The organism is Rubinisphaera margarita, from assembly GCF_022267515.1.
Taxonomy (GTDB): Bacteria; Planctomycetota; Planctomycetia; order Planctomycetales; family Planctomycetaceae; genus Rubinisphaera; species Rubinisphaera margarita.
On the sequence record NZ_JAKFGB010000005.1, the window covers coordinates 115,343 to 173,013 of the forward strand.

The 57,671-nt window shown below is 58.2% G+C and carries 45 protein-coding genes (2 of these 45 running past the window's edge); 24 read left to right on the forward strand and 21 right to left on the reverse strand.

Features of this window, described 5'->3' with window-relative positions; genetic code table 11:
- Both L1A08_RS01405 and L1A08_RS01410 read left to right on the forward strand, forming a co-directional pair.
- A protein-coding gene (locus tag L1A08_RS01405; protein ID WP_238753389.1) for a 3-hydroxyacyl-CoA dehydrogenase NAD-binding domain-containing protein crosses the window boundary here: on the forward strand, window positions 1-447 show its 3' portion. The gene continues 1,695 nt to the left of window position 1, outside the view; the window shows 447 of its 2,142 coding nt (coding positions 1,696-2,142); its start codon lies beyond the left edge, outside the window; the stop codon is at window positions 445-447.
- 16 nt (window positions 448-463) lie between these two features.
- Window positions 464-1,426 carry a hypothetical protein gene (locus L1A08_RS01410; protein WP_238753391.1) on the forward strand — a complete coding sequence of 321 codons (963 nt, stop codon included), beginning with the start codon at window positions 464-466 and terminating at the stop codon, window positions 1,424-1,426.
- A 4-nt stretch (window positions 1,427-1,430) separates the two neighbouring features.
- Here the strand turns inward: L1A08_RS01410 and L1A08_RS01415 are convergent, their stop codons facing one another.
- Both L1A08_RS01415 and L1A08_RS01420 read right to left on the reverse strand, forming a co-directional pair.
- Window positions 1,431-3,023 (reverse strand): sulfatase family protein, encoded by a 1,593-nt coding sequence (locus L1A08_RS01415; protein ID WP_238753393.1) that lies wholly within the window; start codon window positions 3,021-3,023, stop codon window positions 1,431-1,433.
- A 17-nt stretch (window positions 3,024-3,040) separates the two neighbouring features.
- Entirely contained in the window at window positions 3,041-3,970 is a 930-nt protein-coding gene (locus tag L1A08_RS01420; RefSeq protein WP_238753395.1) for a DUF1559 domain-containing protein, read from the reverse strand.
- A 1,240-nt stretch (window positions 3,971-5,210) separates the two neighbouring features.
- Between L1A08_RS01420 and L1A08_RS01425 the strand changes: the two genes are divergently transcribed.
- From L1A08_RS01425 to L1A08_RS01435, 3 genes are all read left to right on the forward strand, one after another.
- Entirely contained in the window at window positions 5,211-6,293 is a 1,083-nt protein-coding gene (locus L1A08_RS01425; protein ID WP_238753397.1) for a polysaccharide biosynthesis/export family protein, read from the forward strand.
- An 87-nt stretch (window positions 6,294-6,380) separates the two neighbouring features.
- A complete protein-coding gene (locus tag L1A08_RS01430; RefSeq protein ID WP_238753399.1) occupies window positions 6,381-8,699 on the forward strand; it encodes a polysaccharide biosynthesis tyrosine autokinase in 2,319 nt (772 codons plus the stop codon).
- Window positions 8,700-8,747: 48 nt separating this feature from the next.
- Window positions 8,748-11,450 (forward strand): O-antigen ligase family protein, encoded by a 2,703-nt coding sequence (locus L1A08_RS01435; RefSeq protein WP_238753401.1) that lies wholly within the window; start codon window positions 8,748-8,750, stop codon window positions 11,448-11,450.
- 28 nt (window positions 11,451-11,478) lie between these two features.
- On the opposite strand, the gene L1A08_RS01440 is transcribed toward L1A08_RS01435, so the two are convergent.
- Complete coding sequence (locus L1A08_RS01440; protein ID WP_238753403.1) at window positions 11,479-12,921, reverse strand: sedoheptulokinase; 1,443 nt, start codon at window positions 12,919-12,921, stop codon at window positions 11,479-11,481.
- A 161-nt stretch (window positions 12,922-13,082) separates the two neighbouring features.
- Between L1A08_RS01440 and L1A08_RS01445 the strand changes: the two genes are divergently transcribed.
- Window positions 13,083-14,081, forward strand: coding sequence for an ABC transporter permease (locus tag L1A08_RS01445; RefSeq protein WP_238753405.1), 999 nt, complete (start codon window positions 13,083-13,085; stop codon window positions 14,079-14,081).
- A gap of 18 nt (window positions 14,082-14,099) precedes the next feature.
- Window positions 14,100-15,071 (forward strand): alpha/beta hydrolase, encoded by a 972-nt coding sequence (locus tag L1A08_RS01450; RefSeq protein ID WP_238753407.1) that lies wholly within the window; start codon window positions 14,100-14,102, stop codon window positions 15,069-15,071.
- Here the strand turns inward: L1A08_RS01450 and L1A08_RS01455 are convergent.
- The 4 genes from L1A08_RS01455 to L1A08_RS01470 all read right to left on the reverse strand — a co-directional run bounded on the left by L1A08_RS01455 (window position 15,043) and on the right by L1A08_RS01470 (window position 18,488).
- A complete protein-coding gene (locus tag L1A08_RS01455; protein ID WP_238753409.1) occupies window positions 15,043-15,471 on the reverse strand; it encodes a hypothetical protein in 429 nt (142 codons plus the stop codon). The two genes, L1A08_RS01450 and L1A08_RS01455, sit on opposite strands and share 29 nt — an antisense overlap.
- A gap of 330 nt (window positions 15,472-15,801) precedes the next feature.
- On the reverse strand, window positions 15,802-16,002 hold the full coding sequence (locus L1A08_RS01460; RefSeq protein WP_238753411.1) for a cold-shock protein: 201 nt from the start codon (window positions 16,000-16,002) through the stop codon (window positions 15,802-15,804).
- Window positions 16,003-16,328: 326 nt separating this feature from the next.
- Complete coding sequence (locus tag L1A08_RS01465) at window positions 16,329-17,390, reverse strand: DUF3500 domain-containing protein (RefSeq protein WP_238753413.1); 1,062 nt, start codon at window positions 17,388-17,390, stop codon at window positions 16,329-16,331.
- Window positions 17,391-17,552: 162 nt separating this feature from the next.
- Entirely contained in the window at window positions 17,553-18,488 is a 936-nt protein-coding gene (locus L1A08_RS01470; protein ID WP_238753415.1) for a rhomboid family intramembrane serine protease, read from the reverse strand.
- A gap of 191 nt (window positions 18,489-18,679) precedes the next feature.
- Here L1A08_RS01470 and L1A08_RS01475 point away from each other — a divergent pair, with 191 nt between their 5' ends.
- A complete protein-coding gene (locus tag L1A08_RS01475; protein WP_238753416.1) occupies window positions 18,680-19,663 on the forward strand; it encodes a phosphoglycerate dehydrogenase in 984 nt (327 codons plus the stop codon).
- 177 nt (window positions 19,664-19,840) lie between these two features.
- A complete protein-coding gene (locus L1A08_RS01480; RefSeq protein ID WP_238753418.1) occupies window positions 19,841-20,812 on the forward strand; it encodes an ATP-binding response regulator in 972 nt (323 codons plus the stop codon).
- Between the two features lie 80 nt (window positions 20,813-20,892).
- On the opposite strand, the gene L1A08_RS01485 is transcribed toward L1A08_RS01480, so the two are convergent.
- Window positions 20,893-21,822, reverse strand: coding sequence for a sugar nucleotide-binding protein (locus L1A08_RS01485; RefSeq protein ID WP_238753420.1), 930 nt, complete (start codon window positions 21,820-21,822; stop codon window positions 20,893-20,895).
- Window positions 21,823-22,366: 544 nt separating this feature from the next.
- Between L1A08_RS01485 and L1A08_RS01490 the strand changes: the two genes are divergently transcribed.
- Window positions 22,367-23,644 (forward strand): alpha/beta hydrolase, encoded by a 1,278-nt coding sequence (locus L1A08_RS01490; RefSeq protein ID WP_238753422.1) that lies wholly within the window; start codon window positions 22,367-22,369, stop codon window positions 23,642-23,644.
- A 63-nt stretch (window positions 23,645-23,707) separates the two neighbouring features.
- Here the strand turns inward: L1A08_RS01490 and L1A08_RS01495 are convergent, their stop codons facing one another.
- Window positions 23,708-24,376, reverse strand: coding sequence for a hypothetical protein (locus L1A08_RS01495; protein ID WP_238753424.1), 669 nt, complete (start codon window positions 24,374-24,376; stop codon window positions 23,708-23,710).
- Between the two features lie 263 nt (window positions 24,377-24,639).
- Between L1A08_RS01495 and L1A08_RS01500 the strand changes: the two genes are divergently transcribed.
- The 8 genes from L1A08_RS01500 (at window position 24,640) to L1A08_RS01535 (ending at window position 33,520) form a co-directional block, all read left to right on the forward strand.
- Window positions 24,640-25,041, forward strand: coding sequence for an acyl-CoA thioesterase (locus tag L1A08_RS01500; protein WP_238753426.1), 402 nt, complete (start codon window positions 24,640-24,642; stop codon window positions 25,039-25,041).
- 124 nt (window positions 25,042-25,165) lie between these two features.
- Window positions 25,166-26,935, forward strand: a complete 1,770-nt coding sequence (locus L1A08_RS01505; protein WP_238753428.1) for a divalent metal cation transporter — start codon at window positions 25,166-25,168, stop codon at window positions 26,933-26,935.
- Window positions 26,936-26,955: 20 nt separating this feature from the next.
- Window positions 26,956-27,402 carry a DUF423 domain-containing protein gene (locus L1A08_RS01510; RefSeq protein ID WP_238753430.1) on the forward strand — a complete coding sequence of 149 codons (447 nt, stop codon included), beginning with the start codon at window positions 26,956-26,958 and terminating at the stop codon, window positions 27,400-27,402.
- A gap of 149 nt (window positions 27,403-27,551) precedes the next feature.
- Window positions 27,552-28,292: a hypothetical protein gene (locus tag L1A08_RS01515; protein ID WP_238753432.1), complete on the forward strand. Its 741-nt coding sequence runs from the start codon at window positions 27,552-27,554 to the stop codon at window positions 28,290-28,292.
- Between the two features lie 614 nt (window positions 28,293-28,906).
- Window positions 28,907-29,125, forward strand: a complete 219-nt coding sequence (locus tag L1A08_RS01520) for a hypothetical protein (protein WP_238753434.1) — start codon at window positions 28,907-28,909, stop codon at window positions 29,123-29,125.
- 1,155 nt (window positions 29,126-30,280) lie between these two features.
- Entirely contained in the window at window positions 30,281-31,651 is a 1,371-nt protein-coding gene (locus tag L1A08_RS01525) for an RHS repeat-associated core domain-containing protein (RefSeq protein ID WP_238753436.1), read from the forward strand.
- 343 nt (window positions 31,652-31,994) lie between these two features.
- Complete coding sequence (locus L1A08_RS01530) at window positions 31,995-32,933, forward strand: RHS repeat protein (protein ID WP_238753438.1); 939 nt, start codon at window positions 31,995-31,997, stop codon at window positions 32,931-32,933.
- A gap of 197 nt (window positions 32,934-33,130) precedes the next feature.
- The gene (locus tag L1A08_RS01535) at window positions 33,131-33,520 is read left to right on the forward strand and encodes a hypothetical protein (RefSeq protein WP_238753440.1); all 390 of its coding nucleotides are present in this window, start codon (window positions 33,131-33,133) and stop codon (window positions 33,518-33,520) included.
- Window positions 33,521-33,990: 470 nt separating this feature from the next.
- On the opposite strand, the gene smpB is transcribed toward L1A08_RS01535, so the two are convergent.
- Window positions 33,991-34,485 (reverse strand): SsrA-binding protein SmpB, encoded by a 495-nt coding sequence (gene smpB, locus L1A08_RS01540; RefSeq protein WP_238753442.1) that lies wholly within the window; start codon window positions 34,483-34,485, stop codon window positions 33,991-33,993.
- A gap of 59 nt (window positions 34,486-34,544) precedes the next feature.
- Window positions 34,545-35,675 carry a twin-arginine translocase subunit TatC gene (gene tatC, locus L1A08_RS01545; RefSeq protein ID WP_238753444.1) on the reverse strand — a complete coding sequence of 377 codons (1,131 nt, stop codon included), beginning with the start codon at window positions 35,673-35,675 and terminating at the stop codon, window positions 34,545-34,547.
- Window positions 35,676-36,115: 440 nt separating this feature from the next.
- Here tatC and L1A08_RS01550 point away from each other — a divergent pair, with 440 nt between their 5' ends.
- Both L1A08_RS01550 and L1A08_RS01555 read left to right on the forward strand, forming a co-directional pair.
- Complete coding sequence (locus L1A08_RS01550; RefSeq protein ID WP_238753446.1) at window positions 36,116-37,633, forward strand: PQQ-binding-like beta-propeller repeat protein; 1,518 nt, start codon at window positions 36,116-36,118, stop codon at window positions 37,631-37,633.
- 350 nt (window positions 37,634-37,983) lie between these two features.
- Window positions 37,984-40,221, forward strand: coding sequence for a glutamine synthetase III family protein (locus L1A08_RS01555; protein WP_261362690.1), 2,238 nt, complete (start codon window positions 37,984-37,986; stop codon window positions 40,219-40,221).
- A 417-nt stretch (window positions 40,222-40,638) separates the two neighbouring features.
- On the opposite strand, the gene L1A08_RS01560 is transcribed toward L1A08_RS01555, so the two are convergent.
- The gene (locus tag L1A08_RS01560) at window positions 40,639-41,655 is read right to left on the reverse strand and encodes an aldo/keto reductase (RefSeq protein WP_238753450.1); all 1,017 of its coding nucleotides are present in this window, start codon (window positions 41,653-41,655) and stop codon (window positions 40,639-40,641) included.
- A 101-nt stretch (window positions 41,656-41,756) separates the two neighbouring features.
- On the opposite strand from L1A08_RS01560, the gene L1A08_RS01565 reads away from it, so the two are divergent.
- Window positions 41,757-42,854, forward strand: coding sequence for a DUF2817 domain-containing protein (locus tag L1A08_RS01565; RefSeq protein WP_238753452.1), 1,098 nt, complete (start codon window positions 41,757-41,759; stop codon window positions 42,852-42,854).
- Window positions 42,855-42,987: 133 nt separating this feature from the next.
- Here L1A08_RS01565 and L1A08_RS01570 read toward each other — a convergent pair whose 3' ends face one another.
- From L1A08_RS01570 to L1A08_RS01600, 7 genes are all read right to left on the reverse strand, one after another.
- The gene (locus tag L1A08_RS01570) at window positions 42,988-44,445 is read right to left on the reverse strand and encodes a hypothetical protein (RefSeq protein WP_238753454.1); all 1,458 of its coding nucleotides are present in this window, start codon (window positions 44,443-44,445) and stop codon (window positions 42,988-42,990) included.
- A 29-nt stretch (window positions 44,446-44,474) separates the two neighbouring features.
- Complete coding sequence (locus L1A08_RS01575) at window positions 44,475-45,134, reverse strand: hypothetical protein (protein ID WP_238753456.1); 660 nt, start codon at window positions 45,132-45,134, stop codon at window positions 44,475-44,477.
- On the reverse strand, window positions 45,134-46,120 hold the full coding sequence (locus L1A08_RS01580; RefSeq protein WP_238753458.1) for an ABC transporter ATP-binding protein: 987 nt from the start codon (window positions 46,118-46,120) through the stop codon (window positions 45,134-45,136). Before L1A08_RS01580 ends, L1A08_RS01575 begins: the two co-directional genes overlap by 1 nt.
- A complete protein-coding gene (locus L1A08_RS01585; protein WP_238753460.1) occupies window positions 46,093-46,494 on the reverse strand; it encodes a GntR family transcriptional regulator in 402 nt (133 codons plus the stop codon). Before L1A08_RS01585 ends, L1A08_RS01580 begins: the two co-directional genes overlap by 28 nt.
- A gap of 533 nt (window positions 46,495-47,027) precedes the next feature.
- Window positions 47,028-47,924: an N-acetylglucosamine-6-phosphate deacetylase gene (locus L1A08_RS01590; protein WP_238753462.1), complete on the reverse strand. Its 897-nt coding sequence runs from the start codon at window positions 47,922-47,924 to the stop codon at window positions 47,028-47,030.
- Window positions 47,925-47,953: 29 nt separating this feature from the next.
- Complete coding sequence (locus L1A08_RS01595; RefSeq protein WP_238753464.1) at window positions 47,954-49,753, reverse strand: cytochrome c peroxidase; 1,800 nt, start codon at window positions 49,751-49,753, stop codon at window positions 47,954-47,956.
- 17 nt (window positions 49,754-49,770) lie between these two features.
- Window positions 49,771-52,185 carry a DUF4159 domain-containing protein gene (locus L1A08_RS01600; RefSeq protein ID WP_238753466.1) on the reverse strand — a complete coding sequence of 805 codons (2,415 nt, stop codon included), beginning with the start codon at window positions 52,183-52,185 and terminating at the stop codon, window positions 49,771-49,773.
- Window positions 52,186-52,738: 553 nt separating this feature from the next.
- On the opposite strand from L1A08_RS01600, the gene L1A08_RS01605 reads away from it, so the two are divergent.
- The 3 genes from L1A08_RS01605 to L1A08_RS01615 all read left to right on the forward strand — a co-directional run bounded on the left by L1A08_RS01605 (window position 52,739) and on the right by L1A08_RS01615 (window position 56,060).
- Window positions 52,739-53,860, forward strand: a complete 1,122-nt coding sequence (locus L1A08_RS01605; RefSeq protein WP_238753468.1) for a HEAT repeat domain-containing protein — start codon at window positions 52,739-52,741, stop codon at window positions 53,858-53,860.
- Window positions 53,861-54,014: 154 nt separating this feature from the next.
- Window positions 54,015-55,622 (forward strand): HEAT repeat domain-containing protein, encoded by a 1,608-nt coding sequence (locus L1A08_RS01610; protein ID WP_238753470.1) that lies wholly within the window; start codon window positions 54,015-54,017, stop codon window positions 55,620-55,622.
- A gap of 9 nt (window positions 55,623-55,631) precedes the next feature.
- A complete protein-coding gene (locus tag L1A08_RS01615; RefSeq protein WP_238753472.1) occupies window positions 55,632-56,060 on the forward strand; it encodes a hypothetical protein in 429 nt (142 codons plus the stop codon).
- A 106-nt stretch (window positions 56,061-56,166) separates the two neighbouring features.
- Here the strand turns inward: L1A08_RS01615 and L1A08_RS01620 are convergent, their stop codons facing one another.
- The gene (locus tag L1A08_RS01620) at window positions 56,167-57,492 is read right to left on the reverse strand and encodes an NAD(P)/FAD-dependent oxidoreductase (protein ID WP_238753474.1); all 1,326 of its coding nucleotides are present in this window, start codon (window positions 57,490-57,492) and stop codon (window positions 56,167-56,169) included.
- Between the two features lie 60 nt (window positions 57,493-57,552).
- A protein-coding gene (gene hslU, locus L1A08_RS01625; RefSeq protein WP_238753476.1) for an ATP-dependent protease ATPase subunit HslU crosses the window boundary here: on the reverse strand, window positions 57,553-57,671 show its 3' portion. Its footprint extends 1,264 nt past the window's final position; 119 of the gene's 1,383 nt are visible here — the last part of the coding sequence; the start codon falls outside the window, past its right edge; it ends in the stop codon at window positions 57,553-57,555.

Genomic DNA, 57,671 nt, shown 5'->3' on the forward strand with positions numbered 1-57,671 from the left:
GAGGACTCGATCACCGCACTGGTGCTGCAGCGAATGGTCGATGCGAAACGCCTCGGACGAAAAACTGAAGCCGGGTTTTACAACTACGTCCATGGGAAGCGAACCGAAGCTGTCGGACTACATCCGCTTGTCGAAGGGATTGAGATCGACATTTCCGTGGCTCCAGAGACGCCACTGGATGGGCAACTGACCCCGATCCAGCAGCGACTCGTCATGGCGATGGTTAACGAAGCCGGCCGCTGTCTGGATGAGAACGTTGTGGAGGAAGCCTGGATGATCGATCTGGCCATGGTGCTCGGCACCGGCTTTGCCCCGTTCCGGGGTGGTCCACTCCGGTATGCGGCTGAGTTTCCCCGCGAGGACCTGATCAAAACGCTGAAGGCGATGGCTCAGGTATACGGGCCGCGTTTCGAACCGTCTCCGTCGCTCCGATCTCTCGAGTCCTGAAGAGCGACGTGCACTGATGCCCCGAGTTTTTCACGGTAACTTTGAGTTCGAGCACGAGCTCGCCGAAGGAAGTCGCTTTCAACTCTCCCGAAAGCTGCAGCGGATCAACGCTCTCTGGGCGGGCCGACTGACGTCGCTGATGTCGTCCGGTGATGCTCTCTTCGTGCCGGGGTGGAATCTGCTCAATGAGATTGAGCAAACAACCCTTCTTGAGTGGTGCGGCGAGCTTCAGTTACTCTCTCAACCGCGAATGCTCGCCGACGAATTCGAAGACTTCATTCCGTGGGGATGGACGGAAGGAATGGTTTTACGGGCAGAATCACTGGGGCTGTCCTGCTCGCCGCCATCGCTCGATGCCGTTCGCTGGTTGAATGCCCGGGGAACTTCCTTCGAACTGGAGCAGACGTTCGAAGTTGCTCCGCCAGGCTGTCGGCGGATTGGTTCGATCGCGGAACTGGAGGAGCATCTCACATCGTTCGACGCCGAGGCTGCCTGGGTGATCAAAGCCGAATTCGGCATGTCAGGTCGCGAGCGGATTCTCGGACGGGGAACGAATCTGCAACTTATCGACCAGGGCTGGCTGCAGCGTCGGCTTACAGGATCCGGTCGTGTGTACTTCGAGCCGTGGTTCGATCGCCTCGAGGAAATGAGCTTCCACTACGAGATCGCCCCCGACGGCGTTGTACGCTTCCTGGGGGCAACCCGTCTGCAGTGCGACGACTGCGGTCGATATCAGAGCAATCAGCACGTCGACTTCGAAGGTTCGCCTGACTTGAAGTCGGAGTGGGCAGTCTCGCGAACGACGACCGAAGCCTGTGCGAAGCGTGCGGCTGAGCGGAGTTATTTCGGTCCGCTCAGCATTGATTCGATGCGCTATCGCACGAGTGACCGCACGATTCGCGAGCGACCCCTGCAGGATATCAACGGTCGCTGGACGATGGGACGCTGCGAGCTGGAACGTGCTCTGCGAGAGCGATAGCCGATCAGGGGACGATCAACTTTCCCTGCCCGGGCGGTCGGCCCGTTTGCTGCTCGATGGCCTCTCGGTATTTGGCAAGTCGCTGGAAGATCTCGGCATGCGCGTCGGCGACGTTGTTCTGCTCGGTCGGATCCTGCTTGAGATTGAACAGGCCCGGTCTCGCACCGTGATCTCCGGTGACAACGCCGGGATGGGCAGCAGGGCCGTATTGCTCATCAGGCGCGAGTAGGGTGACACCGTTCGGACGGCGGGGATCGATCCAGTCGTCTGGGAAATTCAGAGCAGGGGGCATCTGCTGATGATACTTCCAGTCGCCCTGACGCACCGACTTCACGTTCCCCTGAAACGAAAAGAGCAATCGCTCGGGAACGGCTGCCTCCCCCGTCATTGCCGGGAGGAGATCGAAGCCGTCGATGACCCGGTCATCGGGAGCCGGGATGTTCGCTGCGGCAAGAACCGTTGAGAAGACATCCATGATGATGGTCGGCTCGTCGATGATCTGACCAGCGGGAATCGTCCCTGGCCAGCGGATGATGGCCGGCACTCGCAAGCCGCCTTCCCAGGTTCTGCTCTTCATGCCGCGCAGTCCGGCGGTTGATCCCCCAAACCAGGGGCCATTGTCGCTGGTGAAGACAACCAGAGTCGACTCGTCAATTTTCAGTTGTTGCAGGCATTCGATCAGATGCCCCACGCTCCAGTCGAGCTCGGCAATCACATCGCGGTACAGATCGGGACTCGGGCCAGACGGCTGACGGGAATAGAAGTCTTCCGAGCAGGCGAGCGGCTTATGTGGCATCGCATGGGGAAGGTACAGAAAGAACGGTTGCTGTTTGTTCTTCTCGATGAAGGCGACAGCTGCCTCGGTGTATCGTTTCGTCAATGTCGCCTGCACAACGGGGTATTCGACGATGTCGTCGTTCTTCCACAGCTGCACCGGGTGCATGTCGTTGCTGTAGAGAATCCCCAGGTAATCATCGAAGCCATGCTTCGTCGGGTGAAACTGGGGCTGGTGGCCGAGATGCCATTTGCCGATGGCCATTGTGGCGTAGCCCTGCTGTTGAAACAGCTCGCCGAGCGTCAGTTCATCCTGGGGTAACCCGAGTTGATCCAGAGCAGGATTCGGCTTCCGAGCCTGTTGCAGTCCATAGTCGGCTGCGGGCACGGGATTGCCGAGCATCATGTTGTTCCGAAACGGATACCGCCCCGTCAGCAGCGACGCTCTCGATGGCGCACAATACGGGCAGCTCGAGGAGAAGTCGGTGAAGCGAACCCCTTCGCGGGCCATGCGGTCGATGTAGGGTGTCTGAAATCGTTCGTTTCCGTAACAGGCCAGATCGCCCAGGCCCAGGTCATCGGCGTAGATGATGATGACATTCGGCCGATCGGTTTTCTCAGCAGCCGGGAGAAGCGTGGATGGAATCAGAACCGTCAGCAGGCGAGCAGGACCGGTTTCAGCATGACAAACTCCTCGGAACGCACGGGGACAGATGGCTGATCGATACCGTAGCACGCCGGCAATGCGAGGAACAATCGAACCGGTTCGCGCAAAAAGAAATCCCTCTCCGGCAATCGCCAGGGAGAGGGATTCTGAACTCAAGTGGTGGTGGGGCGTTCTTAGAACTCGCCGATCACTTCGCCACCCTGAATCGTGCCGAGTGCCTGGTAAAGGCGGACATCGATGTTCTCGGAAATAAAGCGGACGTGTCCGTCACCCAACACGAACTGAGCTCCCCCCTGGTGCGGGCTGCTGAAGTCGTCGAAGTGAGCGGTCGGATCGTTCGGCACGTGGTCCATCGCACCCAGAACGCGCTGGAAGGCTTCTTCCCCTTCCGGCACCATACCGACCCAGGTCGAGTACCAGTCGAGAGCTTCGTTGGTGCGGCGTTCGCCGACGACCATCGTATTGCTCAGGCCATCGGTCAAATCCCGAAAACGAACCTTGCTGTTGTGGTAAAAGGTTCCGTCGCCGTTGCACTGGCCGGAGGTCGAAACCGGAGCCGTGCCCGGAGCATTCTCACAGCCATGCAGCTCTTCGGTACCGAAGACACCAACGTAGTTGGCGATCGGAAGCTCAGCGATCACGGTTCCCGGGGACCCTTCTTCTTCAATCTCAAAGCGAGGCGGCTTCGGATCCGAGGGACATTCGAACACGTTGATGTTGTTCAAACGGAAGTCGTCGTTAGCAGGATCGGCGATGCTGATGTTCGCATTGAACAGATCGTAAATGGCCGGCTGTTCGAGGTACGGGAGAATCATGGTGCCCCAGCCGGCTCCGCTGACGCCATCGTGGGCGGAATGGGCCGTGCCGTCGACAGAGATCCAGCCCGGAGGCAGGGTGGTGTGAACATCGTGATAGTTGTGCAGGGCCAGTCCAATCTGCTTCAGGTTGTTTTTACAGCTCGAACGACGAGCGGCTTCTCGAGCCTGCTGAACGGCCGGAAGCAGCAGAGCCACCAGGATGGCAATGATTGCGATAACGACAAGCAGTTCGATAAGCGTAAAACCGGTGCGGCGGATACGGAGCGATAAAGGGAAAGACGTCATGAATGAAAATCCTCGGACAAGTTGATCGCAATAATAGAAGCGTATCGACGCGGCGTCTGCCGGAGGCGACGATACGGAAGCAGGGTCTGTGCATCAGCCCGCCGGCAACATTCGCTGTTTCCGGAATTAGGCTGCAGTCACTGGAGACTGGGGGGTTTAGCAGCAGACAGGTGGCCCACGGAGGAGGGGCCAGTTGCGATCGGCGGTCCGAGAAGCCCGACTCTCAGCCGGGCGGACAGCATCAAGCGTGGTATCCAAGTCAACGACGGCTGCAATTTCAGCCGGGGCCTGTGCCATGGACAGTAATTCGCAGACCGGGCAGTCCGATTCCTCGGGACACGGTTGCGGGGTCGGCCTCTCCTGCTCGCTTTGTTCGTTCGAGCTGGTTTCGGCGACCGCATGAGTATGAGCATGACCATCGTGGCAATGCGTATGCTCAACCTGAGAATCTGAGGTTCCCGCCTGATCGACATGGCAACATTCACCCTGCGGATGATAGTGCGCATGAGGAAGAATGACCCCGCCGGTCAGGTAGGCTGCAAGAATTACAAGATGTAGCAGATGGCGGATCATTGACGGTGTAGGGGATTCTACTGTGTACAGAAGATCGTCGAGCCGGAGGTCCTCGTGGACAACTTCGCCCGCTACGATCTATTCAGGTGTGCACACCGGAGCTCGTGAAGTTCGACCTTACCACAGGATTCTACGCATCGAAGCGCCGAAATGTCAGGAAAAAACGGCCTGCTGAACACGTTCTTCACGAATCGACCTGGGTGATGGCTGAATGTTCATATCTCTCTGTGGGCATCGCAAACGGCTGTCCGGGGGGTGGAGGGCCTTCGCGAACCGGGTGCGAAACGCCTTGCTGGGAGGGCCTCAAAAGGGCGGACCGACTTGATATTGACTCTTCTGGACCACTGAGGCTACCTTCCGCCCGATTTCCGGCTCCCGGGCGTCTTCGTCAATCTATTGACTGTCAACAAAAACCCATGGAAGGGTTGTACTTGGCATGCATCTCATCCTGTAAATCGGTCCTGTGTTGCGTCGCGTCACTTTGCGTCGTGATCGGAGGCCTCCCCTCCATCGATCCCCTCTCGCATAAAGATGTTTAACTCGTATGGATACGCCTGTTGCAACTACTGGTGCCAGAACGAGCTCTCCGCAATCCACCAGTTCCCGGTCTGCGCTCGGTCCATCCTCTGATGAGCCATCGCGGGACGGAAACCTGCCTTCCCGCGGAGTGTGGCTTCTTATTCTCCTTGTTGGCGCGACCGCGCTCACGGGATGCTCGACCACGAAACACTATCAGGCGGAGAAGCTCCCGCCGCATCTGATGGCTCCGCCACTCGAGAACGCTCAAACGATCGACCTCACGAAGCTCGCCACCGCGACGACGACGCAGGATCTGATCGGAGCCGGCGACGTGATTGAAGTCAGCATTTCAGCCGGTCTGGCTGCCACCGATACGACAACATTTCCGGTTCGCGTGACCGACGACGGAGCAGCTCAGCTGCCAATGATCGGTAACGTCGAGCTGGCCGGGATGAATCTTGAGGAATCCGAAGCCATCATCGCGGGGGTTTGCGTCGACAAAGGACTGTATCGGGCTCCCCACGTGACTGTGACAATGAAGCGACCCAAACTGCACCGGATCACCGTGCTTGGGGCCGTTGAAGAACCAGCCACTTACGAACTGCGAGCCGGCCAGTCCGATGTCCTTCAGGCAATTGTGGCCGCAGGCGGCCTTTCCAAAGACGCCGGCGTTTTCGTCCAGGTGCGTCATCCGGGCTACCGTGGCGAGAGTGACGGTTCGTCAGCTCCTCTGATCGCGGAGCTCGATCCCGAGTCTGGTGTTCAGACGGTGTCCAACGAATCGAAGGTGGTTCAGCCGATCGGCATGCAGACGGTTCGGGTGAATCTGGCCTCGGCGGCGACAGAGCGTCCTGAGACTCTCCGGCTGAACGACGGTGGGATTGTGATGGTCGAACGGCGCGATCCGAAACCAATTCACGTGCTCGGACTGGTCAAGAAGCCGAACCGATATGAGTTCCCGATCTCTGAAGACCTTCGTCTGCTCGATGCCGTCTCGCTGGCGTCGGGAACGGACAATCCACTGGCCGACAAGGTCTACATTATTCGAAACACTCCCGGTTCCGAAGAGCCGACTCTCATCGAAGCCAGTTTACGGAAAGCCAAGCGGAACGGTCGCGCCGATTTGCGACTCGCTCCAGGAGATATCGTGAGTGTCGAGCAGACGCCGACGACGGCCTTGTACGAGGCTGTCCGTCTGATCGGCTTCGGTATCAGCGGACGGGTCTTCTAGGACCACTGGACTTCAGCAGCAACTTGCCTCAGGGCATGTTTACTCTGTGAACAACGAACGACTCGACGCCCATGCAGGGATTGCAAAATGTTAACGCCTGAGAGTCAGGACTCGATTCAGATTCCCCAAACCCACGATGCGCACAATCCGCTGCAGAGCGTCATTCGCTTCGCGCAGTCGCTGATTCGTCGCAAGTGGACGGTGCTCTCGTGGCTGTTGCTGACGACGAGTCTGGGAATTACATATTTCGCCATGGCGACGCGACTCTATGAATCGAGTGCCGAGCTGCTCATTCTCCACACTGGAGAAGGCAATATCGATCAGACCCAGCAGAGTCAGAAGATGCTGCAGGATCAGCTGCCAACCTACACCAAGGTTCTGGCGAGCGACGAAGTTCTGAAAGGCGCGTTGTTGCGATTGCCTGACGAATATCGAGCCGACTTTATCGGCATGACCAAGCGGGAAGCGATTAACAAGCTGCGCGGAAACCTGTCGGTGAAGTCGACTCGTCAGACTAACCTGCTTCAGGTTTCCTACAAGGCGGAGTCTCCCAAAGCAGCCGTCGCCATCGTGACCGAAATTCTGAATGCCTACTTCGCGTTCATGCAGGACATGCATCAGAACACGTCCCGCGAGACGCTGGCTCTGCTCAGCAAGCAGAAGGATGAAGTCGAACGACAGATCGCGCTCAAGCAGGGCGAATTGCTGCGGCTCCAGTCCGAGTCGGACTCCCTGCTGGGGACTGGCGACAATGTCATGAGCGTTGTCAACGAGCGTGTGATTGAAATGAACCGCGCGCTGGCCGCCGCTCAGCGGGAAACGATTGAAGCGCGTGCGTTCTATGCATCTGTGGAGCAGGCCGTCCGGACCGGGCAGAGCCTGCAGCAACTGATGAATCAGGCGAACGAATCCCTCGCCAATGAAATGATGAAACGCAGCGTGGGGGTGGACAACTCCGACGCGCTGACATACGCCCGACTGCAGCAGCAGTTGATCGAAGACCAGGCCAAGCTGAACGACAAGCTCGCCGGAAAGCTCGGACCGAATCACCCCGAAGTCCTCGAACTGCAACAGCGAATCAAGGCGTCGAAGGAATGGATGGCGGGACGGAGTTCTCAGGCTGTTCGCGATGCGGCAATGCTCAACAAGGATCTCGGGCCGAAACTGCTCGAAGTCGCTCAACAGCGTTATCTGCACGCGGTCAATCATGAGAACGAGATCTATGCCCGGTTCACTCAGGAGAAGCAGGTTGCTTCGCAGATGAACAATCGAATCATGCTGCTGCAGCATGCCGAACGGGACCTGGCTCGTCTGCAGGTGGACTATGACATGTACCGGGAGCGAATCAACGCCCTCGATCTCAACCAGCAGGCAAGTCTGCGAACCCGCATCACCAAGCACGCCGAACCGAACTCCAATCCGGTTTCTCCGAAGCTCGTTTCGACGCTCATGATCAGCATGTTCCTGGGACTCTTCCTGGGGGCTGCGTCGGTCGTGCTGTTCGACCTACTCGATGACCGGTTCCATTCTCCGGACGATATCCGACGCGAGATCGGAGCCCCGGTGATGGCGATGATTCGCGATATGCCGCCGCTGCCACACAGCCATGGCATTGAATCGATTTACACCTACACCAAACCGAACAGTGTGGAAACCGAAGCGTTCCGGACACTGCGAACAGCGATCGAATTCGCCTGCGAACAGCATCAGCGGATCAGCATCACGAGTACCGAGCCAAGCGACGGAAAGACGACCGTGATGTCGAATACCGGCGTGGCGTTCGCTCAGGCCGGCAAGAAGACATTGCTGATCGATGGCGATATGCGTCGCCCCGGATTGACCAAGCTGTTTAATCTCAAAGGGCAGAATGGTCTCTCGACGATTCTCCGCGACACGGCTCCGATTGCAGAGTCGGCCGAGGCGAATCTGGTGCGGACCGCCCACGAGAACCTGCATGTGATTCCCGCCGGACCCCGTCCGATCAACCCTGTGGAACTCTTGACGAGCGATCGGTTCCCGGAGCTGATTGCCTGGGCCGAAGCCGAGTACGACCAGATCCTCATCGATGCTCCGCCTTCGCTGGCGGTGACCGATCCGGCAATCATCGGGCGTCTGGTCGATGGCGTCATCCTCACGGTTCGACCGGACCGCAACAAACGACGAATGATTATTCGAGCTGCCGAATCAGTAACCGTTCTGGGCGCCAATCTGATCGGGGTCGTCGTTAACCGGCTGTCGAATGCCAGTGGCGAGTACGGCTATGGTTACGGCTATGGCTACGGATACGGTTACGGACACGATGAGAACGAGTCGGATGGCGAACCGGCTCCAATGGCCGCCGAGCACATTCCGCGACCCCGGAAGCGGTTCTCGCGCGATGAGAACTCGGACCGGTTTGCGGCGTGATCATCAACAGCTGGCATGACGAAGGTGCCGTGGAAAGGAATCTGAACCGTGGCCTTTAATCCGACCTATTCCAGTCGATCGCGGCGACGGTCTTCCTCACACTCTGGGCGACGGCAGGGCAGTAGCGGACGGTCGACCGGAACCGTCGACTACGTGGAGCCTCAGTCGCCGCTGCTTAAGCTGGCAGATGTGTCGCTGTACGCGGGCCTGCTGGCGGTCGTGCTTGTCTTCGGTGGGCGAACTCCGATCGGCAGCCTCGTTCTCGTGGTGGCGACCGGCATTACGGCGCTACTGTGGTGCGGACATCGGATGCTGACGCGGTCGGCTCCCTGGATCTGGAGTGGATTCGAGCTTCTGCTGGTGTGCGCGGTCGCACTCGGCCTCTTTCAGTTGATGCCGATGTCGCCGGAGATGCTCGAAACGGCATCCCCGGCCATCTCGACGTTTCTCACTCCCGATGCGGAACTCGGAGCCGAGATCGACTCGCCGTTGACGACCTGGGATCGGATCTCGCTCGCACCGTCGGAAACGCGACTGACGCTTGCTCCGATCGCCTGCGTACTCGTGCTGTTTCTGCTCCTGATTCAACGGTTTCGGGATCGTCAGCACGGGAAAAAGGTGGTGCTGGCGGTGGGATTCGGCACGGCTGTTTTCGCTGTCTTCGGATCGGCTCAGTATCTGTTAAGCAATGGGAAGTTCTTCTGGGTTTTCGAACACCCTTACACGAACACGGCTGCGGTCGCTAAAGGATCGTTCACAAACTCGAATCACTTCGCCGGTTTTCTGGCTTTGTCGCTGGGACCGTTGCTGGCGTGGGCCATCTCGCGCAGCGGGGAACGCCGCTCCTCACGAGATCGCATGGACAATGGTCCGACGGCCCGTCTGATTGTCGGTGCACTTGCCACATTCGCGTTGCTGGTCGGGATCGTGCTGACCGGTTCTCGCGGCGGACTGCTGCTGGCTGCCACGGCTCTCGGTGTGTCGCTCCCATTGATCATCTTCCGCGGACTGGCTGATGGCCGGACACCGATCGCCATCGCAGTCGCCGGGGTGCTCGCACTGGGCGGAATGTCGGTGGTAGGCGAGAAGATCCTCGAACGCAATGCTCAGGAACTGGTGACGTCGAATCTGACCGATCTGGATACAGGCGATGCTCGCAGCTTCGTCTGGAACGCCAATCTCGCGGCTCAGCAAGAGTTTCGCTGGTTTGGAACCGGACTGGGAACACACAAGCACGTCATTCCGGCTTATCACGCTTCGGAACTTCCCGAGCACGTCTACACGCATGCCGAAAACAGTTATCTGCAGATTGGAACTGAAACGGGCGTCGTTGGCTGGCTGCTGGCAGGCTGCGGGATCCTCCTCGTAATTCATCGTCTGTTGACCCGAATCGTCGGAGCACGCAGATCACCGGCTGAGATCGCAATGATGACCGGCGTGGGAGCCAGTTTCTGCGTGTTCCTCGTCCAGGGCGTTTACGACTTCGCCTGGTATGCACCCGCTTACATGCTCGTGCTGGGCATTTATCTGGCTTACGTCTTCGCGGCTCCGCGGCAGGTCGAAGCGACACCTGTTCCACTGCAGTGGAGAGGCCTCTCGGCGGGCGTTTGCGGCTTGTGCGCACTGGCGATTGTCGGAGCAGGGGGACTTGCGATCTGGCCGGCTGCTCAGGCAGAACCATATACCGTCGATTACATGCGATACACAAATCGAGCCAAGCAGTTCGACGATGTGAAGGATGAACTGCATCTGCTCAAAATTCGACTTGGACTACTGAAGAACGCACTTCGGTATCACCCCGAAGACATCGACAACAACATCCGGATTGCGACCAATCTGCGTCGGGTCTTTGAACTGCAGGATGCCGCTGGTCAGTTCCCGATGCCGATACCGCAGATTCGGGCAGCCGCCTATGCCGGGGGATTTGAGTCGACCGAACAGTTGCAGGCCTGGCTACAGAATCCGGCCATCCTGCAGCGTGGGTTTCCGCTGATGAAAGCCTGTCTCCACTTTGCGGGACGTGCGGCTCGCGAGTGTCCGGTGCGATCTCAACCGCTGTTGATACTCTCGGAGTTTTGCTTCATCGAGAACCCGGACAGTGCCCTCTCGGAATACTACATCACGCGAAGCGAACGAGCCGAACCTCATTCGTCGGAAATTGCCTTCTCACGGGGATTCACCGCCTGGAATCAGGGAGAAGTCGACAAGGCGATCGATTACTGGAAGCCGATCTTTTCAGCTAACGAGAAGAGTCAGAAGCGAATTATCGCCCTGCTGAGCCCTGCGATCAAGACCGCCGATTTCGACACGCTTTTCGAGCCAGATCTCGCGGCATTGACTGCAATCGTCCGGGCGTACAAAGACAAGGAATCGGATCACTTTCCCGATGCGGCGATCTATCTTGCTGAGAAAACAGTCAGCACACTTCCTGAGCTGACACTTGAAGAGCAGAAAACGTCCATCAGCGCCACGTTCTCCTATCTGAATGCAGCCGGCGTCGTCAACACGACCACGCGGCTCATCGAGATTACCACGCCGTACGTCGAAAGCGATCTGGAACTGCGGAGCGCCTTTGCCCGCTGGCTGGCCAAGCATGGCGAGTACACAGCCGCGACGGGGCATCTGGAATACTGCCTGTCGCGTACTCCGGGCGATCCCAAACTGCAGGATCTCATGAAAACCTGCCGCCAGTCGCAGCAGTCCTTCCGAGCCACCGGCTTCTCCAGCGGCGGCATTCGGATGCTTCGCTAAAGCCCTGAGGATTATCGCGTCTCCGCGGTTACGGCGTATCCCAAATCCGATCCGAAAGTGTCTTGTAGCGTCTGGGGATAGACGACTGCCGATTCAAACCAGAACCGGCCAGCATCGCCGCCCCGACAGCCGCCTGCTCCGGATGGACGGGCATGACGACCGTGCAGCGATATCGGTGAGCGACGCGGGAAGACAACCAGGGGAAATGCTCGAAGAAGTTCCCCGTGAGCACGATCCGTTTTCGGTTTCCCCGCGAATGTGGGACCTCATCGAATGGTTCGCAGACGCAATTCAGGACGCCGACAACCGCCGCGTACGACATTTCACGCAGATTAAAATTCAGGTCGGTGAGATTGCTGAGATGCCCGCGTCTTTGTCGATCCGATCGGGTGCCGGAGAACACGGGTTCGAAAATGGGGAACCCATCTCGACGGCCTGGCTTTGCGCACTCGGTCGCTGCATCCTTTAGTCGCTCGAGTAACTCGTGTTCCTCCATCTCGAAGCCGAGGTCCCGCAGCCAGCCATGAACGCTGCGAACATAGGTCTGCCAATCTCGTCCTCCGCTCACGCCCGCGCCGACGTTCAGCAAATACCCGTCGAGAAAAGGACGCACTTCGATCGATTTGGAAGGCAGAAACTCCCGAGTTGGCCAGCAGATCTGACCGCCGGTGCCGATGTTGATGAGCAGATCCGTTTCCGGATTCTCGATCGCCGCATGAGCAGCGGCCTGATTGTCGCCAATTCCGAGGTAGACCGGCAGTCCTTCAGGAAGCGACCACGTCTTCGCGGCTTCCGCTGTCACATGCTGAGCAACCGAGCGATCGTCGCTGCAGGCTGGAAACAGTGTCGGATCGAGCCCGCTGATCGCGATGACCTCTTCATCGACCCGGCCGTCCCGGACATTGTAGATCCCCCACGAAGCGGCAAACGTGGGATCGATGACCGTCGGTTCCGAAGACAGCACGCTGCGGAAGTAGCCGGTGATGTCGATAATGGCTGCCGTCTCCCCGGGAAGGAGTCCACTTTTGTGCAAGGCGTAAACGTTCAGCAGGGCATATCCGGGATGCAGATCACACCCGAGTCGTTCTCTGACTTCCTCGGTCAGTTTTCGTTTCAGTTCGGCGCTCCAGGCTTCGTTCCCGGCCGACTTCAAGCTCAGGCTTCTGAAGTCGAGCCAGGTGATCAGATCCGAAACGGCTTGGCCGGCCGCGTCGAGACAGATGAAGCCATGCATCTGCCCGGTCAACCCGAGAGCCAGCGGTTCGGCGTTCGCTTCAGCGAGGACGCTCTTCAGGCACTCTTTCGCCACGGCGGCAAGCCGATCCAGCGACTGGATTCTGGCCAGAGGATCTTCGTGCGGAAGAAAGGCGTCGTGCTTTCGGCTGTGAACGCCAAGCAGTTCGCCATCGGGTGAGATCGAGACGGCCGAGACGGATGTGGTGCCAAAGTCGAGTCCGAGCAGACAGTTCATAGCGGTAGCCGATGGGGGACAGAGAGGCGAGGGAAAAGGTTCAGCACCTTTGACGTCCTTCTGGAATCTCAGTAGCGTAACGGATTACCGCGATCGGGGCAGCCGGTCGCGGCCGGGCTGTCAGTGCGCTTGATGCGGCAACGGAAACGGGAACGCGTTGAATGAAGAAAATCGTCGGAATTCTGGGCCTGTTGATCTTCGTCTGTCTGGTGACGGCGTGGAACAACCCGGCGTTTCTCAAGCCGACCAACATCGAGCAGCTGCTGCACCGAACCTCTTTGTTCGGCATCATCAGCCTCGGTGCAGCGCTGGTTATCATGACGGGCGGAATCGACCTGTCGATTGGCTCGGTGATCGGTTTGTGTGGTTCGCTGCTGCCATTATTGTTGACTCAGTACGAATGGTCGGTCCCGGCTGCGATATCTCTGGTGGCTGGCCTCAGCGTTGCGATCGGACTGGCGCATGGTCTGTTGATTACCAAGCTAAGACTCCAGCCATTTATCGTGACGCTTTGCGGCCTGCTGTTGTATCGGGGACTGGCCCGCTGGGTGGCCGAAGACAGCAACCAGCGTTTCGGATCGGATTATCCCGGACTGATGTGGTTCGTCCGGGCAAAGATCGAGTTGCCGGGAGCTTTCGATATTCCGGTGCCGGCGATTCTGTTCGCACTGCTCGCCGTCATTTGCTGGATCTTTCTCAACCGGACCGTCTGGGGGAGGCATCTGCTGGCGCTGGGCCGAAATGAGCAGGCGGCTCGCTTCAGTGGTATCGCGACCGATCGGCTGGTCATTCTCTCCTATGTCGCCTGTTCCGCGCTGGCTGGTCTGGGGGGCGTGCTGTTTGCGCTCGATCAGAATACGGTCCAGCCGAGCGCTCATGGCAACTTCTACGAACTTTACGCGATTGCCGCAGCTGTGCTCGGAGGCTGCAGTCTCCGGGGGGGAGAAGGGAGCATTATCGGGGTCGTCATCGGAGCGGCATTGCTGCGCGTCCTGTACAATGCAATCATTCTGGCGGATATTCCCGCCCAGCTGGAGTTCGCGATCATCGGAATGGTGATCCTGGGGGGCGTGATTGCTGACGAACTGATCAAGCGGCTGGCGGCGCGCCGACGACTCAAGGCCGCACGGGCACTGGCTTCGACACGGTCAGACGACTGATAGAACACGGAATGCTGGATGACTGACACCACCGGGGAGATCAAAGTCGACGGAGCCGTTTCCGCCGCGAAGTCACGCTCGAGAACCTCGGTGCGGAACCTTCTGATTCTCGCGATCGTGCTCCTGGGAGGCAGTCTCGTGTTTCTGGCGATGGTCCAGCGGAAGTTGATCTACCATCCGGTAAAATCAGCGGCACTCGATCCAGCCGACTGGGGATTCCGTCCCGGTCGCTGTCTGGATGTCGAAGTGGAGATCTCGCCCGGAATCACGCTGCACGGCTGGCATGTGCTTCCCCCTGACCACCAGGCGCTCGATCGGGACGAGCAGATGCTCGAGCTTGAAGCCGGTCGGCCCGCAATTCTGTTCTTTCCGGGTAATGCGGGACATCGCGGCTATCGAGCCGATCATTTGCGTTTGCTCAGTAGTCTGCAGGCCGATGTCTTTCTGGTGGACTATCGCGGCTACGCCGAGAACCCGGGGGCTCCCAGTGAAGCAGTGCTGACGGCGGATGCCCGGAAGATCTGGAACCATATGACGGACGAGCTGGGCGTTCCCGCAGAGCGGATCATCCTATTGGGGGAATCTCTTGGCGGAGGCGTGGCGACCGCGCTGGCCAGTGAGCTCTGCAGCGACGGGGTGAGTCCCGGCGGACTGTTCCTGGAGTCGACATTCAGCTCAATGACGGAGACGGCGCAGTTCCATTTCCCATTGTTGCCGGTCAGTCTGCTGCTGGCGGATCGATATCCCTCCGAGAAGCGAATTGAATCGGTCGACTGTCCGATCACGATGATCCACGGCCGCAGGGACGAGATCGTCCCTTTTCCGTTGGGAGAGCGACTCTTCGCAGCCGCCCCGGAACAGTCTGCGAATGGGGTGGCGAAGTCGTTTGTGGAACTTCCGGGTGTGAATCACAACGACCTGCTTCTACTGGCCGAAACGGAGTACCTGAGAGCGATGGACTCTATGCTACGGAATGTTCGGAGCCGGTGAGTCCGGGCGTCGACGATCCGCTGGTCGGCCAGAGCGATTCGATCGCCTGAACGAGATCCCGGTATTCGAACAGTTCGTCTAAGTGTCGGTGCAGACGCGACGCCGGTTCGGGCTCATTTTGCGAAGTCGCGCCAGTGCTCGCAGTTTTGCCGGTTGCGGAGGCGTCACCAATAACGACGCGCGGAATCTGGCTGGTCGCCGGATTCGCTTCTTCCCGATGGGCAGCGACGCGGGCGTTGATCACAACGACCGTTTCTGATTCCTGAGGATTGTGATACTCGATCTGTTGCCAGGATTGGACCGGCCGAACTTCCGTCCCGGCTTTGCCGAGAACGGCGCGGAGCACTTCCGCAGTATCCCGCTGGGAATCGAGCACAAATAGACGGCGAGGCTGCTGCACGAGTTCCTCCTTGAACTCACTCACGACACGGCTGGAAGCTTTGGCCCGACGGGACTTCTTGTCCTGAGGACCGGCGAGGCGTGCGGGAGAGTATCGGGTTGGGCGATCTGTGTCAAAATCAACTTTGACGGAATGCCGACGGGCGCGCCGCAGAGTCCTCCCCGGTTACCGACGTTTCCTGTATTCCCGCAGACCGCCCCCGCGGATGCCCATAAAAAAAGACGCAACATTCGAGGAATGTGCGTCTGAAATCGCTGGATATCCGGGAACCCGAAAGTTGAGCAGACTTCCGACTGCCCGTAATCCAGTTGGTTTCATCGGGTTAACGGTCTACTGGAGCACCTGAATAGCAGTTGCTCGCGGTCCTTTCGGTCCTTCTTCTTCTTCATAGTGGACCTGCTGTCCGACTTCCAGAGTCTCAAACTGTGCATTCTGCAATGCTGAGACATGGAAGAACAGATCGCCCCGGTCCCCCTGAATGAATCCGAATCCCTTATCGGACACAATCTTCTTAATCTTACCCTCCGGCACCTCGCACACTCCCTACCACACTCCGCACTAAAGCCAAATTTCGCATACGGCCTGCGGCTGTGGCAGAAGTGACCGTATACGTCACCAGAAAAGTTCCGGCCGGTCCGACGTCGTGCCGGCAACAGCCTTTCCTCTAACACACTTAGTCATTCGATTCCGGGGAAAGGGTGCGGCCTTCGATTCCCGGAACGGGCTTCAGTCAAACTTCTTAGGGAATAATCCCGATATATTCGACTTTCCCGATGCGCGTGAGTCTACCACCGATAATGGAGAATCGTCCATCTTGAACTTCGAAAATTTTGTGCTACAGCAAAATCAGAACTTCATCAGGATCGTTTGTTCACGTACGGGGTATTGGTCTCGACTGCAGCATTCTCGGCGATATTGACCCAGACGTGAACGTGAGGGGCTCCGCGGAAGTGCCAGACAAATGAAGGGCCCTCGAGCCGCCAGTTGTCCCATACGCGGTCCTTGCCGATGTCGTTATCGGTGTAAAACGCCAGGGCGCAGGAGTTGAGTCCGCCTTGCGTTTTGATGCACTGCGTCACCTCGTCGCGGTCAGATTGACGGAACGGCTCGACGAGAGACTGGAGGGTTTCCTGCAGTGCTTCCTGCTGATCGGAGGAGAGCTCGGACACGGGAATTCCCTGAATCTGCTTCGTGTCGCGAAACGCGATATCGCCTTCGCTGGGAGTCCGCCGGACTTCTGCCAGTTTTCGCTGCCGACCATCGAGCATCTTGTAGACTTCGTTGGCCTTCAGCGCCTGTTCCCAGAAAACATTCTCTTTGTGATCCGGGCCTTCATTGAATTCGCCCAGCGGGTCGTGCCCGTAGAAAATCGGACCGCCGAACGCGAGATGATCGGCGGAGTTCCCGTCGCAGCGAAGTGTCATATGGCGGCCCGTCATCACGAACTCGAAGCGGTCGCTCTCCGGATCCCCGAAAATGGCAATCGCCTGGTTGTCGCCGAAGCCGCCGTTGTCGTCTTCGACCTGCTTGTAGTACCGAGTGTGCCAGTCGGGATGGATGATGCCTTCGAAGATGGCCCGGACCATGTCCTGCTGTTCGTCGGTGAAGTACTTGCTTCGAACCTCCGGCTTGGTGATCGTCCAGTTGTTGTTGACATGGGTTCGCAGCAGGCCGCGTCCCTTTTCCGTGTGATCCCAGCCGAAGCAGATCTCCTGACGCTGTTTTTCGGAAAGGGAGGCGAACAGATGCTTCACGGCCGATTCCGGCGTCTCCTTCGCCTTGGCGACAGCCTTGTTCACATCGAAGAGAGCCGCAGTGAGAGGTGTCGCTGCGCCGAGAGCCGCCGTGGCGGCGAGGCTGGTCGTGAGAAACTGACGTCGATTCAGATCGGACGGGGAGGGATCGAAGGAATGGGTCATGGCGTACTCCTGCGAAAAAGGGGGCCCGGTTAGGGGAGACTTGTCATAGATACAGCATACCAGATCCGAGAACGGTTCGGAAAGGACTGATGCGTATCGATCGCAGTCAGTGGGAGACCTGGTCTCCGGTTTCGCAAGCGAGCGTCCGTTTTTGTCTCGTCCTCAGCGGGCGGGGCGTCGGCGGGTCAGCGGGCGCATGGCGGCCAGACCGCATCCGAGCAGGAAGCCGGCGAAGTGAGCCGTGTTGGCAATCGGCCCAAAAATTCCCGTAAGGCAGAGGAACAGAAAGCCAAGCATGAGATACACGGTGAGATCCGGCAGGCCGATGCCCAGTCGTGGTTCCAGACGACCTTTGATCCAGATAAAACCGAACAGGCCAAAATCGACCCCCGACATTCCGCCGAACGTCGGATCCTTATCGAAGACGAGGGGCGGGATCTTCACATAGAACTCCGCCAGATTGGAGAAGACTGCGAGGAACAGGACCATCACCAGAAATCGCCAGGAGCGGAGTCGGGGCTCCAGCATCGCTCCGAAGATGTACGTCCAGTACATGTTGAACAACAGGTGGAAGGCATCGTAGTGGACAAAGATCGGCGTCACGAGCCGCCAGATTTCCCCGCCACGAATCTCCCGCAGATCGGTATAGAAGCGAATTCGATCGTTGCCGGCTGGCTCGAACGACGCGATGGTGAAGTCGGTGATCAACCCGTAGTCGTTATTGTCCAGAGTGATCATCAGCGTGACGACGACGCTGATCGTGATCAGAAAGAACGTGATGGGAAGATGACCGGCACCGAGGATCGCGGGCCGGCGTCGAACTTCAAGTCGCCGACGGACAGCTTCGAGAGCCTGCTTCTGCCGGGCGACGCGGAGAGCCTGCCCTTGAGCCACCTGTTTTTCGAGCTCGGGGGAACTCGGATCGTTGCGAAACTCTTCCAGAGCCGCGCGGGCTCGGGGCACATCATCCTCTTCGATTACCCACAGATCCCAGACGCCGTCCGCAGGATCGACTCGGGAAGCGATTTTTTGCGACAGCAGATAATCGTGAAAACGGCGGGCCTTGGCTTCAGTGTCCAGTGTTCCCAAATGTCGCATGCAGAATCCTTTTGCCGCCGTCGCAGAACGCACTTCGAGTGAAGAACCGCGGAGAGTGTTGCGGAGACCGGCTGGTCACGTCCCGCTGGTTATCGATCAGAGCCCGCACCTGCTATAAAACTTCACAGATGCAATGGGACGAACGCGATCTCCTCCGAGTCTTTCCTGTCTTATAGCAAAGTCCAGCAGCAATGAAAGTTCGATGTCTCGCTCTCAACGCCGATCAGGGCCCTCATTTTCCGATGCTGGAGCAGCACGGCTTTACGCCACTGCCCGCCAATCGTAACGTCAACTTTCACCAAAGCGACATTCTGATCGAGCAACTGCAGGGCTGTGTCGGGGTAATCGCCGGAACGGAACCGTACACAAGACGCGTAATCGAATCGTCCCCGGAATTGCGGGTTATTGCGAGAATCGGCGTCGGCTTTGATGCGGTCGATCTCGCTGCCTGTGATGACCGTGGCGTCGTGGTCACGACCACGCCAGGAGTGAACCATCATGCCGTAGCCGAGCATGCGATTGCCATGCTGATGGCGCTCGGTCGCGGGTTTCCGGATCGCGATCGCTACGTCCGCGAAGGAAGCTGGAAACGTTACAGCACTCCGCGAATCGAAGGAAGCACCCTCGGCCTGATCGGTCTCGGTCGCATCGGCACTGCAGTCGCCCGGCGTGCCCTCGGGCTGGGGATGCGCGTGATTGCTTACGACCCGGGGCTCGATGACGATGCGATCCGGAAGATGGAGATCGAGCCGCGAGAACTCGATGATCTCTACGGACAGTCCGACTATGTCTCGCTGCACTTGCCAGTGACGGAGGAAACGCATCACCTCATCAACCGTGAGACTCTGGCTCGCATGAAGCCCGGAGCCGTGCTCATCAACACGGCTCGAGGCGCTCTGGTAGACGAGGCGGCGTTGTGTGAAGCTCTTCAAGACGGACATTTGCGCGGAGCGGGACTCGATGTCTTCGAGGTCGAGCCGCTTCCTTCCGACAGTCCGCTGCTCAAGCTCGATCATGTTCTTCTGAGTGGTCATCTGGCCGGACTCGATCGAGAGTCGCAGCGGGACACACTCACCATGGCCGCACAGACAATCATCCGTCTGCAGCAGGGAGAGTGGCCCGGCGAAGTCATTCAGAATCTGCACAACTGCCAGGACTGGTCCTGGGCCCGATGAGCGTTCTCTGGTCTCCAACTTCGCTGATCCTGAATACGTTCTTCATCAACCTGTGTCATTCTGCGACGCAACGTCGCCCCTTCGCGTGCGCCCGCTGCCTCGCCCTCACGGTTTGCGAGAGGTCGGAGCATCCGCGCGTGGGTCAGCAGGAGAGATCGCACAGTTCAGGGAGATGAAATGCGGATTCTAATCGTCGATGCCGTCCGCAGGTTTCAGGAGCTGGCCCGAGCCGTGGTCAATCACGTCTTCGCGACGATCGATGTCGATGCGGCTGATGGTCTCGCGACAGCCAGGCCGCTTCTCAAACAGCGTCACTATGAGCTGGTCGTCGTCGACGCATCTCAGCTCGACTCCGGATCCCAGGATCTGCTGGCTCACATGAACCTCTGGTACGAGGCGACGCCGGTCGTGATACTCAGTGCGACCGGTCTGGAAGAGCGTGTGCTCGATGCAATCCGTCGCGGCGCGATCGGGTTCGTTCGAAAGGAGCACTTCAAGGAAGAACTGCCGCAGCAGATTCGCTCGATTCTGAACGCGACGATGCGATCGCAGCCAAATTCGCTGGCGGGGAGTCTGCTGAAAGAACAGACGACATCGTTCTGTCTGCCGAATGAACGAACGCTGATCGTGAAGGTTAACAACTACTGCGCTCAGCTCCTGCAGGTCTTCCAGATCTGCCCTCAGCGGGATCAGATGCGGATCCTGCTCGCGCTCGAAGAAGCTCTGACCAATGCCATGAACCATGGCAACCTGGAAGTCAGCTCCGATCTGCGGGGCGTCGATGACGAAGCGTATCTGCGATTGCTGCAGGAGCGAAGCAATATCCCGCGGTTCGCGAACCGCCGCGTCGAGATGGACATCACGGTGACGACATCGCTGGCCCGTTTCCGCATTCGCGATGAGGGGCCGGGATTTGATGTGTCCCGGTTGCCCGATCCCTGCGATCCGGCGAACATTGGACGCTCACACGGTCGTGGGGTCTTTCTGATGAGAACTTACATGGACGAAGTGCAGTACAACGACCTCGGCAACGAAGTCACGATGATCAAGTACAAGTCCGACCAGCAGGGGGGCTCCACGGACTCCGCGATCTGGACTCACGTGCAATCGCCGGAGATTCTGCAACTGCGTGAAGAGATGAATTCCTGACGCAGGACATTCTCAACACCGCCAAAAGAAAACAGCCGACCTTTTCGGGCCGGCTGTTTTGTTGCTTTCTTCCGCTCTCGTTAAGCAGCCCGGCTGAGCGGACGACGCGAGAGGGAAATCGAAGCGATGTCCTGCTGCTCGCGAAGCTGCTGCATCGATTCGGTCAGTGTCGGCATGGCGACGCAGAGCTCGCGACGAACCATGCGGGTCTGCAACGACGTCTCGCCGAATCCGAAGCTCTTTCGCTCCGCTTCAGTGAAATGTTCGGCGGACGCAGCGGCCCCGAACCAGCTGACGTCGAACGACTGAGCCAGACGGCGGGCGAACTGGATCCGGTTCACACGTTCCGCACCGGCAACGTGATACAGACCGGTGAGACTTTCGCTGAAAGCGCGGTTAAGAATCTGCGCCAGTTCCGAGGCGACGATCGGAGTGGCATGTCCCGGCTTCTGCAGGTCGGCACAGGTCTGACCCTGCTGCATCCGTTCGAGCAGGTTTTCGACCCAGCCGGTCTGCCCGGAGGTTTGGCTCCAGCCGAAGACGTGTGTCCGTACCACGAGTGCCTGTTCGTTCTGCAGGACGGCCCGTTCCAGATTCAACAGGCGTTGACTGATGATCGAAGAGCAGCGGCATTCGGAATCTTCTTCGTGAAACATCCACGGGCCACTGAGCACGGCATCGCTCGAAAGCAGCACGTAGGGGATGTTCTTCTCTTTGCAGGACGCGGCCAGTTCGGCAGACCGTTCGCATTGTTCTTCAGAACCGATGGAAGCTTGCGGATTCCAGGGAGAATCGCCCACGCAGGATGCATCGATGACCCGCTGCGGCTGTAGGTCCGCGAGCAGTTGCCCCGGACTGGAACACGCCCCATCGCCGCTGATCAGCTGGCAGCCGGGCAGTTCGGGAGCGTTGTGGTCGCAGATTCCGATCACACGATAATCGGCACTGAATGATCGGGCGAGGTTCGCACCTGCGACGGTGTCGACTCCAAAGATGGCAAGCGTATTCAAGCGATGGCCTCCCTGCTTGGACGAAGTCGTTGATCAAATCCGCGATCGATTCTCAATCGAATCGGGACAGATCGAATCCTTCGTGTTATTAAATTCCCCCTCCATGGGCAGCGGCTTCCTCTCCGAACGGCTTCGGAGACGAGAGCGACGCCGGCGTTTCCACAAACGCGGCGGGATTATATTCAGAGCTTGCAAGTTTTACCAAGATCAATTCCGAGTGCCCCGGTCTGCCCGAATTACGGAGCAGTCCGCCTGAAAAGCAGAGGTTTCCAACGATTCCCAAACCAATCGGCGTCTTTCGATCTGAACAGAAATCATCCGTTCAAGGCCCGAGAAGTTGCCTGGGGAGATCATCTTCCGAGAACGTAACAGATGTCCTATAACGAACGCCCCCCCCAGGCAGGATCTTCCACCTGCACCACTGACCGCAATCCCCTCCCGCAGGCCACCCGTCATGATGGCACTTCTGCTCCGGCGCCGAGTGAGGTCCGCAGTTCGACTCGGTCTGATCGCGTTGTGTCTCGTTGAGCTCTACAGTTGCCGTATGTCTGAGCCCGAGATTCAGCGGAAACGGGGGCTCGGTGCCATCTACGATACATCGTATTCACCGCCACCAGGCGGGCAGCCGGCCATCGCACGGCATCTTGATGAACTGCACGCTCGATACTCGCAAACGCTGTCCGAACCGGTCGCGGTCACTCAATGGAGCAGGGAACAGTCGACCTGGAACGTGTTCTATGCCACGAACCGCGCTCCTCAGGGAGAATCCCCGGATCTGCGATTCGGAAACGACGTGGCGGCAGCGGTCCAGTACGGACGAGCCGCAGCTGTTCTCCCCGGCCGCGAACGAGGGCAGGACCCGATCCCGCTGCCCGAAGAAACGGGGAAGATCTCTCTGATGAGCTTCGTTCCGAAGTTCCACAAAAAGGAGCCACGGGCCTACGCGACCCTTGATCGTGTCCATTCGCTCGAGCCCATCGAGTTCCATGCCGGCCTGAAAGACCAGATCGAGCGGTCCACCGGAAAGGATCTGCTGCTGTTTGTGCATGGTTTCAATGTCGACTACGAAGCCGCCGTGATTCGCACCGCTCAGATTGCCTGCGATCTGCCGTTCAACGGAGCGATCTGTTGTTACGCCTGGCCCTCACAGGGAGGCATCAGGAATTACGGAAAGGATGAAGCCTTCAACTCTGCGTCCGTGGAACACTTCCAGACATTCCTGCAGAATCTGATCGGCAATGTCCCCGAGGATACAAAGATCAACATCGTTGTTCACAGCATGGGGAATCGCGTGGTGATGCAGGCGCTGAACCGGATGCCTGAACCTCATGGCGACGCGAGGCCAGTCAGTCATGTGGTGCTGTGCGCCCCCGATGTCGGGATCAGCGATTACTATGGCTGGATCGACGGGGTGAAGAAGCAGTCCCGTCGCGTTACGTTATATGTCGGCGATGGCGATACAGCTCTGGCGGCGTCCAAAGCACTTCACGCCGAGCAACGGGTCGGCGATGCGCTTCCTCCCGTGTTGACGGAAGGGGTGGAAACGATCGACTGTTCGCCGGTTGAGCTCTCACTGATGGGCCACTCTTACTACGGGGGCAGCATCGAGGTCCTGTGCGATCTGTTCTGTATCCTCAAGGAAGATCTGCCAGCCTCGGAACGGAATTGGCTGACACCGATCCGCGAAGACGGGGAAACATTCTGGCGATTCACGTCCCAACCGACGCCCGTTCACTGGGGCTGGAATTTTCCTCCCGAGATCACCGGAGCCGGGGTCGTTCAACAGTTGACGCTGCAGCCCGACGAAACCCTTTCCAGGTAAGCGCAGCAACAAGGCCCGGCGCCAAAATCGCCGAGCCTTGCGCATGTTACCGTTCTCGGAGGATTAAAACTCCGGAGTATAGATCGGCGGAGCAGGAGAAGCCGGGGCGTTCAGGAAGTAGTACCGCTCGGCTGCGTCGATGGCGATGCAGATCGGTCCGTTCAGACGCTCTTTGTAGTTCCCGATCCCTCCGGTGTAGCCGTTGCGGATCGCGGAAACCATGTCCTGAATGGTCACTTCCGCTTCATCGGTCATGCCGAGAGCCAGCTGGCAATAAGCGATGACATACAGGTTACCGGCATCTTCCCGAAACGTGCGGGCGTGCTTGGCGAACACCAGAGCATCGTGCAGGCAGCCTCGGCGATAGCAGGCCAGTGAGACCAGCATCGACTGGTCGAAGGTGTAGGCGACAGGCGGGCCAAAGCCGACACGACGCAGCAGCACGAGGTGCGGCATCGAAAGACCTTCTGGCGGTTCGAACAGTCCGGCTGATTCGCTGGTCTCGATCACTTCATCGACGTCCACAGCGGTGGCGGGCGGCTGAAGATTAGTCGGTGCATCATCGATGGGAACCGCGGTCGCGGGCGGAGCAGTCGTCGAAGGAACAGGCTCGGGTTCCGGAAGCACGGTCGGTGCGGGGTCATCGGCCCCGGGCACGGCGACCTGCGCGAACAATACCTGACCTGCACACAGGCAGCTCAGAACAAGCAGCGGGAACATCAGTTTCGACATCATGGCCTCCGGAGCAACGTGGTGTGACAGAATCTCTATATTGCCGATTTTGTCTATGCTATCTGCTTTCAGGAGTGTGTCAATTCGTCTCCCTGTGAGAATAATTGAAGTTGTGCCGGGGGCCTGCAGGCTCCCGCGGCTTTCCTTGAGAGTGGATTGGAATCTTGCGGCGAAATTGGTCATAGTGCGGAACCACAGGCGGCTCGGACCGGTTTGGTCGAGCCGAAATCACCCTTTCCGCCATCCAGATCTCTCCCGTCCTCATGTCGATTATCCGCTCGCATACCTCGCAGATCCGGGTCCGTTACAGTGAGACGGACGCGATGGGTTTTTTGCATCACGGCAACTATCCCACCTATTTCGAGGAAGCCCGCACGGAACTGTTTCGGGTCAACGGCGGCGATTATCGGGCGATGGAAGAACGGGGCCTGTTCTTCGTGGTCGTTTCGATGTCGTTCCGTTTCCGGAGCCCGGCTCGCTACGACGATGTGCTCGATGTGACCGCGACACTCGAAAAGGTCTCGGCCGCCAAGCTCGAACACTCGTACAAAATTGAGCGGGGTTCGGTCATCGTGGCGGAAGGCACGACCGTGCTGGCGATGGTCGATCGAGCCGGTCAGGTGCAGCGAATTACCGATCAGATGCCCGGCGTGCAGAGCGATTGAGCGGAATCGCCTGGGCCGCGCTTGTGTTGCGTATCGTCCACCGATAGGCTGTTGTTCCATATCAAAAACCGTGCATCTGTTGTCGCAGATCCAGATGCGTCATCAAAACCCTCAGGCAAGATCCATGAACGAACCGGCAGCCGATTCTCCCGCCCAGACCACTGAAAGGGCCTACCTGGAACAGTTGCAGAAAAAGCCCTTTCTCACGCGAATGGGAGGCTATGTCTCCCTTTCCGGACCGGGCTGGCTGCAGAGTGCGATCACGCTCGGGGGCGGGTCGTTATCCGGAAGTCTGTACCTCGGCGTTCTGGCCGGCTTCGGTCTGATGTGGCTGCAGCCGCTCGCGATGATCATGGGCATCATCATGCTCAGTGCCATCGCCTACGTTTGCCTGTCCACTGGCGAGCGTCCTTTTCATGCGATCAACAAGCATGTGAACCCGGTCCTCGGCTGGGGCTGGGCGATCGCTTCTATGATGGCCAACTTCGTCTGGTGTATGCCGCAGTTTGCTCTGGGCACCGCGGCGATTCAGCAGAACCTGATGCCCGGCGTCTTCGGCGAAGGGGCGATGGATCCCTTTATCAGTAAGGTGATCATCGTCGCGATTCTGTTTGTCTGCACCGGCATCGTGATCTGGTTCTACGATTCGGGCGGACGCGGGATTCAGATCTTTGAAATGGTGCTGAAGGTCATGGTCGGCCTTGTCGTCCTCTGCTTCTTTGGCGTCGTGTTCAAGATGACGATCAGCGGGGATGGCCTCAACTGGGGCGAAATCTTTGCCGGATTCATACCTGACTTCTCCTTATTATCCCGGCCGTCAGACGAGTTCGCGGCCCTGTTGACCGCGTCCGGCGACCACGCACAGTTCTGGTCGGACTTCATCGTCAAGAATCAGCAACAGGTCATGATCACCGCGGCCGCGACCGCCGTCGGCATCAACATGACCTTCCTTCTGCCATACTCGATGCTTCGCAAAGGCTGGAATCAGGCGTATCGCGAACTCGCCATCTTTGACTTGGCTTTCGGTCTGTTCATCCCGTTCATGCTCGCCACGAGCTGCGTGGTGATCGCTGCCGCCTCTCAGTTCCACGCCACACCGGCTCCCGGCTTCCTCGGCGAAGTCGATGCCAGCGGGCAGCCGATAGTGCCGGCCAAGAACCTGGTCGGCAGCTACAACGGACTGGTCGAAAGTCGTCTGAAGAACGAACTCGGCGAAGAGAAATACGGCGAACTGGCTGCCGATCCGGAGGCACTCGCCGATGCCAAAGAGAATCTCCCGGAAGCCGACAAGACTCTGGCCGCGATGCTCGTCACGCGAGATGCGTTCAATCTGGCCGACTCCCTGAAAGCGCTCACCGGGCCGATCTTCTCGCAGTACATCTTCGGTGTGGGCGTGCTCGGCATGGCGGTTTCGACGATCGTGATTCTGATGCTGATCAACGGCTTCGTCTTCTGCGAAATCTTCAACCTGCCGCACACCGGAACGTATCACCGTATCGGCTGCTTCCTGGCTGGAGTTTCCGGAGCGATGGGGCCGTTCATCTGGCAGGGCGATGCCAAGCTCTGGCTGGCCGTGCCGACCTCGATGTTCGGGATGGTGCTGCTGCCGATCGCCTACATCACGTTCTATCTGATGTTCAACTCCAGGAGCCTGATGGGTAAATACCGCCCGCAGGGAATCAAACTGGTTGTCTGGAATATTCTGATGGGACTGGCCGTCGCCCTGGCTGCATTCGGAAGTTTCTGGAGTATCAAGTCGAGCCCGTATCCGACGTTCGGCTTCTCGGTCCTGGGGGCCTTTGTGGCTCTGGCCGTGATTGTCCAGATCTTCCGCAAGCCGGAACCGCCGACGCCGGATGATCGGGACGCCCTCGAAACTGTGGCGCAGCCGTAATCGAGACCGGAAGGCATCGCATGAACCGCTGGAGTGTTGTCGGAGCCGTCTTCGCCGGTCTGGCGGTCATCACCGGAGCCTTCGCCGCTCATGGGCTGGGAGATCGTTTCGAGAAACTGTATGGGAGCATGCCGGACAAAGTGGTCGCCGGCGCTCCCATCCCGGCTGCTCACAAGTATCTGGGCGACTTCAAAACGGCAGCCGACTATCAGTTCTGGCATGCCCTGGCACTGCTGTTTCTCGGGCTGACGGGCCGCCGCTGTCGACTGCTGACCGCGGCCGGCGTCTGCTTTGTTCTTGGAATCGTCCTCTTCTCCGGCAGTCTGTATCTGCTGACGCTGCTCGCGATGCCGAAGCTCGGAATGATCACGCCCCTCGGCGGGCTGGCCTTCATCATCGGCTGGGTGCTGCTCGCTCTGGGCCTGAGAGGCAGAGCAAAACCGGCGGATTCCGTTCGGAATTCGTGAACCATTCGCTGCGGCAGCCGTTGAGGGGAGGGGAAGGTCGGTCGGTAAGTCATTGCATTCGGCTGGCGAAACCGTCACGATACGATTGCCCCTTTTGAGCGGGCACCCCTGACACCACGATTCCCGTCGGCCTGAATAAAGGACGCTGCATGTCGGTCGATCCCATGACTCAATCTCCGGAAGTGAAGACCCTCGAAAAACAGGGGCTGCCCAAGAGCATCTATCTGGTTTCGTATCCGAAGATCGTCTTTATGTATCCGACGGTCATCGCCTCGCTCATCGTCGCGATCTGGATGCATGTCTCGCATGGACTGTACGGCCTGGAGAACGTCGGCGGCGTGTCGGTCACACTCGGCACCGTCTTCCTGGCGATCTTTGCCATGAACATGGTCGTGATCTCATTCGACTTCCCCCGCACGACCTCGCTGACTCTCTTCTTCTGCATCGCGGCGTTCATCCTGGGTGGCTACGTGCTGCTGACGAACGCCCCGGATCTGGCGCCGTTTATCACCAATACACTGACGCGGATCCGCCCGATCGCCAACGCCTTCTTCTATTACACGTTCTTTACGATCTTCGGACTGCTCTTCCTGCTGGTAAAACTCGGCGTGCAGTTCGATTACTGGGAAGTCCGCCCGAACGAACTGCTGCACCACCACGGCTTCCTGAGTGACCTCGAACGCTTCTCGGCTCCGAACCTGCGGATCGACAAGGAAATCAACGACCTGTTCGAGTACATGCTCCTCGGCTCCGGCCGCCTGATCCTGCACCCCAGCAACGAACGCCGGGCCATCGTCCTGGAGAACGTCTTCTTCATCGGCGACAAAGAAAAGTCGATCACCAAAATGCTCGGAGCCCTCCAGGTCCAGGTCCGCGACGACTCCAACTAAGAGCGTCCGCCTCAATCCGGAACCGGCAACAACCCGCCGGGTGCCATGCCCACGCTCGCGTGGGCATGCTTGCGTTTGGTATCGAACACACTCGTAGGAGCATCATGGCTAATCGTGAAGAAGTTATACTGAATCGCGAATTCTGGTATCTGGGATTCGTAAACTGTGGCTTGCAGGATGCGACAAGAGCCATGAGGGACTGGCTCATTCCTCAGGGGTTCCAGATGCCAGTGATCTTTGATGCCGATTTGAGCTCGGCACTGACTCGCCTTGCGCCTGGCGAGGGCCCACAGTCACTCCTCATAGAATGTCGAAACGGCTGGACGGCAGTTTTTGACGAGCTGGACGAACCTCCGTCACAAATCGTCGAGAACATTACGCAGCGAGTTCGGTGTCGTGGTGTCGTAGCGACTTGCGTGCCGAATACAATCTCGAAGGGCAAGAATACCGGGACCTGGGGAGCTACTCAGTTTTTGCTCTACGAAGATCATCCGACAGAGTTTCGCAACCTCGGCCGATCCATCAACGTCGTTAACATGTGCGGTAAATGGGAGATCCATCTTAGTGAAGACCCTCTCCCCGCAGAGAATCCAGACTGGTTCAGAGCTCGTGCAGTGCGAAACCGTTTTACGTTCCGGCATTTGACCTCGTTGCTGGAATCTCTCGGGATCCACGCGTACGACAAATCGTTTTACACGAAGAACTGTGCGTACTTCGCTCCCCGTCCGATCGAAGGACCGACGGCTGCCGAACGTGGCAAGGTGAAGATCAACGGCGTTTCGATCGAGCGGGGGGCGATGATTGTTAGTTACTATGGGAATCACAACGAATAGGGTCCGACAAACGAAGGGCCGCGGTGCCATGCCCACGCTCGCGTGGGCATGCTTACGTTTGGTATCGAACCAAAAGGGTAGCCCCGGTTGCTCCGCTACCGGGGCCGACGAAGTCGGCAGGAGGTGACGGTCTGGGCGTGCGGTCCTCGTTGGCCGACCTCCTGTAGCTTCGCCACCCCGGTTGAATCAACCGGGGCTACCTGGTGTTGAGCGCCGCCTGCAACTGCACGAAATTGAGCGAGGAGTCGCTGGAAACGTCTCGATGTGGCACGGCCGAATCCTTTCGGCAAGAGGTTGGGGGTTAGATACCAAACACTGTGTCACATCGAGATTTACGGCAACCCCAACCGCAGGGTTAACGGCGTTGCAGGCCACGTTGGATTGCTGCCTAAATGTGCCTCCGGGGACGTGGGCGCCGGGGGCTATTTATTCGAAGATACCCACGGTTCTCGTATTGGCTGAAAGTTGTCGTTAGGGTAAGAACTTTTTCAAGTGTTTATGGTGTGCGTATGGGCTGGAGGCGTTACTTATTTGTAGCAAGTGCAGGGGCTGTTTTGCTCGTGATTTCATTGCAGTGGTACTCGCAAGCTGCGATGAGTCGAGCTCGGCAAGCATACACGCATTGGATGGCTGGGCTCGCTGTGGTCGAATACATGGCAGAAAATGATAATAGGTGGCCAAATCAAATGGAGGACTTGCGTCCATATTATCATTGTGCCTACACGAAATTCGACGAAATTGACGAATATGTAACAATCGAGTTCGGTATTGACGTGCCAGAGTTGGTTGAGTTAGCAAAGAGTGGGGGATTCTCTGAGGGCGATTTTTCGCCGATTTGCTTTAAAGATGGATATATGTATAAATTTGAAGAGAATAATGGGAATTCAGTGATTTTTAGGTATCTAGTGAGCAGGCTGGAACGCGGCAGTACGGGGGGGCTAGGCCCGAATCCGCGGCATTAGGAACAGCGGGCGTCTTTTGTTCTTTCCAGTTCCGCACGCAGACCATTTATCTTTTAGAGCAACTCCATAATTCGACTGCAGGCGTTTGCAGGAGCGAACTCAAGTATTGCAGTTAATTAGCGCCCATGCGACTGGAGGGGAAGCATGAAAATACTCTAGACTGACGCTGACGAGCTCCGAGGACGCCTCCGGGGTGACGACGTATACCTACGACGCCAACGGCAACCAGACGCGGGTGGAAACGCCGGACAGCAGTATCACGACAACCACCTGGACCTACGAGAATCAGCGGAGCGTGGTAACGCAGCCGGATGGAGCGGCCACGACCTTTACGTACTCGCTGGTGAACCGGTCCGGGGACGAGTACTGCGTGCAGAAGCAGACGCCGAGTGAGACAAAGCTTCTGATCTGGGACAATAACAACGTGCTGCAGGAATACGCTCCCGGCGGAGCGACGCAGGTGCAGTACGTGAGCCAGCCGCGACAGTATGGGCTGCTGCTGCACGACTTCTCGACGGGTGGCACGCGGTACTACCACTTCGACGGCTTCCACTCGACATCGGCGATCACGGATGAGTCCGAGACGATCGTGAGCGGCTTTGCGTACAATGGGTGGGGCGAGGTACTGAACCTGCCGGGCGGCACGACGACGCCCTTCCTGTGGATCGGCGAGCTGGGCTACCAATACGACCCGGAGCTGGTGGATTACTACATCCGACGGCGGGCCTACGATCCGCGGATCGCGCGATGGCTGTCGATGGACCCGCTGGGAGTGGCGGGTGGTGTGAACCTGTATGTGTATGTCGAGAATAACCCGCTTGCGGGGGTCGATCCAAGTGGATTGCAACCACCTCGCAGAAACCCTCGCGGCGGAGGAGCATTTGGTCCCGGCGGCTTCGGTTTCGGACCCGGCAGGCCACGACCTAACGGAGGCCAAAATGGTGATATTGTAGGGGATGCAATTCCACCAACTACACTAGCGGATGAGAATCTCATAAACGATCCTCCATATATCGGGGATGCTGGAGAGTTGACTTGTGGTGTTGAGCTTAAGTTTACTACAGCATTTTGGGAGCCAGATCGACACGCATTAATCGTAATTACTGCCCCAGATGGATCGAAAATAGAAGTACGTGGCGGGCCGATGCATGGTTCGTCGTCTGGGCCAACATCACGACAAGAAATAGGCAATCCGTACGATTGCGACGAAGACCGCGACGGCCCATGGGGCCCCGTGATCGGGTATGTTGGACCTCACGGATTTTTAGGACGAGATCGCGAGGGTAAGGAAATTTACTCAAATGATGGACGTCCTGGCCAAGTATACAATAGTGTTGTTCCCATAAAGGCAAGAGGCGGTAGGTCGATTTGTGAACTTGCAAACTGTATTATGCGGGTCGCCAAGGCGCTTGGTAATTCTTGTCAAGATTACAATATTGGCACAGGGAAGATGAGAAACAGTAATACCTTTATATCGAGCATATTGTCCACTTGTGGTGTGGGAGATCCAAAGCCAAAGGATGTGGTTGCGCCGGGATGGGGTGAGCCATGGTACAGAATGTAGAACACGAGGAGTCGCACGCGGCGACATGGTGCTTAGTGGGTTTGTGCATCCTGCTAATATTCCTGGGATTCGCCGGGGTCGAGAGTGTAGTTGTATACTACAGCGATTTTATTTCACCATTGGCACTGTCTTTGATTGTAAACATGTTTCCTGTCGTGTTCTCAGTGGTAGTGGTAGTTGTTGCTCGCTTTATTAAGTGTTGGCGGCAGAGGGGCCCATGCCATAGCGATTTGTTTGTAATTGTAGCAATGGCATACACAATGATTGTTGTGTCTTGTGTCACTTGGGTATTGAATAGGCTCTTCATTGGGATGCTGGCCTTTTACTTTCATGGCAGGGCATTGTGATTTCGTCGAAGGGGACGACGATCACGGCTTATCAGTATGCCTACGACAGCGTGGGGAACCGGCTGAGCCGGGTGGACCTGCAGCAGTCGGAGGAGAATGTGACGCTCTGGCAGTACGACGCGGCCAACCGGCTGACGCAGGAGGGGACGGCGGACGCTCTGTCATGGGATACGCTGACGGTCGAAGAATGGGGGACTCTGACAGTCAACGAGTGGGCGGAGCAGCCGGTCTCGCGAACGGCGGAAGGGGTGACGACCTGGAGCGACGACCCGGCGGGCAACCGGGTGACGCAGGAGACGGCCAGCGGCACCACCACCTACACCTACGACGCGGCCAATCAGCTGACGAGCTCCGAGGACGCCTCCGGGGTGACGACGTATACCTACGACGCCAACGGCAACCAGACGCGGGTGGAAACACCGGACAGCAGCATTACGACAACGACCTGGACCTACGAGAACCAGCGGAGCGTGGTGACGCAGCCGGATGGAGCGGCCACGACCTTTACGTACTCCCTGGTGAACCGGTCCGGGGACGAGTACTGCGTGGAGAAGCAGACGCCGAGCGAGACAAAGCTTCTGATCTGGGACAACAACAACGTGCTGCAGGAATACGCTCCCGGCGGAGCAACGCAGGTGCAGTACGTGAGCCAGCCGCGAAAGTACGGGCTGCTGCTGCACGACTTCTCGGTGGGCGGAACGCGGTACTACCACTTCGACGGCTTCCACTCGACATCGGCGATCACGGATGAATCTGAGACGATCGTGAGCCGGGTGCCATGCCCACACTCGCAGGGGCATGCTTACGTTTGGTATCGAATAAGAAGGGTAGCCCCGGTTGCTCCGCTACCGGGGCCGACGAAGTCGGCAGGAGGTGACGGTCTGTCCGGGCGGTCCTCGTTGGCCAACCTCTTGTGGCTTCGCCACCCCGGTTGAATCAACCGGGGCTACCCGGTGCGTTTACTCGTGCATACGTCACGGTGAAGTCTTCAAGAACGACGTGTGTTAGCGATATTGATAAAACGACACGCGAGCAGATCCGGCAGGCGGCGCCATGCAATTCCAAGGACACGAGGAGGAATCCTCCTGATGTTATTGATAATCCTTATGCACCACGAACGGTGGGGTAGGTGATGGCTTTAAGATCGTGCAAGAGTTTTATTGCCCTGTGGATGGTTGTTGTGTTTGGGGTTGCTATTCCAGCTTCTTTTGTTTCTTACTTGATTGCTGCGTCGATCTACGACATGTTTCACTATCCGAATAGCTTTGCGGCTCGGATCCAAGATTTCATCGGTCTGACCTTCATTCAATTTGTGATTTTCGTGGTACTTCCGACGGTGTTTTCTTGCTTTACTGGAGTATATTTTACAGCGGTTTCTCAAGGGTTGACTGCTCGTGAGAAGATGTTTCGGATTGGGATGTTTATTTTGCTGAATCCTTTCTATCTGATTTACAGGTCGTTGTTGTATATTAGCTGGAAGAAGAGTGCCGAGGAGTGCCGTGGTGTCGGACCGGGTTCCTAGGCATTTGTGATCGCTAGTTCTCGTTGAAGTATTGTATGCTGTCCTAGTGATGAAGAAGTTGGGCCCGCTTCGATTCCGCTCATTGGATGTCGGGCGGTCTCGGGATCCTAGGGTAGATCGGTGTGTGCCACGTGAATCTTGTGCGTCAATGTGTATAGTTGAGTATGTGTGGGATGAACTCTCGTTTGTTGAGGGGGGGGGCCGCGGTGCCATGCCCACGCTCGCGTGGGCATGCTCACGTTTGGTATCGAACCAAAAGGGTAGCCCCGGTTGCTCCGCTACCGGGGTCGACGGAGTCGGCAGGAGGTGACGCTCTGTGCGTGCGGTCCTCGTTGGCCGACCTCTTGTGGCTTCGCCACCCCGGTTACCGTTCTTGATCGCGAAAAATATCCTCGGCTCGAAAGACGGCCCCGTCAAACAAACATGCCCACGCGAGCGTGGGCATGGCACCGGATGGTTTTTTGAGCGGCTTATCGCTGGAATTTGGGCGACATGGCCGCCTTCATTTCGCGTTGGGCGTCGTCTTTTTTCAGCTTGTCGCGTTTGTCGTGGAGTTTGCGGCCTCGGGCGGTGCCGAGTTTGATTTTGACGTTGCCACGAACGAAGTACGCCGAGAGCGGGACGAGGGTCAGGCCTTTTTGTGTAGCCGTTTCGGCGAACTTGCGGAGTTCCTTCTTGTGAAGCAGCAGTTTGCGGTGCCGGCGGGGGACGTGGTTCATCACGTTCGCCTGCGGGTACTCGCCGATGTGGCAGCCGAGGAGCCAGAGTTCGCCGTCCCGCAGGTGGGCGTAGCTTTCCTCCAGAGAAATCTGACCGTCGCGGATGCTTTTGACCTCGCTGCCGTGCAGAACGATGCCGCATTCCATCTCGTCGAGGATTTCGTAGTCGTGCCGCGCTTTGCGGTTGACGGCGATCGTCCCCGAGTTGGGATTGCTGTTACCTGATTTTGATTTCTTGCTGGCCATGGAAGGCTATTCTCGTCGGTCGTGTGTCGGAATCAAGAGTTGAACTGTCCGACACGCGATCAGGTCATCAGTTCGCCTTCTCGTTCAAACGGATTGTCGACCGGGTTCATTCGGCAGAGCATGATTCCCAGTTCATACAGGAACACGAGCGGAATCATCATCAGCATCATACTGGCCGGATCGGATGGCGTCAGGATCATCGAGACAAAGGCGATCACCAGCATGGCCATGCGTCGCTGTTCCCGATAGACGGTTTCGGTGAAGACATTCAGCCGGTTCAGGAAGACCATCACGAGCGGCAACTGGAAGCTGAGACCGAACATCAGCGGCAGAAAGACGGCGAACGTGACCCATTCCGACAGCCGAATCTGCGGCTGGACATCGAGCCAGGAGTTGAAGCTGAGCAGGAACTCGAGGATGAACGGGAACACGATGTAAAAACAGAAAACCGCCCCGATGAGGAACAGCCCCAGGCTCATGGTGCCGTAAACGTAGACGAATTTCCGTTCGTGCGGATACAACCCGACCGCCACGAACATCCAGGAATTGTAGAAGATCCACGGGCTGGCAAAGACGACCCCGGAAACCAGAGCGACTTTCACATAGGTGAGAAATGCTTCCTGGACGTTGAGCGTCACGGGGCGGTTGGCCCGCTTCACGTTCTCCCGAAAGATCGAGAATTCGGGCGCACTGATCCGGATTGTGACCGCGGCTTCTTTGCCATCGGCATCGGCGTCCGCCGGAGCGTCCATCCGCTGGAACTTATCGGGCGCGGCCTGATGCAGGGCGTTCACGAGATCGCGTTGCGGAATCTGGATATCGATCTGCCGCCCTTCGAGGCGGGCTCCGTCATCGACAATGGCGTCGGGCCCTTCAGACTCCAGCGTGTTCTCTTCTTCTTTTTCCTCCTCGTTCATCCCGGAGAGCGAGTTCGACCATTTGGAGATCCGTTCGATGAACGTATCGGTCCCGATGTCGTCGACGCGGTACTTGGCCAGTCCCTGACGAATCAATGCCCGATCAATCGGTGCCCGGACGATGGCGACGAGATAGTTGCCGAAGATGAGCGTGAAAATCGAGACCACGATCACGCCGAGGAGGGCGCGGATGAGGTAGAAGCGGAGCTCTTCGAGGTGATCCCCGAAGCTCATGCTGGAATCGTCGAACAAGTCTTTCGATCTGAGAGCCATCAGAATTCTCACTTTTCGATCGGGAGGAGGTGCGCACAAAATCCGCGCGGACGAGAAGAAGGTGACGGAACCGTGATGGGTACTCATTCGGGCAAAAAGGAGTTTCGCCCAGGGGAGCAAACGCTGGCGTTCTCAAGTCGCGGCTCGACCGCCTCTCGCAGGAGGATCAGCACGAATCGTACTGCCGGAGCCGCTCGGGAAACCAGCTGCCTTTATTATGAACGGGCGATTCGACGGATGCAATGGACTTGGTGCCGGGAACGGGCCGGTCGCCTGCAAGTTCTCCGGCTTCCGTCCACGGCTTCCCCGAGCCGCAAAATCGTTAGAACAGGCTCTCCTTCGGGCTTGAATTCATGAAATATTGACTGATGATAAACGAATTCTCATGTTTACCCCCGACGAGGCTTCGGCTGCGTCGTTCGCTCCCAAGGAGACCCCCGATGTTCCTGCCCGCGTTTGATCGATCCCTGCGCTCATTTCTGGGTCTGATGCTGCTGGCCGGAGCCGCTGCGGCGACACTCGCGACCTCGTCTGTATCGGCTGCGGACTGGAACCAGTGGCGAGGCCCCAGCCGAACCGGCTATCTGGAATCGTCTCCGGAACTGATCAAATCGTTGCCTGACGGAGGACTCGAACCGGCCTGGACGAGTGGCGAGATCGATTCAGCCCGCAGCGGAGGCTGGGGTTCGCCGGTTGTCGCCGATGGCGTTGTTTATCTGTTCACACACAAAAAAGAGCTCGTGGGCGATCCGCCTCCGCCGCGGAAATATCCCTGGCTGGCTCCGGATAAACGGGGCGACATGACCGACGAAGAGTACCAGATCTACGAGGAAAACCGTCGCAACGAAGACGAAACGCATGCAAAGGCCTATCAGTTCCGCGAATTCGTCATGGCTTACGACGCCGTTGGAGGCAAAGAACTCTGGAAGAACCAGAGCGAGTCGACCTACACGCGGTTTCCGCAGTCGGGCTGTCCAACGGTGGTCGGCGATCGCCTCTACATTCTGGGAGCTGGCCGGCAGGCGCGGTGTCTTGATGTGAAATCGGGTGAGCAGCTCTGGCAGACCAAGTTGCCGGGGGAATTTCGCGATGAGTTTTATCAGGCCTCGGTTCTCGTGGCGGATGACATTGCTGTCTTCAATGCCACGCACCTTTTCGGGCTGAGTGCGCAGACCGGCGAAATTGTCTGGAACACGGAAAAGGACAACATCAAGGGTACGCACGCCTCTCCAGCAGCCTGGACCCACGGCGGAACGACCTATCTGGTTTCGGTGATCTCTGGTGGAGCTACAGTCTGTCTCGATGCGAAGACCGGAACTCAAGTCTGGAAAGCGGAATCCGACGGGGGACACGCTTCTCCGATCGTTACGGGCGATAAGCTGCTGGTTTATGGAAACAGCCGGAAAAAGGGCCTCCGTTGCTTCCAGATGACGCCGAACGGAGCCGAGTCGCTCTGGGTTTACCAACGCGTGACGGACAAGGGAAGTACGCCGATTGTGGCTGGAAATGCGGTGTTCGTGCAGGGAGAACGCAAGCTGGCCTGTGTCGATCTCGAAACCGGCAATCAGCTGTGGATGGCGAATCTCGACATGGAGAGCCCGCAGTGGGGGTCGCCGATCGCGGCTGGCAACGCCGGCTTCTACGCTTACGACGGCATTCTGGCCTTCTCGTTGAAGACAGAGGATTACGAACAGATCTTTGATGCCCAAATCGACCGGACGTATCGCCTCGTACCGACAGCCGAATTGCGAGCCCGCTTTCAGATGGACGCGACCGATATCGATGCCGAGACTCGCAAGGAAGGGCTGAAGAAGTATCAGCAGGAGATCGGCAAACACGGGCCGCTCCGCTGTGCCACTCCCGCGTTCGCAGATGGATTCCTGTATCTGCGGCTGAAGGATGGCCTGGCCTGCTATGATCTGCGAGCCAGTAAGCCGTCTCAGATTTCGCAGCGATAGGTGGATTTCATCGAGGATGCGCGAGATTGGCGGCCGGCCGACTCGCTGCTACCTCTCGTCGCCCGAATGTGCTAACGTGCCTGTAAAGTGCGCTTGATTGCTGCACTTTCAGGCACTTTGCACAGGCGACTGAAATCCAGATGTCGGTTTTTCAGCTGGAAAACGCGATTTCTCCGATTGTTTAGGCTGCGGCATATCAGTTGCTTTTCTTGAAGGTGAATTCACAAAAAAAGACTCGTGTCGTGGGGAACTGCAGCGATACGGCGAATTCCTTCCTTTACACACAGCGTTCTTTTCCAGGCAGTTCGGACGCGATCGATGAGAGGCACCAACACGTGAGTTCTACTCTAATGGGCAAGTCACAGACGAATGGTCAGACACCTACCGGCGCTGGTGGGTATGTTATTCCGAGCGGTTCCGCCCGCCAGGCAGCCATTTCGGCCGTTGTTAACTACAAGGCCCACGCGCCCGCAATGAACTTCATCGAAACACCGACGCAGGACCTGTTCTGCGCCAACGTCTTCAGCAAAGCTGTGATGAAAGACCGCCTGCCGAAGCCGGTCTTCAAATCGCTGATGAAAACCATCGAATCCGGCGACAAGCTGGACGATTCGGTCGCCGATATCGTGGCTTCCGCCATGAAGGACTGGGCTATCGAGAAGGGGGCGACTCACTACGCTCACGTCTTCTATCCGCTGACCGGCTCGACGGCTGAAAAGCACGACAGTTTCCTGGCTCCCAGTGGTGACGGCAGTGCGATTGCCGAATTCAGCGGTAGCCAGCTGATTCAGGGTGAGCCAGACGGTTCCAGCTTCCCGACCGGGGGCATTCGTCAGACGTTCGAAGCTCGTGGTTACACGATCTGGGATGTCACCAGCCCGGCTTACATTCTGGAAAACCCGAACGGAACCACGCTCTGCATTCCCACCGCATTCGTTTCCTGGACGGGCGAAGCTCTCGATAAGAAGACTCCGGTTCTTCGCTCGATGCAGGCTCTGAACACACAGGCACAGCGAGTGTTGAATCTGTTCGGCAAGAACGACGGGGCTCTGGTTTCCTCCACAGCCGGTCCGGAACAGGAATACTTCCTGATCGATCGTAACTTCTTCTTCGCACGTCCGGACCTGCTCAACTGCGGCCGCACCCTGTTCGGGGCCAAGCCGCCGAAGGGGCAGGAGTTCGACGACCACTACTTCGGAGCCATTCCGGATCGGGTTCTGGCATTTATGCTGGAAACGGAACGGGAACTGTTCAAACTCGGCGTGCCGGTCAAGACCCGTCACAACGAAGTGGCTCCCGGCCAGTACGAAATTGCTCCGCTGTTCGAGTTCGCCAACGTGGCGACCGACCATCAGCAGCTGATCATGCTGACCCTGAAGAAGGTCGCTGAAAAGCACGGTATGAGCTGCCTGATGCACGAAAAGCCGTTCGCAGGCGTGAACGGATCGGGTAAGCACGTCAACTGGTCGATGGGAAGTGCCTCTCAGGGCAACCTGCTCGATCCCGGCGAAACGCCACACGAAAACGCTCAGTTCCTGCTGTTCTGTGCCGCCGTCATCCGGGCCGTGCACCTGAATCAGGGTCTGCTGCGAGCCGTTGTCGCTTCGGCCAGCAACGATCACCGTCTGGGAGCCAACGAAGCTCCTCCGGCCATCATCTCGATCTTCCTCGGCGACCAGCTGACCGACGTCTTCGAGCAGATCAAGGGAGGCGGAGCCAATTCGTCCATTCCTCGCGGAACACTGACTGTCGGCGTCGATACGCTGCCGCCGCTTCCGAAAGATGCCGGCGACCGCAACCGGACCAGCCCGTTCGCCTTCACCGGCAACCGGTTTGAATTCCGGGCTGTCGGAGCAAGCCAGTCGATCTCTGGTCCGCTCGTGGCGATGAATACGATCGTGGCAGAGTCTCTCGACTTCTGTGCGACCGAACTCGAGAAGGCAACTGGTGGCGATTCCAGCAAACTGAACTCGGCTCTGCAGTCGCTGCTGGCCGACATCATGGAAAAGCACGGCAAGATCATCTTCAACGGCGACGGTTACTCCGACGAGTGGCATCAGGAAGCCGAGAAGCGTGGCCTGCGGAACCTGAAGACAACGGCAGAGGCTCTGCCGGTGTTGAAGGAAGATTCGGTCCGCGAACTGTTCGAGAAGTACGACGTCCTGTCGGCTCGCGAACTCGAAAGTCGTGCCGACACCTATCTCGAGCAGTACATCCTGTCGATCAAAGTGGAAGCGAATACGACGGTCGAAATCGCCCGGACGTTGATTTTCCCGGCTGCCATCCGTTACCAGAACCAGCTGGCTTCGACATGTGCGAACCTGAAGATGGTCGGTTACGAGTTTGATACCGACACGCTCGACAAGATCACCGAGCTCGTCAAGGCTCTCCAGGACAGCGTTGTTGATCTGGAAGCCGGGCTGAACAAGCATGACTTCGGCAGCAACGTCGAAGAAGCCAAGTTCTACTGTGAAACCGTACTCGGGGCGATGAACTTCGTCCGGAAATACTCCGATGAGCTCGAAGGATTTGTCGCGGACGACCTCTGGCCGCTGCCGACTTATCAGGAAATGCTCTTCATCCGCTAATCACCTGAACGGGGTCACGTTCCGGTCGTCGAAGCTAATATCGACGACCGGAGCAGACTCCAGTGTGCAGACAATCTGAAATGCTCCTGCACTGAGCGGGAGGCGACCGGTGGGGAACTTGGTGTCATTCCCCGACCGGTCGTCTTCTTTTATACGGCCGGAAATCAACGCTATCGAGCGGCCACCCCGCCCGTTGATTTCTTAACCCGAAGCGTCAGCGAGGGCCTCGTCGAATCGCCCTCGTTCACGCTTCGGATTGGGATTCGCTGGGATACGCCTGGAGGCTGTCCCATTGGCATGAAGTTCGGATCGTCTCTGGAAGCAGAATCGGGGTGACCCGCCCGCTAAGGCGGACGGGCCACCCATCCAGTCTCAACAAACCCTCGGCACGGTCATTGAATATGACGTGAGGGTGCTCTACCCAAGTGGATACGGGTACTTCGCGGTGATCTCGTCGATCCGTTTCAGTGCCTGTTCATCGAGCACGTAGTCGCAGGCTGGCAGGATTTCTTCGAGCTGGTCGAGTGTGTTGGCTCCAACAATCGTCGACGCAACGAAGTCGTGCTGTTTACTCCAGCTGGTCGCCAGGGTGGCGGGGGTGATCGAGAGTTCGCCGGCCAGTTCGCAGAGCTCTTTAGTTGTCGCCAGAGACTTCTCGTTCACGAAACGGCGGACCATGACCTGCTGGCGTTCCCCTTTCTCCATGTAGGAGGTGAAGCGGGCTCCCTTCGGGAACTGGCCATCGCAGTACTTGCCCGTCAGCACGCCGCCGCCGATCGGAGAGTAGGGGAGGCAGCTCACGTTTTCCCGCCGGCAGATGTCGGCCAGCGAATCCTCGAAGCGGCGATTAATCAGACTGAAGTTGTTCTGGATCGACTCATAACGCACGGTGCCCGCCTGCTCGGCAGCGGCCAGCGATTTCATCAGGCCCCACGGCGTCTCGTTGCTGCAGCCGACGTAGCGAACTTTACCTTCGTAGACGAGTTCGTCGAGGACTTCGAGTGTGTGCTGATAGGAGAATTCGTGATCCGGCCAGTGAGTCTGATACAGGTCGACATAATCGGTCTGCAGCCTTCGTAGAGAGCCTTCAATCGCCCGGCGGATGTGGTGGCGATCGACGCAGGTGTAGCCTTCCCGTACAGGTGGGACGAACCAGCCATGACCGGGACCGCAGAACTTGGTGGCAATGATGATGGCATCGCGCGGCTTCGTCTTCAGCCACCGACCGACGATTTCTTCCGTGCGGTGCATCCATTCCTTTTCGGGCGGAACGGGGTAGATCTCGGCCATGTCGAGAAAATCGATTCCCGCGTCGAAGGCCCGGTCCAAGATGCGAAACGCCTCGGCTTCATCGCAGGTGGAGCCGAACGTCATCGTGCCCAGACAAATATCAGAAACGACCAGAGAAGTCTGTCCAATCCGTCGACGTTCCATGTGTGAAAATCTTTCTTCGCTATACTCAACAGAGCGGGAGAGTTGTTCCCCCGAGTCTAGCAACTCTCGCAGACCACGTGAAATTGAGCAGAGGAGATGGAGTGACAGGAGCCGGCAGCGAAGACTGGTTTTCAAGATCCTACGACGAGGCTCGCGGACGGATTCTGCAGATGGCCGGTCAGGTCGGCTGCTCCGCGACCGCGATTGCGCATCCGACACAGACGCCCGAGCAACCGCTCGCGCTCGATGTCATTCGTTGCGGCAACGAGGATGCTCCCCTACAGCTGGTCCTCTCCAGTGGACTGCATGGGGTCGAGTCCCCCTCTGGCTCGGCTGCTCAACTGGCGTTTCTGGAACGGCTGCATCGAACTTCCTTACCAGAGACCGTTCAGGTGACGATACTTCATGCACTCAATCCTTGGGGGTGGGGGCACGGGCGACGCATGGATGATCGCAACGTGGACGGCAATCGAAACTTTCTTCTTCCGGGCGAACACTATGAGGGAGCCCCTGAGACGTACCGGAAAATCGACCGCCTCCTGAATCCGGAGCAGAGCGGGAAATGGCCGGGCCAGTTTTTTCTCACGGCTGCTGGCCTGGTCCTGCGATATGGTTACGGCAACATCAAGAAGGCGATTGCCACCGGTCAGTACGAGTTTGAACGTGGTCTCTTCTTCGGCGGCCACGAACCAAACTGGACCACTGCTCAACTGCAATCGCTGATTCCCGAGCTGACTCGGACGACCCGTCGCGTTTGCCATCTCGATTTTCATACGGGAATCGGCGAGTACGGACGCGGACAGTTGTTCGTCGATCATCCGCTGTCTTCCTGCACCCGGGACTGGATGGCCGAAACTTACCCAGCCAACACGCTCAATTCGCTGCCGACCGAGAGCGAGCCGCCTTATCGAGCCCGCGGCAGCTTCAGCAAATGGTTCTATGAGAAATCAACAGCCGCGGAGACTCTCTCCTGTTGTGCCGAGTTTGGCACGCTTTCGAGCCTGAAGATGCTCAACATCCTGATCCGCGAGAACACTGCGTATCATTACGACGGCATCGATTCGGCTCGACGAAAGGAATTGCGAACCGAACTCGAAGCGGCCTTCTGCCCGAAAGATCCCGTGTGGCGGCGAGCCGTGCTCGAACAGTCCGAACAACTCATCTGGCGAGCAATCGACCGCCTGTCAGCCTGGGGCTAGGTCCACGCTGGTAGAAACGCAGGGGCCGCTCCAGTAGAATCCCAACCCGAAGCGTCAGCGAGGGAGATCGATTTCGATTGTTTAGCACGCCCTTGCTGACGCTTCGGGCTAGGATGGTCCGGAACACACATCATTACCCCGCCTGGGGCAGGCAGATGATATCGATGCCGGGGCGTGATTCGATCGGTTGGAGTGCAGGGCGGCGGTACCAGGTGACGTAGCGAAGGGTGATGTAGCCGAATGGGCCCATCAGGACGATCCAGGCGAGTCCCGCCCAGGAGAACGTCACGCTGCGAGCTTTGCAGGCTCGATAGAACCAGGCAGCGAGGAGGCCGCCGATGACGAACAGTGTGAGCAGGACATCGATCGATTGGCGGACGATCGTCCACCGGGCTTCAGCCTGGGTGATCTCTTCACGATGGGCCAAGTCGTCGACTGGCATGATGGCGAGAAGCGATGCGAACGGCAGGAATCCCGGCACGATTGCGGCGGCTCCCCAGCGACTCTCCCGAAAGTGCTGGCCGTACGAAGGTTGGGTGATGACCCGTTCGCGTGTCTCAACCACTTCGCCGTCCCTGTTTGCCCAGAGCAGATCGATCTGTTGAAGTGACTGATCATCCGAATCGATTGAATGCTGGTAGACCACGCGGTCCTCGCCGAGGAATCGAGCCGCAAAGTTGATCTCCTGGAGCGAGGTCGGGATCTCTGCCTGAAGAAGTTTTCCTGAGTGGAGTCCGTACCAGACGAGCGATTCGGGGGTCCTGAACAGGATGCCGGGTTTGGTCTGACTGTCTGATGACACCCATTCGTCCGGCACCTGATAGGGCTTCAGGCTCACCGACTTCATGTCGAGAACGGTCAACTCAGGTAGAAATGGTTCGATCTCTCCGTTGGTGAAGTTGACCGTCCAGAGGCGATTCTCGCTCGAACGAAGCAGGCCGTGTGTGTCGAAGAGCGAACCGGTCCTTGAGACGGAACCCCAACCCGTAGGAATGCCGCCGTGAACGCTGCTGACATAATACGGAGCCTCGTTGATCTGCAGCACGGGATCGAGCGAGTTTCCTCGGAACTCCGGCAGCGAGAACGATTCCTGTTCCGTCGGCCGTTGCTCCATTCTTCCCTGTTGCCCCACGAAGAAGAGTCGCTGAAACGTCAGGGAATCGTAGACTTCAAAATAGCCTGTTCGCTGCTCGCCGTGTTCGACGATGAAATACCATTTTCTCGGCTTCTGCTCACGATCGAGAAAGGGATAGATCAAACGGCCGCGGATATAATCAGACGATCCATAGTCTTCGTAGCTGAAACGCAGCGATTCGAGAGACTGCGGACTGTCGATCGCGTTCAGTTCAGCGCGATTGCCGTCGAGGTCGGTGTAGTACTGCTCGTAAACGGCATTTGTCTGTTTGTTATGGTGGATCAGCACGTCGCCGGTTCCAGCCGTGACGATGGAACGATGGTGCCGAGCCGGACCGGGGAGAAGACTCGAAACAACCGAGGCGATAACAAACGCCAGGAACAGGTAGGCGATGATCAGCCCCACGGTCAACAGGGCGACAACAGGCCACGATCTTCTGATCACTGGAGTAAACATGGGAACGCTCCCCCCGGGCATAAGCTGGGTTACGAGAAGTCTTCGTGAGTCAACTGGTAGTGGATGGCCGCCAGAAACAGACAATCAATCAAGACGATCAGGACCAGCGTCGCCGTGGAAAGATATTCGGTGGACAGCAACATGAAGGCAGCGAAGACCGCCACCAGCAGCGGCAATAGTCGACTGCCGTACCAGCGAGCCTGACGAAGTCCGCAGAGGAAACTACTCAGGTAGATCATCGACAGGCCAAAGCAGCTCTTCCAGTACATCGCGGTGTTCTCCCACAGCATGGGAGCCGGAACGTTCCCGGGGATCGAGGCCCACCAGGCGTAGACGAGCATCGGAAGCACCAGAATTCCCCAGAGGATGCCGAGTCCGGTCAGCAGCTTGACCGTGGTCACTTTCATGCGAGTCACGGGCCGATGCCACAGGAACAGCCAGGTCCCTCGATACGACTCCGAAAGTGTCTGCCAGAAGCCGAGTATCGCGGCGAGGAATCCCCCGAGAATGGGGATCGAGAAAGCCGTGATGTCGTTGAAGAATGGAATGTCGGTCGGGTAGGCCACGTTGAGATTCAGCATCTGAAAGCCGCAGAGACTCAGCACGTACAGCAGCATCAGCCCCAGGCCGATGATCTGAATTGGCAGCGTCTGCCAGAACTCTTTACGAATGAGGGCGAGCGACCACATCAGACTTTCTCCGTAGGGTATTGATCGACGAAGACGGGGACCGATTTCCGATTGGTGCGGGTGTATTCCAGAAAAGAATCTTCCAGATTCATCGACTGGACTTCGATCTGCCGGGGCTTCAGTTCCTCGGCCAGACGCCGGTGTTCGTCGTTGAGATTCACAACGATGACTTCCAACTGATTCAGAATCGAACGGGTTCCGACAACGCCCGGCACATCCGGAAACGATGTCGAGCCATTCACGGGGTGATCGAACTCGAGCACCATCTTGCCGATGTTCTGCTTGAATTCATCGATCGCACAGTCGACCCGCAAAACGCCGTCGACCATGATGCCGATGCGGTCGGCGACCCGTTCGACATCGCCCAGAATGTGCGAGCTGAACATAATGGTCCGGCCCTGCCGCTGGATGATCTGAATCATCGATTCCAGAAACTCGCGTCGCACGACCGTGTCGAGGCCGAGAGTGGGGTCATCCATGATCAGCAACTCGGGTTGAGGAGCGATCGCCAGAGCGAGCGAAACCTGAGCCTGTTGCCCCTTGGAGAGCCGTTTGATCTTTCGCTTCATCGGCAGCTCGAAGTGATCGAGCACCTGTTCGAGCAGTTGAGTGTTCCAACGTCTGTAGAACGGCCGGGTAAAGCGAACCGCTTCTTTGATGGTCATCCACGAATAGAGCGGATGTCCTTCGGCGATGTAGGCAATGCGTTCGCGGATCTCGGCGTCGAACTCGGAGACATCGTGACCGAGCAGCCGAGCCGAGCCGGCGTCGGGAATGACCATGCCGGTCAGCATTTTGGTAGTGGTCGACTTACCGGCTCCGTTGCAGCCAAGGAAGCCATAGACGCAGCCAGTCGGAATCTGAAAGCTGACCTGATGCACGACTGGGCGGCCGTCGTAGAACTTGGTCAGGCCGATCGCTTCGACAGCCGGAACCGGCTTTGGAGGTGACTCGCCAATCATTTCTTCCCCTTCACCAGATCCCATTGGTATTTGGAAACCCGCTCCTGTACGAGCGAAAGGACGTCCTCGGCGGAGAAGCCGAGATAGACAGCGGAGGTGAGCCAGGTGTCGAGCGACTCCTGCAGTTTCTGCTTGCGGATCTCTCGGGTGAGTTCAATCCGCGGCTGCGCCACGAACACGCCGAGCCCCTGCCGCGTCACCAGAACTCCTTCGCGTTCCAATTCGGTATAAACGCGAGCAATCGTGTTGGGGTTCACGACCAGCGACTTTGAGAGCTCCCGCACCGATGGAAGCTGTTCTTCCGGAGTGAGCCGCCCCTGGGCAATCGCCTCGCGAATCTGCTGCGACAACTGCCGGTAGATCGGATCGGAACTGGATGGATTGACGCTGAAGTTCATGGCGTTCCCTAACTGTATTAATAGTAGTAGTACAGTGGGGCTGTGTCAAGATCGTATGCCGAAAAAACTCAACGCGGAGCATGTGTGGGCGCGGAGAGCAGGGCGACCACTACGCGGGGTTTCTCAGGATTCGAGCGCGGTGGCGATCTGTCACGCGACGAGTTGCTGGGTGAAGAAGCAGGAGTCAACAGTAGTGGGGTGGCTGTCCGGTAAGCAGCACGCAATCCGCGTCCGCACAGCGGACCCTACGGAGCAGTGCGCGGAAGTCTACGGCAGTAGAGCAGTGTTCCGGCGGTATCCTGCCGTCGATTGTGTGGGGCTCGTGTGTCGGCGCAGAGAGCAGGGGGCGATCAGCCAGCGGCGTTCTCACCCCTTCGGGATGTACGGCCTGCGAAGCGCTTCACACGCATTTCCCCCTCACCCTAACCCTCTCCCCCAGCGCGGGCGAGGGAACTTGATGGGCGTCTGTCTCGCTGGAAAACGACGAACGTGCCAAACGGTGTTGGCAGGATGCCGCCGGTACGGGTGGGGGATTACTCGACGAGCTTGCGGGGATTGCGGTTAGTCAGCGTGTCGATTTCTTCCTCGGTGAAGCCGACCGATGTCAGGTTCTCGACCATGCGGTACAGGGGGCAGGCGGAGCCGACGAAGTGGGAGCGGTCTTCGGCCCACGGAACAAGGTCGTCGCCGATGGTCACGTTCTGATCGGCCAGGCGATAGATCCCCGGTCCCAGGCCGGCCGCGCTGATGGTATCGGAGACGACGACACTCCGCTCGAGTCCGGCCAGTTTGATGTAGTTCTTCAATGCGAAGAGCGGGACATGGGCGCCGTCGGCAATGAAGCAGAGTGTGATCTGATCGGCCAGAGACAACGCACGCTGGACGATGTTATCGTGGCGGTGCATCTGCATCGGGCAGCCGTTGCCGAGATGGGTGAAGGCTTTCAGGCCGGCATCGATGGAACGCTGGAGCTGTTCGAGTGAAGGATCGCAATGCCCGGCTGCGACCACGACATTCTGCTCCGCCAGCCAGCGGGTCACTTTTCCTTCCGGATCCTGCTCGGGAGCCAGCGTGAACAGTTTCGTCAGACCGCCGCCCGCTTCGAGCAGTCGTTCCGCGAGCGGGATGTTCGCTGCACAGGAATGTTCCGGCGGATGGGCACCGATGTATCCGGGGACGGGAGAAAGAAACGGGCCTTCGATATGAATGCCGGCGATCATCTGTTCCACTTCGGTAGACTGCTCACGGCACTTGACGATATTCGAGATCCGACGGCACATGGCATCGTGGTCGGCCGTGATGACGGTGGCGAGAATCGCATCGACGCCGTGTTCTTTCAGCGTGCGACAGGCGAGCAGCATATCGTCGAGAGGAAGTGAATCGGCGTTGAAGTCGACGCCGGCATAACCGTTGACCTGAAGATCGAACATGAGAACTCCGCAGTAGTTGAGGTGGGTCGTCAGAGCGCGGACAGGAAGGTGATCAGTTGCCGGCGTTCGGTTTCCGTGAGGTCGGCTCCCGTGGTATCCGCCGGGCGGTGGTACAGTCGCAGCACCTGATCGATTGAGTGTGCGTACCCATGATGCAAAAAACGACGCCGCGAGGAAACTCCCCGCAGGGGCGGCGGGTTCAGAACCTGATAAATCGAATGACTCTCAAGTCGGCTGACCGAGAACCGGCCCGAAGATTCATAGTTCGGCTCTTCGTGGCAGGAGATGCAGCCCGCTTTGCCGTAGAAGAGTTCGCGGCCGGCAGCCAGGTCGGCTTCGCTCACATCTGGCGTGGCTGAGAGCAGCGTCAATGTGCCGAGATAGGCGGCGAGGGCCCGGGCATCGTCGTCAGTTGGAACGATGGAGCCGTGCATGGTGTCGCGAAGTGATTTTGTCATCGAATCGGTCAGATCCGGCTGCCAGCCGTGCCACGTCCAAGGCTCGGTGTTGGCGACATCGTGAAGCGACAGCGTCAGTTTCTTGGTGTCGTAAGTCGCATCGTTGAAGGTATCGAAAACCTGCCCCGACGTGTGGCCGTCGAAGTGACAGGTGTGGCAACTCATCCATCCATCGCGCGAGCGGCGACCATCGTAGAAGATGCGTTCGCCCTGAGCGATCTGCGATTCATGGGAAGAATCGGCCAGCAGCAGTTCGTCGAGAATCTCGCCGTTCTGCAGATCGACTTTCTGCAGACGGTCATCCATCTCGTTGGCGACCAGCACGGTGGTGTCATTCAGAAAATCGACGTCGACCGGACGCCCGGAGAGCGGGATCCGCTTCATGGTTTGATCGGAGTCACTCAGCTGATGCGACGCAAAGTCGTGTGGCTCGGAGGTCGGCCATTCCAGGGAGTTTCGATCAAGCATGATCAGTTCGTGAACTCCGCTGGCTGTGACGAGCAGCTTGTTCGTACTCGGGCTGAGAGCGGTTGTCGTGAGATCGGCCGAGCCGTGGCCTTTCATGTCGAGACTCATCTGCCGCTGTTCCAGAGCGGGGCCATGAGGAACGCGGAAGCGGGCGAGCCGATTGTTGACGACCCAGCCGCGGGCGATGTTTCCTTCGGTCACCGGAAAGTCCCGGTTAATCGTGAGCGGGACGACGACAAACTGATCCTCCAGGAGTGTCGGCTGTCCGAGATTGAAGGCCGTCTGATGAGCGATCTGCCGACTGAGGACTTCTCCCGATTCACGGTCGAAGGTCGTCAGAGCGCCGGGCAGTTCGGAAGTCACGCAGAACCAGCTTTCGTCGGGAGCCAGGCAGAGATAACGGGGATAGTCGCCGGTTTCGTATCGTCGAACAATCTCTCCCGAGGTGAGATCGATTGCGAGAACAGAGTCGGGGTGTTGCACCGCGACAATCAACTCCTGCGCCTCGGGAGCGAAGACCATCCCGACCGGGCAGGCGGAAACGGAAACCGAACGTTTGCGCTGCAGCTGCCCTTCGTTCAGAGAAAGCAGCTGGACGGTTCGATCCCGGTGGACGGTGACGGCGAGTTCCGTGTCGTTGATCCAGAGGACGTCCATTGGTTCGCTGCCGACTTCAATTTCGGCCACTTGCTGCAGCGGGTCAACTGTCGCGACAGTCACAGTTCCGGCGATGCGATTCGCGGTTGCGACAAGGCTTCCGTCTGGCGAAAGCTTCAATGCCCGGGGGCGAACTCGCGTGTCGGCCTGAAGTGGAGAGCTGAGGATCAGACTGACCACGGCGATCGCCAGCGTTGCACAGATCGTCGCCGGAGAAAATCGGAACTGATGGAGGAACGATTGCATGGGAGCACTTGAAAGTCTTACTCGTCGCCCGCCGGAAGCACGTCCTGCAGCACGGAATACAGGACGACGTTGGTCGCGATCCGGGCGGCATCATCGGTGGTGTAGCCGATGCAGGAGAGGGACGTCTGCTTTTCCAGGGCACAGGAAATATCGTACTTGCTGTAGATGATGGCATACCGGCCATCGATTTTGATGCCTTCCAGGAAGGGCGGCCCCTGGCGTTCAACCGGCTTGAGAGGCTGATTCGGGTTGTCGTCGGCTGGGACGCGGCGGGTCACGGAATCGAGGTTATGGCCGATCTCCTGCGAAAAGAGTTCGTGCTCAACCGGAATTCGTTCCAGCGGGATGTCAGGGAACATTCGGCCCATCAGTTCGCGGAAACTGGCGTCGAACTTCGGAGCCCCGCAACAGGCATCGGCGAAGAGGACGCCGCCATTCTCCAGGTACTTCCGCACGTTGCGGATCTCATCGGGCGAAAGCTCGAAGTTGCGCTGACCGTGCATGTAGAGCAGGGTATGGCGATACAGCTCGGGGTTGCCGGCCGGGATCTTGTAAGGGGAAGACCCGGCGACCACGCCGAACGATTTCTCCAGCGTGAGCAGCAGTTTCTTAACGGCATTCGGAGCGGCATCCCAGTCGCCGGTGTGTCGCAGCTTGGCGATGCTGAGAATCCCGCGGAGCGTATCGCGGTCTTCGTCTTTGCCGACAATCTGCTGTTCATCGAGTTTGTTCGGAGGTTCGCGGCCCGTTACATAGGCGACCACGTTCACGCCGATGCGGAGAGCCCGGGCGATGGCCGTCTTGATATCCTGCCGCCGGTCGGGCGGTTCAATGACCATCCGTTTGTCCCAGAGGCAGCCGAGATCTTCGGGCGAATAGATAATCGCCGTCCGGCAGCCGACATCGACACCGAATAACGGGACCGATTTCGGATCGAGCAGATACTCACTGCGGTAGACGGGATGCGTGTCGGCCAGTGGCATCAGCTGCGTGGTGCCATCGGGATACAGACGGGTCACGAGCTTCCGCAAACCGTCTTCGAACGCGGCGCTTTCACAGCCTCGCGACAGGAACATGAACCCGCCATTGGTGAGGAAGTCCCGCAGCAGTTCGACATGCTCGTCCTGCATCAACTGGGACAGATCTTCATCGGTGGTGATGAACAGGATCGGGGCCTGCAGCAGTTCCTGCACATTGTTGTTCGCCACGGCTTTGTCGAAATCGACCGTCTGCCAGGTGAGCAGCTTCGGCCACTTCGGCAGCGAACTGATGTGTTCGACCAGATTGCGGACATCTTTGGGATGCCGATTCCAGATCTCTCCAATGACCATCTCCGGATCGTCGGGATCTCGAGGGCCGAGTTTGACTTTGTTGATCAGGACCGGAGCCAGCCCCTTTGACAGGAAGAGCAGTGCCAGCGGCGTGCCGAGCATGGGATTGGTTTCCATGCCTCCCTGACCGCGCCACGAGCCGTCCCGTTTCGACTGTCGGACCAGCAGTGCCCGGGCTCCTTCACGATACCAGTCGTGCGTGCCGAAGAATCGGCGTCCACTCAGCCGACCGGCTCGTTCCAGCCCGTACATATAGTAGAGCCACCAGCTCGATGACAGCGGATTGGTTTGGACGGAGAAATTGCGGGAGAGCCAGCGAATGCCGCGTTCGAGAGCGTCGTTCTTCTCGGGAGGAAGGCAGCAGATCGGACGTCCGTCGGGATGCGCGTCTTCGGTGTCTTTGAGAAAGGTGTCTGCGATGGCCAGAGACGCGACGCCGGCAACTGTCATGCTGCCGTAACTCGACTGACCGTCATCCTCCCGATAGTTCCAGCCGCCATCGGCCTGTTGCCCGTTCTCCCAGTAGGCCCGCACTCGCTCCCAGACTTTTCGATCGACCGGGATGCCGTAATAGGCGGCATCACGCAGTCCGAGGATCGCGTATTGCGAGTTACTGCGGTCGGGGGTGCCGCCTCGGACGGCTCCGCCTTCCGAATATCCCCACCCGCCGACTCCCTTCCCGGTTTTCATCTGGCCGCGTTCCAGCTTCTGGGACAGATTGAAAATCAGAAGGTTATCGCGGGCTCCTTCCTTGGCCTTCGTCAACGCCATGATCATCAGGGCGACTTCGTAGGTGAGACTCGGGTCCTGCTTGCGGAGCCACTGCAGACCGCGATCGATAGCTGGATCGTCCGGCGTGAGTCCGGCTTCCATCAGTGAAAGCAGAATAAGACTGCTGGTTCCCGTGTTGTACGGACCAGTCCCTTCGACCTGCCAGCTTCCGTTTGGAAGCTGCTGGCTGATCAGATATCTCCGCCCTCGTTCGATGGCCTTCAGGACATTTTCCGCGGTCAGTTCGTCCTGGGCGATGGCAGAGCGGCTGCAGATCAACTGTGCGACCAGACAGACGAGGATCAGGAATGGGCGACGAGAGAAGGACATGGGATTCATCGCGACCGAGACAGGGGAAAACGAAGACGGAACTCTTTTCATCATAGCATTCCGCGCCGTCCCGTTCACCCCGTGGGATGACCGCACAATCCGTATAACTGCTCTGATCGTTCCCGGTCTCCGCCGAACTGCCTGCCTGGGAAGAACGGTTTCCGTTCGAATCACAGTTGCCGGGCCGTGTGCAAACGGAAAACTTTGCGTAATCGACAAGACTGGAAACCTGGGTTTGTCCACCAGCCTCTTTCGAAACCGACTGGGTTCGTCCCGTTTTCTGTACACCGTGGCGAATCTCCCGATTCTCATGATGACGGCTGTAGCGGTTATGCCTGCCGCGCCCGGCGGTCGTGGAGTCGACGATCCGTCGTGTCGATACGATTGCTGGAGCCGTGTCGTTTGGGCGTGGCTGGCTGCTTCCTCGGTCGCCGGCTGACCTCCACGGCTTGCTCGCGATTCGTTCGCGAGGCACTCGCTGTTGGTACGTCACTGCAGCGGCATTCGGATCGACCAGAGTTGACCCTTACATCACGTCACTTGGAGTACGGCCATGAAAGCCTTGGGGATGATCCCCGTTCTTTCCCTTCTGCTCGCGATGTCGGCACCCGTTGAAGCCGGCTGGAACTGGAAGTTCTGGCAGAAGAAGAGTGATTGCGTCGAAACGTGCGTAGAGGAGCCGTGCGTTGTCGATTGTTGTATTGATGAACCCTGCTGCGGCGATGGCTGCTGCGATATCGAACATCGCGGCCTGTTCCGTGGGGAACTGATCGGACGGTCGCGTCACTGGCTTTCGAGCGTCTGCGGCGATGAATGCTGCGGCGTCGATCTCTGCTGCCCGGACGACGACTGCTGCGTGTCCGACTCCTGCTGCGACGGCGGCAGCTGTCTCGACTCGTTCATCGATATCTGGCGTCGCGAACGCTGCAAGACGCTGGCTCAGTGGATCTATCAGGCTCAAACGGCCTGTTCGCCTTTCGATCGTTGTCGAGCCATCCACCGGATCGGTACCGACTTCAGCTGCGAGTGCTATCCCGAAGTGATGTGTGCTCTCATCTACGCGATGAAAGACTGTGAGCCTCGCGTTCGTGTGGAAGCCGCCGACGAGATTGGCGATCAGCTTCGCAAGAGCCTCTGCTGCTGTAACAGTCAGCTCATCTGCACGCTGAAGTGTGCCCTCAACGATGAGAACTGGCGCGTTCGTCGCGAAGCCGCTCAGGCACTGCGAATCTGTGGACTTTCCGTTCCTTACCGCGATGGCGGCTACTGTGTTGACGGATACCTGCCTGGCTGCTGCGACGATGGCAGCTGTGTCGGGGGGTGTTGCGATGATTGCTGCATCGACAGCTACTGCACGCCGCACGAACTTCCGTCCATGCCAGCCGAGCCAGTGCACGAAGCCGTTCGCGAGATGATTCCGGAAAGTGCTGAGACGCCAAAGAAGGTGGAAGAGCCGAAGAAAGAGGTCAGGAAGAAAGTGATCCTGCCGGAACCGGAAGAGATCGCTCCTGAGAAGAAAAAGAAAGACAAACCGAAGGAGAGAAAGACCGCTCCTCCCGCGGAGAAGAAGATCGAAGAGAATAAAGACAAGAAAAAGGGAAGCTACGTGCCGGAAGATGATTCGACCAGTTTCATCATGCCCAATATCCGGCAGACCGTTGGCATGGCGTTCTAAGGAACTTCTGCCAACGACCTGACCTTCCCGTTCGAACACGATGGCACCAAGGCACGGAAGCCTCGTTTAGAACAGACTCGCATCACGCGTGCGAGTCTGTTTGCATATCCAGTTCTGAAAGTGCCGCACGAAAGTCCGGGAAGCTGCATCGATCATGTCAGATTCACCCATCGAAAAAACGATGCGACTGCTTGAGCAGTCTCGCTCGACGGCGGCGATGACCGCGTTCGTGCACGCGCTTCAGGTGGGTTCGCCGAAGATCCGGGACTCAGCGGCCCGGGCCATTCTGCGATCCGGCAGTTCCCTGGGAAAGATGGAACTGATCCGGCAAATTCGCAAGCTTTCGCCGGATGTGCTCGAAGTCATGAACACCGCCGATGGGGATATGAGTTTTCCCCTGAAACAGTGCCTGCTGCATGGTGATCCGCAACAGGCTTTCATGGCACTGGATGCCATTGAAGTCGCCCGGCTTTACCAGAACATTCCGATGGTCCTCGAGTTCCTTCGTCAGGCAACCGGAGAGATCGCCGACCGGGGCGAGCAGGTCCTGGGCTCGCTGGTCGACCGGCTGTTCGAGACCCGAATGACCGCTCGCGATGCCCGCCTCACGATCACCGATCAGTGCATCGGGAAGATGCTTCAGCATCTGTCCGTCGAGCTGAACTCATTCGCGCAATGTCGTCGACCGCAGGCCATTGTTGAAGCGATCCTGATTCTGGCGGATTCCGAGCATCCTGTCGCCCGTCATCTGATGCGGGAATCGGCCCCGGAGTGGCAATCGCTCGTCTGGGAAGTGCTGGCGCAGTCCAAACATCCCGGCATTCTGCGGTTTCTCACCAAGGCCCTCTCCGTCAAATACCTGCATCCAAAGATTCTCGATATCGTTTCCGGCCGCACCGATATCGAGTTCCAGATGACGATGATTCGCCTCGTTCCGACGCGCATGAACATCAATCAGGAGCGGAACTATCAGCTGTTGACCGGGCTCCCCTGGCTGCAGCCGACCGACGAGCTGTGGCTTTCCCTTCCCGACGAGTTTCACGTTCAGCTGGTTCAACTGATTCGGCTGGTCTGTTTCACCCGGTCGCTCAAGCTCGCGTTCGCCAAAAGCATTTATCAACATGCCTCGGTTGAGGCCCGGAAGTCCGCGAACGACTTCAAGCATATGCTGCGACAGGAAGAGTACGACGCCTGCGTTCAGCATGCACTCGATTCGGACAACGCCGAGTTCGAAGCCTGGGGGCTTTCGCAGCTCCGAGACACCAATCTTCCGGACAAGTATCGGCAACTCGTTGACCGACTCGACAGTCCTCACAAGATTGTCGAAGACCAGGCACGGGAAGCACTCGGCCGGTTTGAAGTTCAGCAGGCGATCGATTTCTCAGAGTCGGCCAAACCGTCGGCTGGTCCGAAGATCGCCGACCTTCTGTTAAAAGTCAATCCGTTCGCGATTCAGGAACTCTGCCGCGAGATGGCCAATCCGGTCCGGACCCGTCGCCTGCGGGCGGCGAAAGCTGCCCACTTCATGCAGTTGCATACGGAGGTCACACCCGCGCTGCTCGAACTTCTGCAGGACAACGACACCATCGTGAAACGAGTCGTCGCGGAGATCCTGGGGGACATTCCGACGCGACAGGTCGCTGGTCGGTTGCAGGAACTGCTGGACGACTCGAGCCCACGCGTCCGCGAAGCCGCCGCGGCGTCTCTGGCCAAGATCACTCCGCAGCTGACCGGATCGTTCCCGAATGCAGAAAGATCCTGAGGTACGGTCATGAATCTGATCATCCTGGCAAATCTGTCGGAGATCTCACGCTACAGCCACGGCTACGGTTCCACCACCTTCGTCATCCTGCTGTTCAGCTTCCTTGGAATTCTCGCCGCTCTCGGAGCCATCATCTTCGTTGTCGAACGCCTGATGAGAACCTCCAGTCCCGCCGACGCTCAGCAGAACGAACCCCTGCTGACCACGCTGGCTCGCGAACACGGCTTGACGCCCGCTGAAGTGAGGGACATCGAATCGTTGGCCGCCAGTCTTGAACTGCCGGCCGTCGAACTTCTCTTTGTCGATCCCGCATTCTGGCTGGACAGCCTGCAGGGAGAAGACGGAGAGGACTCGCGTACTCGTGAGACAATGGAGAAACTGTTCGGCGAAGAGACCGTCGCCGAATATGCCAGCGGTCAGCTGCCGGCCAGCGTTTGACTCGGAATCCCAATCCGAAGCATCAGCAAAGGCTGATTGTGAAAACGATGTCCAGCTCCCTCGCTGACGCTCCGGGTTGAGAAGTCAACGGCGGTGACGACAGGTTCTACCGGAGTAGACCATCCTGCGAAGCCCGGCGGATCGCGTACGGGCGGGGGTCGAGCGTTGTTTCTTTGCCGGTGACGAGTTCGCTCACCAGCAGGCCGGTTGCGGGGGCGGTCATCACGCCAATCATATTGTGACCGGCGGCGACGACGACGTTCCTGAATCGCGGGGACCGGTCGATTCGCGGCAGACCGTTCGGCGTCATCGGTCGCCAGCCGAACCACTCAAGTTCCACGGCCTGTCCGAGCGGCTCCTGCAGATACTTCGAGGCTCCTTCGCGCAGTAACCCGAGACGCTGCGACTGAAGCGTATTGTTGTAGCCGACGAACTCCATCGTTGAGCCGATGCGATACCCGCTCGCCATCGGCGTGATGGCGACTTTCTCGTTCTCAAAGATCATCGGAAACTCAGGGCAGATTGTCGGTCGCTGCATCGTCAGCGAGTAACCTTTGCCCGGCTGAATCGGAATGTTGCAGCCAAGCTCCCGGTTCAGGAACGGCGTCCACGATCCCGTGGCGACAACAAAGCTGTCGGCTTCCAGCAATTCCGTCTCGCCGGAGAACTTCTTCGGTCGCTCGACTTTCGAATCGGGGGATTTGTAAACCCGAACGCCGCCCGCCTTCGTTTTTCCGTTCGTTTCGAAGCCTGCCACGGAAGTTGACTCGATGAATTCGACTCCCGCATCGACCAGCAGCTTCTTCCAGCCCGCGACCAGCATGTTCGGTCGCAGATGGGCATCCTGCGGATAGTACCAGGCCCCGGCTGCGGTGTTCGGTTTAATGGCCGGCTCTTTCGCCACGAGTTCATCGCCAACGAGCTTCTCGGCTCCCATGTCGAACTCTTTGTCGAGCACGGCGTTGATCTCATCGAACTCATCGAGTGTCTTCTGGGAGCCGTGGACCATCAGGCAGCCCTTGGCTTCAAAGTCGCAGTCGATCTTCCGTTCCGGAATGAAGTTCACGTAGAACTCGCGGGAGTACGAAAGCAGGGCATGACGCCCATGTCCGCCGCTCATACGGTCCCGCAGATTGCAGTGCAGGCCGAACTGCGTGAGCCACCACCAGAGCCGCAGATTCAGACCCGGCTTGATCCGCAGCGGGCCGTTCTTCTTCAGCATTGCGGCAATGCCATTTCGAACCGCTCCGGGCCCAGGCAGCGGGAAAACATGACTCGGCGAGATCAGTCCACAGTTGGCAAACGAGCAGGCGGCTCCGATCTGGCCGCGATCGATCACGGTCACTTTCTGCCCGGCTTCCGCCAGAAAATGAGCGGACGCCAGCCCGATAATGCCCCCACCAATGACAATGACCCGCTTCGATTCCGCCATGCCTGTTTCTCGTGCCTTCACTTCTTACGGAAGAAAAAAGGTGGTGCGCCTGCCAGCACACTACAGAATGAACTTGCTCAGATCTTCGTCCTGAGCGATTTGGCCCAGTTCGCGTTTGACGAACTCGGCGTCGACCACCACCTCGTTGAGATCATCACTGGGAGCGCGGAAGCTGATCT

Excerpts from the sequence above, each read along its gene's own strand:
- L1A08_RS01410 (WP_238753391.1), top strand. The coding sequence starts at position 464 with ATGCCCCGAGTTTTTCACGGTAACTTTGAGTTCGAGCACGAGCTCGCC.
- L1A08_RS01420 (WP_238753395.1), bottom strand. The coding sequence starts at position 3,970 with ATGACGTCTTTCCCTTTATCGCTCCGTATCCGCCGCACCGGTTTTACG.
- L1A08_RS01430 (WP_238753399.1), top strand. The coding sequence starts at position 6,381 with ATGTTAACGCCTGAGAGTCAGGACTCGATTCAGATTCCCCAAACCCAC.
- L1A08_RS01440 (WP_238753403.1), bottom strand. The coding sequence starts at position 12,921 with ATGAACTGTCTGCTCGGACTCGACTTTGGCACCACATCCGTCTCGGCC.
- L1A08_RS01445 (WP_238753405.1), top strand. The coding sequence starts at position 13,083 with ATGAAGAAAATCGTCGGAATTCTGGGCCTGTTGATCTTCGTCTGTCTG.
- L1A08_RS01450 (WP_238753407.1), top strand. The coding sequence starts at position 14,100 with ATGACTGACACCACCGGGGAGATCAAAGTCGACGGAGCCGTTTCCGCC.
- L1A08_RS01465 (WP_238753413.1), bottom strand. The coding sequence starts at position 17,390 with ATGACCCATTCCTTCGATCCCTCCCCGTCCGATCTGAATCGACGTCAG.
- L1A08_RS01470 (WP_238753415.1), bottom strand. The coding sequence starts at position 18,488 with ATGCGACATTTGGGAACACTGGACACTGAAGCCAAGGCCCGCCGTTTT.
- L1A08_RS01475 (WP_238753416.1), top strand. The coding sequence starts at position 18,680 with ATGAAAGTTCGATGTCTCGCTCTCAACGCCGATCAGGGCCCTCATTTT.
- L1A08_RS01480 (WP_238753418.1), top strand. The coding sequence starts at position 19,841 with ATGCGGATTCTAATCGTCGATGCCGTCCGCAGGTTTCAGGAGCTGGCC.
- L1A08_RS01490 (WP_238753422.1), top strand. The coding sequence starts at position 22,367 with ATGTCTGAGCCCGAGATTCAGCGGAAACGGGGGCTCGGTGCCATCTAC.
- L1A08_RS01495 (WP_238753424.1), bottom strand. The coding sequence starts at position 24,376 with ATGTCGAAACTGATGTTCCCGCTGCTTGTTCTGAGCTGCCTGTGTGCA.
- L1A08_RS01500 (WP_238753426.1), top strand. The coding sequence starts at position 24,640 with ATGTCGATTATCCGCTCGCATACCTCGCAGATCCGGGTCCGTTACAGT.
- L1A08_RS01505 (WP_238753428.1), top strand. The coding sequence starts at position 25,166 with ATGAACGAACCGGCAGCCGATTCTCCCGCCCAGACCACTGAAAGGGCC.
- L1A08_RS01510 (WP_238753430.1), top strand. The coding sequence starts at position 26,956 with ATGAACCGCTGGAGTGTTGTCGGAGCCGTCTTCGCCGGTCTGGCGGTC.
- L1A08_RS01515 (WP_238753432.1), top strand. The coding sequence starts at position 27,552 with ATGTCGGTCGATCCCATGACTCAATCTCCGGAAGTGAAGACCCTCGAA.
- L1A08_RS01535 (WP_238753440.1), top strand. The coding sequence starts at position 33,131 with ATGGCTTTAAGATCGTGCAAGAGTTTTATTGCCCTGTGGATGGTTGTT.
- smpB (WP_238753442.1), bottom strand. The coding sequence starts at position 34,485 with ATGGCCAGCAAGAAATCAAAATCAGGTAACAGCAATCCCAACTCGGGG.
- tatC (WP_238753444.1), bottom strand. The coding sequence starts at position 35,675 with ATGGCTCTCAGATCGAAAGACTTGTTCGACGATTCCAGCATGAGCTTC.
- L1A08_RS01550 (WP_238753446.1), top strand. The coding sequence starts at position 36,116 with ATGTTCCTGCCCGCGTTTGATCGATCCCTGCGCTCATTTCTGGGTCTG.
- L1A08_RS01555 (WP_261362690.1), top strand. The coding sequence starts at position 37,984 with ATGGGCAAGTCACAGACGAATGGTCAGACACCTACCGGCGCTGGTGGG.
- L1A08_RS01560 (WP_238753450.1), bottom strand. The coding sequence starts at position 41,655 with ATGGAACGTCGACGGATTGGACAGACTTCTCTGGTCGTTTCTGATATT.
- L1A08_RS01570 (WP_238753454.1), bottom strand. The coding sequence starts at position 44,445 with ATGTTTACTCCAGTGATCAGAAGATCGTGGCCTGTTGTCGCCCTGTTG.
- L1A08_RS01575 (WP_238753456.1), bottom strand. The coding sequence starts at position 45,134 with ATGTGGTCGCTCGCCCTCATTCGTAAAGAGTTCTGGCAGACGCTGCCA.
- L1A08_RS01580 (WP_238753458.1), bottom strand. The coding sequence starts at position 46,120 with ATGGGATCTGGTGAAGGGGAAGAAATGATTGGCGAGTCACCTCCAAAG.
- L1A08_RS01585 (WP_238753460.1), bottom strand. The coding sequence starts at position 46,494 with ATGAACTTCAGCGTCAATCCATCCAGTTCCGATCCGATCTACCGGCAG.
- L1A08_RS01590 (WP_238753462.1), bottom strand. The coding sequence starts at position 47,924 with ATGTTCGATCTTCAGGTCAACGGTTATGCCGGCGTCGACTTCAACGCC.
- L1A08_RS01595 (WP_238753464.1), bottom strand. The coding sequence starts at position 49,753 with ATGCAATCGTTCCTCCATCAGTTCCGATTTTCTCCGGCGACGATCTGT.
- L1A08_RS01600 (WP_238753466.1), bottom strand. The coding sequence starts at position 52,185 with ATGTCCTTCTCTCGTCGCCCATTCCTGATCCTCGTCTGTCTGGTCGCA.
- L1A08_RS01605 (WP_238753468.1), top strand. The coding sequence starts at position 52,739 with ATGAAAGCCTTGGGGATGATCCCCGTTCTTTCCCTTCTGCTCGCGATG.
- L1A08_RS01610 (WP_238753470.1), top strand. The coding sequence starts at position 54,015 with ATGTCAGATTCACCCATCGAAAAAACGATGCGACTGCTTGAGCAGTCT.
- L1A08_RS01615 (WP_238753472.1), top strand. The coding sequence starts at position 55,632 with ATGAATCTGATCATCCTGGCAAATCTGTCGGAGATCTCACGCTACAGC.
- L1A08_RS01620 (WP_238753474.1), bottom strand. The coding sequence starts at position 57,492 with ATGGCGGAATCGAAGCGGGTCATTGTCATTGGTGGGGGCATTATCGGG.